Below are 52985 nucleotides of genomic sequence, written 5' to 3' on the forward strand. Positions count from 1 at the left end.
GTCCACGCCGTGCGCGGAGGCGTTGGCGATGATCCGGACGCACTGCACCGGATCGCGTTCGACCGCGATCACGGCCGCGCCCAGCCGGGCGCACTCGACGCCGACCGCGCCGGGACCGGCGGCCACGTCCCACACCAGCACGCCCGGTCGGGGCGCGAGCCGGGACAGCGCCAGGGCGCGCACCTCGGCCACCGCGACCAGGCCGTCCGAGCGGTGCGCGAAGTCGTCGTCGGGCAGCGCCCAGCCGTCGACCACCGGGCCGAACGTGGTCTCCGCCAGGCACAGCACCGGACCCGGCGCCTGCCAGCGGCGCACCACGGCGTCCGCCGGGTCCACAGTGGACAGTTCGCGGTCGTCCTGCACCACGAGGGTGCGCCGCCAGCCGGCCAGGCCGCGGGCCAGCTCGGCCGGGTCCGCGCCGGACACCAGCACGGCCGACCGCGCGCGGCACACGTTCAGGGCGTGGCGCGGGCCCGTCGCGGACGCGTCGACCACCGTCACCTCGCCCCAGGACCGACCGGTCCGGACGACGAACTCGTGCAGCGCGACGACGTCCATGTCAGTTGGCGCGCTTGGGCTTGCGGGACCGGGACGCGGCCGGTTTGCGCGGCGTCGTGCTCGCCTGCACGGTCGTCGGCTTGCGCTTGGCGGCCGCCACCGTCTTCGGCTTGGCCGGCGCCGGGTCGACCTCGGTGTCGTCGGGAGCGATGTCGGTGACCAGTTCCAGCACCGGCTGCACCGGCACCTCGGGCGCCTCGGCCTTCGGCGCGCGCCGGGCGCGGGCCGCCTCCTGCCAGTCGTGCACCGCCGACCACGCCGCGTCGGACGCGGAACGCTTGCCCCACTTGGAGGTCCGGGTCCGGCGGACCACCTCGTCGCGCGCCGGTCGACCCGGCTTGAGCACCTCGCCGACGAGGAACAGCGTGCTGCGGTAGAGCTTGTGCTCCTTCACGCACGCCTCCAGCTCGCCGAGCGTGGTCCGCGCGACCGTCTCGTCGGGGAAGGAGACCTTGTGCGCCACCACGACCGGTGTGTCGTCGGCGTACCCGCCCGCCCGCAGCTGCTCGACCAACTGGCCGGCGCGCGAACCCGAGGCGGACACCACCAGCGTGGTGCCGTGCACCGCGAACTCCCTGACCTGCTCGGCGTTCTCCGGGCTCGCGAGCACCAGGGACTGCGCGCCGTCGGCCGAGGTCAGCTCGCGCCCGATCGACGCGCCGACCGCCGACACCGGCGACACGCCGGGCACGACCTCGAGCTCCAGCCCCAGTTTCTGGCACGTCTCGTGCTGCTCGCGCAGGCCGCCCCACAGCGCCGGGTCGCCCGCGAGCAGCCGCACGACCTTGAGCTTGCCCGCCGACGCGCGGCGGTAGACCTCGACCACCTCGTCGGCGGTGACCCGGGAGAAGTCGACCAGCTCGGCGTCGGGGCGGGCGTGCTCGCGCACGCACTCCACCTCGACGGCGGTGGGCGCCCAGATCACCACGTCCGCCTCGGCTATCCGCTTGGCGCCCCGGAGGGTGATGAGATCGGCGGCGCCGGGACCGGCGCCCACGAAGGAGACCCGACCAGTCATCACAACTGCTCTCCCCACGAGGTTTACGGCTTGGTGGGGCACGACCGTACCGCGCCGGGGCGATCCACTAACGAGTGGCCTCGCAGGCGCGGACGAACCGGGCGACCGCCTCCGGCGTCGACGCCGGGTGGGTGTGCAGGTACGACGCGTGCACGCCGCCGAGCACGTGTCCCTCGGTCACCGGACGCGAGTCGACACCGCGCCACACCCACGCCGGCCGGGTGCCGTGCGGCACGTCGAGGTTCGTCCGGTGGAACTCGTGTCCCGTCACCCGGGACCCGGTCACCGCCAGCACCGAGTCGCCCGGCGCGACCGCGTCCCGGTAGCCGAGCGTCAGCCGCGGCGTCATCGAGCCCACCGCGTCGAGCACCCCGCACATCGGCGCCCCGTCCAGCTCCCTGGCCAGGTACAGCAGTCCGCCGCACTCGGCGTGCACCGGCGCGCCCGACCGGGCCAGCACCGCCACCGCGTCGCGCAGCTTGTCGTTGGCGGACAGCTCCGCGGTGTGCTGCTCGGGAAAACCACCCGGGAGGACCAGTCCGGCGGTGCCGGCGGGGAGTTCCTCGTCCCGCAACGGGTCCACGGTCACCACGTCCGCGCCGGCCGCCCGCAGCAACTCGACGTGCTCGGCGTAGCCGAAGGTGAACGCCGGTCCGCCCGCGACCGCGACCACCGGCGAGGCCGTGCGGCCGGACCGGGCGGAACCGGCCGGCGCCACCGGTCTTTCGGCGACCGGTCCGCGCGCGCCCTCGTGCCCGACCTCCCTCGCCGGGTCCCACGCGGGCACCGCGAGCGCGGGCACCTCGGCGGCCAGCCGGCGCACCGCGGCCAGGTCCACGTGCCGCGCCACGGCCTCGGCGATCGCCTCCACCGCGGCCACCGCCGCGCCACCGTGCTCCGCGGCGGTGACCAGACCCAGGTGCCGGGACGGCAGGTTGAACTTGTCGTCGCGCGGCAGCACGCCGAACACCTCCAGCCCGACCTCCGCGCACGCCGAGCGCAGCACCTGCTCGTGCCGCGCGGAGCCGACCTGGTTGAGCACCACGCCGCCGAGCCGCACCGTCGGGTCGTAACCCCGGAAACCGTGCAGCAGCGCGGCGAGGCTGCGGCTCTGACCCCGCGCGTCGACCACGAACAGCACCGGCGCGGACAGCAGTTTGGCGACGTGCGCGGTGGACCCGATGCCCTCGGTGTCCACCCGCCCGTCGAACAGGCCCATCACGCCCTCGACCACGGCCAGGTCGCACCCCCGCGCGCCGTGCGCGAACAGGGCGGGCACCCGGTGCTCGCCGACCATCACCGGGTCGAGGTTGCGACCGGGTCGGCCGGTGGCGAGGCCGTGGTAGCCGGGGTCGATGTAGTCCGGTCCGACCTTGAACGGCGCCACGCGGTCGCCCGCGCGCCGCAGCGCCGCCATCAGGCCGGTGGCCACGGTCGTCTTGCCCGCGCCGGAACCGGGCGCGGCGACGACCACCCGGTTCACCACTCGATCCCCTTCTGGCCCTTCTGCCCGGCGTCCATGGGGTGCTTGACCTTGGTCATCTCCACCACCAGGTCGGCGACCTGCACCAGCTTGTCCGGCGCGTTGCGGCCGGTGATCACCACGTGCTGGTGGCCCGGCCGGTCGACCAGCGTGGAGACGACCTCGTCCACGTCGATCCAGCCCCACTTGAGCGGGTAGGTGAACTCGTCCAGCACGTACAGGCCGTGCTGCTCGGCGGCCAGCCGGCGGGAGATCTCGCGCCAGCCCTCCAGCGCGGCGGCGGCGTGGTCCTCGTCGGAACCCGCCTTGCGGGACCACGACCAGCCCTCGCCCATCTTGTGCCACTCGACCGGGCCGCCCTCGCCGGTCTCCTCGTGCACCCGGCCGAGCGCGCGGAACGCCGTTTCCTCGCCGACCTTCCACTTGGCGGACTTGACGAACTGGAAGACCCCGATGGACCAGCCCTGGTTCCAGCCGCGCAGCGCGAGGCCGAACGCCGAGGTGGACTTGCCCTTCATCTCGCCGGTGTGCACCAGCAGCAGCGGCCGGTTGCGGCGCTGCCGGGTGGTGAGGCCGTCGACGGGGGTGACGGACGGCTGTCCCTGTGGCATCGGAACTCCTACGCGGCTCGGGCGGCGCGCACGACGCCGGCGACCTGGTCGGCGGACAGTTCTTCCAGACGCAGGCACACCGCGTCCAGGGCCGCGGCGACGCGACCGGCCATGCCGAGGCGGACGTGGCCGCTCTCGCAGTCCACGACCACGGACGCCGTGCCGCGCAACAACTCCGCGGCGCGCAGCGAGTCGCGCACCGGGTCGCCGCCGGCGCCGGTCGAGGTGGCGCGGCCGTCGGTGAGCAGGACGAGCAGCGGACGCCGGCGCGGGTCGCGGACGCGTTCGACGTCGAGCACCTTGGCGGCCTTGAGCAGTCCGTCGGCCAACGGCGTGCGACCGCCGGTGCGCAGTTGCCGCAGCCGCGCGGCGGCGGCGTCGACCGAGTTGGTGGGCGGCAGGGCGACCTCGGCCGCGCCGCCCCGGAACGTGATCACGCCGACCTTGTCCCGGCGCTGGTAGGCGTCGCGGAGCAGGGACACGACCGCGCCGCTGACCGCCGACATCCGCTGCCGGGCGGCCATCGAGCCGGACGCGTCGACCACGAACAGCACCAGGTTGCCCTCGGTGCCCTCGCGGACGGCCAACCGCAGGTCCGTGCCGCGCAGCACGAGCCCGGGACCGCTGCGACCGCGCGCGGCCTGGTGCGGCGCGGCGGTCTGGAGCGTGCCGACCAGGTGCAGCCCGCTGCCGTCCACAGTGGACGGACGAACCACCCGGCCGGTGCGCGACCGCGCGCGGGACCGCTTGCCCGGAGCGCCCTCGCCGACACCGGGCACCTGGAGCAGCCTCGCCCGGAACGCGGGGGCCGGCGCGTGCGTCCGCTCGCCGCCACCCGGACCGTCCGAAGTGGACTGCTCGGGCGCGTCCCCCGGGGTGTCCGGTCCGGTGTCCTCCGGCAGGCCACCGTCGCCGGGACCGTCCGGGTCGGTGTCCGGGTCGTCGTCGGGACCCTCGTCCGACGGCTCCTCGGCGTGCTCGGCACCTTGCCGCATGGCGTCCTGGAGCTGCTGCTCCTCCAAACCCGGCTCGTCGAACGGGTCCCGGCGCTTGCGGTGCGGCAGCGCCAGCCGCACGGCGGCCTCGACGTCGGCCTCGGTCACCTCGTCCGCGCCGCGCCACGCGGCGTGCGCCACGGCCGTGCGGGCCACCACGAGGTCCGCGCGCATGCCGTCGACCTCGAACGCGGCGCACACCCCGGCGATCCGGCGCAGCTCGGCGTCCGGCAGCACCACGGCCGCGAGCCGGTCGCGCGCCACCACGATCCGCGCCGCCAACTCGGCGTCCTCGACCTCCCAGCGGGCCGCGAAGACCTCGGGGTCGGCCTCGTAGGCGAGCCGGCGGCGGATCACCTCGGCGCGGGTGGCCACGTCGCGCGCCGCGCGCACCGACACGGTCAGCCCGAACCGGTCGAGCAGCTGCGGCCGGAGTTCGCCCTCCTCCGGGTTCATCGTGCCGACGAGCAGGAACGACGCCGCGTGCGACACCGAGACGCCCTCGCGCTCGACGTGCGCGCGACCCATCGCGGCGGCGTCCAGCAGCAGGTCGACCAGGTGGTCGTGCAGCAGGTTGACCTCGTCCACGTACAGCACGCCCCGGTGCGCGGCGGCCAGCAGGCCGGGCTGATAGGCCCGCACGCCCTCGGTCAACGCGCGCTCCAGGTCGAGCGAGCCGATCAGCCGGTCCTCGGTCGCGCCGACCGGCAGTTCGACCAGCCGGGCGGGCCTGCGTTCCGCGGCGGGGCCGTGGGGACCGTCGGGGCACTCGGTGTCGCGGGCCGGGTCGCAGCCGAAGCGGCAGCCGGGCACCACGTCGAGGTCGGGCAGCAGGGCGGCCAGCGCGCGCACCACGGTCGACTTGGCGGTGCCCTTCTCACCACGCACGAGCACACCGCCGATACCGGGGTGCACGGCGTTGAGCAGCAGCGCCAAGCGGAGGTCGTCGTGGCCGACGACGGCGGAAAAGGGGAAACGCGCGCCCATGCGGCGGTGTCCTTCCTCGGGTGTCCACGCCCGTGTCCGGTGACTCGGGGGTCGAGTTCCTGACTCCCGGTTCACCCGGTCACAGTGGCGGGACCGCGCCGGATTCGCACCGGCTTCCTCGCGCACCCCTACAGCCCCGGCATCGTCGCACTTCGCCGCACCGGGTCCAAGTCCCCCACCAGCAGTGCCCGGGCGAGCGAGATCACACCCGAACGCACCCGGTCGACCGGCAGACCGCACCGCGCGACCAGGTGGTGCAGCACGTCGCCGCGCAGGTTGGCCAGCAGCGCGTGGGCCGCGTAGTGGGCGTCCAGACCGGGGTTGACCTGCGCGATCAGGGTGGCCAGCCGGGTTTGGGTGAGGGTGGCGTTGCCGTCGCACGCCGAGTCGTCCGACGCCACCCGCTCCAGCGCCCTGATCAGCGGCAGCCGTGCCACCACGTGGTCGAACAGCCGGCCGACGAACGTGACGACCCTCTCCTCCGCGGGCACCTCGCCGGCGGTCAGCAGCGCCTCCGACTCGGCGAGCCATTCCTGCGCGCCGTGCGCGACGACGGCCTGGACCAGCCCCTCCCGGTCGCCGAACCGCCGGAACACGGTCCCCTTGCCGACACCGGCGGCGGCCGCGACGTCCTCCATGCACACCCGGTCGAGGCCGCGTTCGCCGATCAACCGCTCGGCGGCGGCCAGGATCGCGAGCCGGTTGCGCGCGGCGTCACTGCGTTCGGCCACCCGAACCTCCTGGACAGAACCGGACCGACGGTCCGTATCGTAGCGCCAGGCAAAGCGGACCGACGGTCCGTTTCGGTGCACGAGGAGGGGCCATGCGCGCGGTGCGGTTCACGGAGTTCGGTCCGCCGTCGGTGCTGCGGGAGGTGGAGGTGCCCGACCCGGTCGCCGGACCGGGCGAGGAGCTGGTCCGGGTCACCGCGATCGGCCTGAACTACGGAGAGACGGTGATCCGCTCGGGAAAGGGCGTGCGGCTGTTCCCCTGGTACGAGGGCACCGCGCGACCCGCGCCGCTCGGGTCGGAGGTCGTGGGCGTGACCGCGGACGGACGACGGCTGGCCGGCGCGCCGGTCGGCGACGCCTACGCCGAACTGGCCGTGCTGCGCGACCCCGTGGAGGTGCCCGACGACGTGTCCGACCACCGGGCGCTCGCCCTGCTGCTCCAGGGCGCGACCGCGCTGGCCGCGTTCGACGCCGCCCGGGCCGCGGCCGGTGAACGACTGCTCGTGGAGGCCGCGGCGGGTGGCGTGGGCAGCCTGCTCGTGCAACTCGGCGTGCGCGCCGGCACGACCGTCGTGGCCGCCGCGCGGGGCGGGCGCAAACTCGCGCTGGCCCGCGAGCTCGGCGCGCCCGAGGTGGTCGACTACGGCACGCCCGGCTGGTCCGCCGCCGTCGCCGAGGTGGACGTGGTGTTCTCCTCGTCCGGCGGCACGATCGGACGCGAGGGCTTCGAGCGGCTGCGCCCCGGCGGACGGCTCGTCGTGTTCGGGTTCGCCAGTGGCGAGCCGCTCGACGTCACGGCCGCCGACGCGTTCCGCAAGGGCGTCGCGGTGATCGGGCTGTGGAACCCGGTCACGCCGGACGCGGTGCGCCGGGCGTTCGCCTCCGGGCTCGAGCCCGTGCTGGGCGAGGCGCTACCGCTGGCGCGGGCCGCCCGTGCCCACCAACTGCTCGAGGACCGCGCCACCACCGGCAAGCTGATCCTGGTCCCCTAGCGCCACCGACACGCTCAGCGGCGCGCGGAACGACAGCAGGCCCAACATCGGCGGGTCGTGGTCCAACAGCCGCAGGTCCGGGAACCGGCGGGCGGTTTCGGCCAGCACGACCTCGCCCTCCAGCCGGGCCAACCCCGCGCCGAGGCAGAAGTGCCGGCCGAAGCCGAACGCCAGGTGCTTGCGCGCGTTCGGCCGCGCCGGGCAGTAGGCCTCGGGGTTGTCGAACACCTCCGGATCACTGCCGGTGCCCGCGAGCATGAGCAGCAGGTGCGCGCCCTCGGGCACCTCGACACCCGCGATCGTGCTCCGCCGCGCCGCGACCCGCCGCCACGTGTTCACCGGCGGGTCGCGGCGCAGCGTCTCCTCCACGCACGCCGCCGCGACCGCCGGATCGGCCGCGCGCCGCCACAGGTCGCCGTGCCGCAGCACGCCGTGGAACAGCGCGCACAGCAACTGGGTCGTCGTCTCCTGACCCGCGATCAGCAGGAAGTAGCAGAGCCCCGCCGCGTCCCGCACCGACACGCCCTCGTGGCGCAGCGCGCCGAACAGGTCGTCCCCGCGAGCCGCCTCGATCCGCGTCGTCAACCACCGGTGGAACTCCGCCGCGGGCACCGCCAGCCCGGCCTGCCGCGCGGGCGACGGGTCGCCCCAGAACAGCTCCAGCGACGCGGTGCTCCACGCCTTGAGCGCCGGCACGTCCACGTCCCGGATGCCCAGCACCTCCAGCAGCACCACCGCGGGCAGGTCGCGCGCGAGCGCCGGGTGCAGGTCCGCGGTCGGGCCGGTCACCCGGTCGAGGCGCTCCCGGGTCAGCTCGGCGATCCGCGGCCCCATCGCCGCCACCTTGCCGGGCGTGAGGAACCGGGCCACCAGCCGGCGCAGCGCGGGGTGCGTGTCGGTGCCGTTGTTGGCCAACGTGGGCGGCAGTGAGAACCCCGCCCGCGCCAGCACCCGCAGCACCGGGCCCGGGATCGGGGTGACCGCGGTCAGCGCGTTGTCCGGCCGGAACGCGTCCTGGTCGACGAGCACCGCGCGCACGTCCTCGTACCGGCTCACCAGCCACAGCCCGGTGGCCTCGTCCCGGTGCACGGGCGCGTCCGCGCGCAGCGAGCGCAGGTCGGCGTGACCGAGCCGGAAGAGGTCCACGCTCGGACCGTATCGGCCGGGTGCGAAACTGCCCGCGTGAGCGTGAGCACAGGCGAGTCGGTGTTCGACTGGATCGACACGCGGGCGCAGGCCCGCGCGAAGGCCGGGTTGGCGCGGCGGGTGCGCCCCCGACCGGCCGGCTCGACCGACCTCGACCTGGCGGGCAACGACTACCTCGGGCTGGCCCGGGACAAGAGGGTGACCGGCGCGGCGGCCGCCGCGGCGCTGCGCTGGGGCGCGGGTTCCACCGGGTCCCGGCTGGTCACCGGGTCGACCGAGCTGCACACCGAGCTGGAGTACGAGCTGGCGAACTTCTGCGGCGCGCAGTCCGCGCTGGTGTTCTCCTCCGGCTACGCGGCGAACCTCGGCGCGCTGACCGCGTTGTCCGGCCCGGGCACCGCGATCGTCGCCGACCAGCACATCCACGCCTCGCTGATCGACGGCACCCGGTTGTCCAAGGCGGACGTGGTGGTGGCCGGGCACTGCGACGTGCCCCAGGTCACGCACGCGCTCGCGACCCGGGGCAAGCGGCGGGCGCTCGTGGTGACCGACTCGGTGTTCTCCGTCGACGGCGACCTCGCGCCGCTGGCCGCGCTCGCCGCCGCGTGCCGGGAGCACGACTCGGCGCTGGTCGTGGACGACGCGCACGGGCTCGGCGTGATCGGCGAGGGCGGCCGGGGCGCGACGCACGCGGCCGGGTTGGCCAAGGCGCCGGACGTGGTCACGACCGTGACGCTGTCCAAGTCGCTGGGCGCGCAGGGCGGCGCGGTGCTCGGCCCCTCGCGGGTGATCAGGCACCTGGTCGACACCGCGCGCACGTTCATCTTCGACACCGGTCTCGCGCCGTCCTCGGTGGCCGCCGCGCTGGCCGCGCTGAAGGTCCTGCGCGAGGAGCCCGACCGCCCCGAACGCGCGCTCACCGCGGCCCAGGACCTGGCGTTCCGGCTGCGCGACGCGGGGTTGCGGGTCAGCACGCCGGCCGCGGCCGTCGTGTCGATCCAGGCGCCCTCGCCGGAGGCCGCCGTCGCGTGGGCCGAGGCGTGCCGCGCCGCGGGCGTCCAGGTGGGCTGCTTCCGCCCGCCGTCGGTACCGGACCAGGTGTCCCGGCTGCGGCTGACCGCGCGCGCCGACCTGACCGAGGCCGACGTGGAGCGCGCGGTCCGGGTGATCACGACCGCCGGCGCATCCGCAGGTGCGGTATCCCGTCTTCCCTGAACTCCGGCCCCTCCGGCACGAAGCCGAACGACGCGTAGAAGTCCGCCACGTAGGTCTGGGCGTCCAGCACGCACGACGCGGCGCCGATCTCGGCCAGCGCGGCCTCCATCAGCCGCCGGCTGAACCCCTGCCCCCGCGCGGTGCGGGCGGTGCACACCCGGCCGACGCGGAACGAGCCGTCGTCCTCCTCCAGCAGCCGGAGGTAGGCCAGCGGGTCCGGGCCGCCCTTCTCCAGCCACAGGTGGCGGGTCGACGGGTCGAGGTCACGACCGTCCAGCTCGGGGTAGGGGCAGGACTGCTCCACCACGAACACCTCCACGCGGAGCCGGAGGACGCGGTAGAGCTGGTCGGGCGTCAGATCGGCCGACCACTGGCGGCGGAGGGTGGCGGGAGCCTGGGAGCGCACGTCCACCGTGGTACCACAGCCGCTAGAAACCCCTCCGGTCGCCGAGCCGGTAGTGGCTGAGCCTGGTGTACACGCCGGGTTGCCCCGGCCGCGCGCACCCGACGCCGAACGACACCACGCCGACCAGCGCGCCGCCCGCGACGATCGGGCCGCCCGAGTCGCCCTCGCACGCGTCCCGGCCGCCCTCGGGGTAGCCGGCGCAGAACATCTTCGCCGAGTCGTACCCCGGCACCGCCCGCGCGCACGCCGGGTCCGACTCCACCGGCACGGCCACCTCCTGGAGCAGCGGGCTCGGCGGCCGGAACTCGCCCGTGCGACCCCACCCGTAAACCTCCGCGAGCACGCCCGGCACCGCCTCGGCGACCGCGATCGTCTGGTACGGCAGCGGTTCGGCGAGCGTGAGGACGGCGACGTCGTCACCGGTGGGCGCGTCCTGGAACGCGGGGTGCCGCCGCACCTGCGCCACCCGCACCTCCCGACCGCCCGCGCGCCGCAGGTCCGTCCGCCCGGCGATGACGATCACCCCGGTGCGGTCGACCAGCCCCAGCGCGGTGCGCTCCACGGCGCAGTGCGCGGCCGTGACCACCTTGTCCGGCTCGATCAGCGCGCCACCGCAGAAGAACCCCGCCGTCGGGTCGCTCAGCGCCACCACCCAGGGCACGGCCGGCGCGTCGTGACCGCCGACGATCGCGTTCGCCGGCACGGCGGTGGACAGGAGGAGGGCGGCGGCGAGGAGCGCGCTGATCCGCACGGGGTAACCCCTTTACGGCAGGTGGACGATCGGACACTCACCGTAGCGACGAAGGCCTACGGGTATCAAATCCGGAAAATCTGTTGTTAGGATCTCGTATCGACGGAGATTCTCCGGCATGTGCGACAGATCACGGTGGTCTGTCCGGATCACGAGGGGGGTTCACCCGTGTACTTCGACTTCTCCCAGCTCCCGGCGTTCTTGATCGCGTGCCTGGTCGTCGTGCTGACGCCGGGGGTGGACGCGTTCCTGCTCCTGCGCACGTCGATGCGCTCGGGCGTGCGGGCGGGCCTGCGGGCGCTGGCCGGCATCCACACGGCGGCGGCCGTGCAGGTGGCCGTGGTCGTCTCGGGCCTGGGCGTGGTGATCGCCCGCTACCCGGCGGTCCTGGTCGCGCTCCGCTGGCTGGGCGCCGCCTACCTGCTGTACCTGGTCGTCACGATCGTGCGGGGTCTGCTGCGCCCGGCGGCCCAGGAGACGACCGTCCCGACCCGCCCGTTCCGCGCGGGCTTCCTGACCAACATCACCAACCCGAAGATGCTGCTGTTCTCCCTGGCGTTCCTGCCCCAGTTCATCGGAACGGGCTCGCCGTCGTGGCAGCTGACCATGCTCGCCGCGGTCTTCCTCACCCTGGCCGCGCTGTGGGAGGGCCTGATCGTCCTCGCCGCCGGCCGACTGTCCAACGCGCCGGCCCGCTTCACCCGCGCGCTGGACGTCGTGTGCGCAGCCGTGTTCCTGACCATGTCGGTGGGACTGGTGGTCTGACGGACTACCCGAAGTACGACGTGACGCGCGTGTAGACACCGGGCTTGCCGGGCCGGGCGCACCCCGTGCCCCACGACACCAACCCGGCGAGCTTGCCGTCCACGACGAACGGCCCACCGGAATCACCCTGGCACGAGTCGATCCCACCCTGGGGAACCCCGGCGCAGAACTGCGCACCCGGCTTGTAATCGGAGTAGGCCGCCGAGCACTCGGCGTCGGAGGTGATCGGCACGGAAACCTTCCGCAACTGCAACGTGGAAGCACCGCTCTCGGCGGTGCGCCCCCACCCGTACACCGTCCCGACCTTCCCGGCCTGGTACAACCCGGACTCGTTGGTGGCGGGCAGCGGAATGGGCCGATAGGGGAACTCTGCCGCGGTGAACAGAATGGCCGCGTCCGCCCCGGCCTGGGCGTTCTTGTAATCGGGGTGCACGACAATCCCGTTCACCCGGGAAACCACCCCTTGCCGCTTGGTCAGGTCAAGCCGCCCCCCGACGACCAACACGTCCTCCGCCTTGATCGACGCGACGCAGTGCGCGGCGGTCGCGACAACGTTGCGCGACACCAAAGACCCCCCGCAGAACTGCCGCCCGGTGGGCGACACCAACGCCACCATCCACGGAACCTCGCCGATGTCCGCAACCTCGACCCCACCGACAATCCGGGGATCAGCGTGGGCAGGCCCGGCGAACACCCCCAACCCAACCCCGACAACGAGCAGAACCCGCACCAGTGATCGCATGGGCCAACCCTCAGCCGTCAAAGCACCCCCCACAACCCACGCCACTCGGACGTGTGACCGCGAGAACCACCCAACCACCCAAAGCGCCGCAGGGCGCGCAAGCCCAATGCGGGGGCCTCGTGTTCTCCCCGTATGGCCTGGGCGAAGCCCAACCGCATGTGTCAAGGGGGCACGTTAAGCGCTACCGCCGGCCGAACTCGACAACGGCCCCCTTGACGCATGTGGTTGCCTCAGGCAGGCCATACGGGGAGAACACGACGCCCTTCACCCCCGGAGGCGCTGCCCGTCCGGCGAGGACGCTCTTAATCCCTAAACACAGGCAAAATCCGACAAAACACACCCTCAACGCGAGCTATGCCCACCGGACGCACCGTCAACGCGAGCCACACCCACCGAACACACCGTCAACGCGAGCCACGCCCACCGAACACACCCACACGACAGCCACGCCCAATCAGATGCGCCCTAAGCGCCGAACACACCCTCAACGCGAGCTATGCCCAACCGGACACGCCCACCGACCACACAGGACTCAGTTCCCGGAGAACTTGTCCCGAACCCGCCCGGCAGCCCCGCTCAACACGTCCCCGAACTCGTTCAACACCTTCATCAACGGATCCTCGGACTCCGCGGCGGACTCCTTGTACGACTTCGCCGCGGACTTCAGGTCATCCGTGAAGTTGGACGTAGTCGAATCGTCCTCCCGCCGCAGGTAATCCCCGGTCAGAATCGCCCGGTACTCCTCCCCCGCGGCCCACTTCTGCAACTCCGCGGCCCGAACCACCGCCATCGGATGCGTCAACGGCCAGGTCCGGATCAACTTCAGCACGCTGTCCCGGACGTCCTCGACGGCCTCGTACTCCTTGGCCTGCTTCAGGAACTCCGCGGTGTCCACCTGGGACAGATCCATCCCGCCGGCCAACGCGACGTGCACCCGCAACGCCGCCGCCGGATCCTGCGCGCACAGCAACCCGGCCCGGTCACAGGTCAACTCGGTCTTCCGGTACCACTCGAACAACGCCGCGATGACCGCCCGGATCGCCCAGTACCCACCGGGCAACCACCCCAGCCCGTTCTGCAACTGCAACAACCGCTGCAAGATCGTCTGGTACAGCGCGTGCCCGGACAGCACGTGCCCCATCTCGTGCCCGATCGCGAACCTCAACCCGGCCTGGTCGAGCAACTCGATCAACCCGGTGGTCAGCACGATGAACGGCTTGTCGATGCCCAGCGCGAGCGCCTGCGGCACCGGGTCCCGCCGCACGAACAGCTCCGGCACCGGGTCGACGTCCAGCGTCGCCGCCGTCTCCAGCCGCAACCGGTCCAGCTCCGGGTACTGCTTGGGCCCGACCCGGATCGAGGAGGCCAGGTACCCGAGCCGCTCACCGCGCTCGGTGAAGGCGCCGGCCACCGCCTGCAACACCGGTCCGATGCCGGGCACCGCGCGCAGCACGGCCAGCGCTCCCCGGTCCACCGGGTGTTCGTACGCCCTCGGGCTGATTCCGGGGAAGCGCACCCGTGCGGTCGACCGCTCGATCTCCTCGCTCATGCCACCAGCGTGCCACGATCCGCGCGCGGCATCTCCCGGATTGGCCGATCGGACCTGCACACTGACGGCATGACGGACGCGCTCGGCTCGGACTACGAGGTCAGGACACTGCCGCTGGGCGGTGAGGTCCACGCGACGCTGGTGCGCAGGCAGGCACGGCCGGCGACCAGGGGGGCGATCCTCTACGTGCACGGGTTCGCCGACTACTTCTTCCAGAGCCACGTCGCCGAGCACTTCACCGCGCGCGGTTTCGACTTCTACGCGGTGGACCTGCGCGCGTACGGCCGGTCCCTCAAGCCCGGCCAGATCGCGAACTACGTGACCGACCTCGCCGAGCACTACGAGGAGATCGACGCCGCCGTGCGGGTGGTGCGCGAGGAGGACGGCCACCGCCACCTCGTGCTGATGGGCCACTCGACGGGCGGTCTCACCACGAGCCTGTGGGCGCACGAACGCCGCGACGACGACCTGATCGACGCCCTGGTCCTCAACAGCCCGTGGCTGGACCTGGCCGAACCGTGGGTGATGCGCACGATCGGCACCGCGTTCGTGCGCGGCGTCGGCCGGATCGCGCCACGCCTGGTGCTGCGGGCGGGCCTCGGCCCGGTCTACGGCGAGAGCATCCACCGCGACCACCACGGAGAGTGGGACTTCGACCTCACGTGGAAGCCGCTCGAGGCGTTCCCGGTGCGCGCGGGCTGGCTGCGCGCGGTCCGCCGGGCCCAGGCGACCCTGCACCGGGGGCTGGACGTGAAGGTGCCCGTGCTGCTGCTCCGGTCCTCGCGCAGCCACCTGCACGCGAAGGCGTGGTCACCCGAGGCGATGACCGCCGACACCGTGCTGGACGTCGAGCACATGCGCAAGTGGGGCCCGAAGATCGGCCGGGACGTGCGGATCGTGCAGGTCGACGGCGGCCTGCACGACCTGTTCCTGTCCGCCGAGCCGGTCCGCCGCCGGGCCCTGGCCGAGGTGGACGAGTTCTTGGACCTGATCTAGAAGCGCCCCCGGCTACTCCCCCGGCTTGGGCCGGTGGTGCACGTACTCGACCACGGTGCCGTCCGGGTGCCGCGCGGTGAACCCGACGCCGGTGGGCACGTCCACCGGCGGGTCGAGCACCTCGGCGCCCTCCCGCGCGAGCCGCTCCAGGTACGGCCCGACGTCGGCCACCAGCACCGTCCCGTGCGTGGCCCGGAACGGCTCGGTGATCGCGGGTTCGCCCTCCACGATCAGGAACGCGCCCACGGTCGCGAGGCTCAGCCGCTTCTCCGGGTAGTCGGCGCGCAGGTCGACCCGGACGTCCTGGAGCCGTTCGTAGAAGCCGATCGCCTCGTCCAACCCGCCGGGCGGGACGAAGGCGCGGATGTACACCCGGGGTTCGGTGCGGTCGGAGGAGTCGTTGTCGCGTCGCCACAGTGCCATGACCACCACCCTGCCGAGGACCCGTCCGCTCCACGAGAAGCCGGTTCGTGCTGTCACCGCCGGTAATAGGCTCGGACGGGTGGGCACCAGGCAGGAGTTGGGACGGTTCCTCCGCGCGCACCGGGCGCTGCTGGACCCGGCGGACGTCGGGCTGACCGGGTCGCGCCGCCGCCGCACGCCGGGTCTGCGGCGGGAGGAGGTCGCGGCGCTGTCCGGTGTCGGGCTGTCCTGGTACACGTGGCTGGAACAGGGCCGGGTCGGCACCTCGCGCGAGGTGCTGGACGCGGTCGCCCGCGCGTTGCGGCTGGACGACGACGCGCACCGGCACGTGCTGACGCTCGCGGGCCACCACGCGCCGCCCGCCGAGCCGGACCCGGAGCCGTTGCGCCACCTGGTGGCGGGCCTCGGCCGACCCGCCGCGCTCGTGGACGGGTGGTTCGACGTGCGCGCGGGCGGGTTGTTCGGGGAGTCCGACAACCTGGTGCTGGCGTTCACCTCGCCGCGCTGGCGCGCCCGGGTCCCGGACTGGGAACCGCTGGCACAGGCCGTCTTCCGCGAGTTCCGCCGGCACGCGGACCAGGCGCCGGACGCACCGCGCGCCCGCGCGCTACTGGCCGCCCTGCGCGCCGACCGCCCGGACCTGACCCCCTGGTGGGAGTGCCGCGCGGTCGTGGAGTTCCGCACCACCGCCGCCACCGTCGACGGCGTCGGGCACGACTTCTCGCTGCTGCGCCCCGCCGGCTCGACCCTGGGCGTCCTGATCGCCACCCCGCGCTGACCCGTTCAGGAAACCGCCGCGCGCGGCGTGCACCGCGATCCGGGCGCTGCGCTCGGCCAAGGCCCGGTCCACCGGCTCGCCCGTGACGAAAACCCGGTGGTACACCGGAGCGCAGGCGAGCTTGACCACCTCCTCGCCGTCCACCTCCGCCGGGAGTTCCCCGCGCGCCTTGGCCCGCTCCACCACCGCGGCCGCCTCGGCGTGCCGCCGGGCGTAGAACCGCCGCTTGGCCTCGCGGGCGGGCGTCGAGTGCAGCGCGGCCGCCACCACCGCCACCGGCACGGCCCGGGCGACCGGATCGCCGAACGTGTCGACGACCTCGCCGACCACCGCGATCAGGTCGCCCTCCAGCGACCCGGTGTCGGGCACCTCCCACGGCGTCTCGCGCGAGTGGTCCAGCGCGTCCGCGACGAGCGACTCCACCGTCGCCCAGCGCCGGTACACGGTCGTCCGGTGCACCCCCGCGCGGCGGGCCACGTTCTCGACGGTCATCCCGAGGTGACCGCGCTCGGCCAACTCCGCGTACGTCGCCGCGAGCACCGCCGCGCGCACCCGCGCCGACCGACCACCGGGCCTGCTGACCACCGCGCCTCCCTCGTCACCCACCGCTTAACGCGATCCGTGTTGCATTATGACACCCCTCATGCCAGCCTAAAGCGACACGAGTCGCGATAGGAGCCACCTTGACCCGCGAAACCCCCGCAGTCCCCGCGCCGCCCGCGATCCCCGACCCGACCGTCCTGCACCCGATGCCTGCGCACCCGCGCGTGGTCCTGCTCAAGCCGCTCGTCACGTCGCCGACGATCGAGGTGGGCGAGTACACCTACTACGACGACCCGGACCACGCGACCGAGTTCGAAACCCGCAACGTCCTCTACGGCTACGGCCGGGAGAAGCTGGTGATCGGCCGGTTCTGCGCCATCGCCGCGAACACCCGGTTCATCATGGCCGGCGCCAACCACCTGACCACCGGCGTCTCGACGTTCCCCTTCACGATCTTCGGCGGCGAGTGGGCCGAGCGGACCGCAGACCTGTTGCAGGACATGGCAACCCGGGGCGACACCGTGGTCGGCAACGACGTGTGGATCGGCTACGGCGCGCTCGTCATGCCCGGCGTCCGCATCGGTGACGGCGCGATCGTCGCCACCGGCGCCGTGGTCACCGCGGACGTGCCGCCCTACACCGTCGTCGGCGGCAACCCGGCCAAGCCGATCAAGCAGCGGTACTCCGACGAGGACGTCGACCTGCTGCTGGCCGCCCGCTGGTGGGACTGGCCGATCGACGTCGTCACCGAGCACGTGCGCACGATCATGTCCGGCACCCCGGCCGAGATCGCCGCCCTCGCGGCCCGCCTCCGCCCGGAGGCGTGACACCGCCGTCCCACGACGACGTTTCACAACAAGGCGGTGAACAACCGGTTGGCCTAGCGCCCCGGCGGACACCCGGCGGGATCATGGGTGCGCGCCGAGGAGGTTGCCGTGGGTGACGAGCGGGACGAGTCGAACCGGTACTGCGACCTCACCATGCGAGGCGGCACGGCCAGCGGGGTCGTCTACCCGTGGGCCGTGGTCGAACTCGCCCGGCACTACCGGTTCCGGTCGCTGGGCGGCGCGTCCGCCGGCGCGATCGGGGCCGCGTTCACCGCCGCCGCCGAGAAGGGCCGCGACCGGGGCGGGTTCGACAAGCTCCGGGACGTGATCCACTGGTTCGCCGCGCCGGACTGGCGGCTCGCGCAGCTGTTCCAACCCGGCCACGACACCCGCAAGCTGTTCCGGATCGTCGCGGCGGCCATGCAACGACGCGGCACCACGGGTCGCAGCCCGGCGTTCTGCCTGTTGCTCGCGCTGTTCGGCGCGATCGGGTGGCGGGCGAAGTCGGCGCTGACCCTGGCTCTCGCGCTGTGGCTGCTCGGCCCGACCGCGTGGGTGCTGGTGGTCGACTGGGGAAGCACGCCGACGTGGCTGCTCGTCGCGCTCACCGTGCTGGTGGTGCTGACCGTGCCGCCCGCCCTGCTGGCCGCCGCGCCGCGCCGACCGGGCTGGTGGTGGCAGCGGATCGGGATCGCGCTGCTCCTGCTGATCCCATTGGTCCCGGCGTTCGCGGCGACCCGGTGGACCGCGCCGAGCCTCGCCACCACGGCCGCCGCGGTCGTGGTCTGGCTGGTGTCCGGCTTCGCGTTCCTCAGCGCGGTGGCGACCACGTACCTGTTGGGCGCCAAGCGTTTCCTCGACCGGATGGCGCGGCACCTGCACTTCGGGCTGGTGCCGGGAACCGGGACGTTCAAGGCGAACTTCTGGGACCGCCGCTGCGGCGTGCCGCGGTCGACCGGCGTGCCGCCGTTGAGCGACTGGCTCGCCGACCGGCTGGACGACCTCTCCGGCACGACCGACCTGACGTTCGCCGACCTCGACACCACGCTGGTGCTGATGACCACCGACCTGTCCGAGGGCCGGCCCTACCGGCTGCCGTTCGGCGACCCGGCCGCGAACTGGCTCTACTGCCCGCACTGCCTGGGCAAGGTGGTGCCGGCGCGCACCGTCGCCGTGCTCGGCGAGGACACGACCGACCTCACCTGCCCGCTGGACGACACCGTGCTTCGGGTGCTGCCCGCGAACCTCCCGGTGGCGCTGGCGGTGCGGATGAGCATGCCGCTGCCCGGGCTGATCGCCGCCGTGCCCCTGGTCCGCGCCGAGCCGGAACCGCGCGTGCACTGGTTCTCCGACGGCGGCATCACCAGCAACTTCCCGATCCACTTCTTCGACTCGATGCTGCCGCGCTGGCCCACGTTCGGGCTCACCCTCCAGCCCTACCCGACCCCGGACGCGGCCGACGTGTGGCTGCCCGAGCAGGACGCGTCGACCAGCGGTCGCCCGTTCGCGGACCTGGGCAAGGTGCAGCACTTCGCCGCCGCGATCCTGAACACGATGATGGACTGGCGGGACACGATGCAGTCCGCGATGCCCGGGTTCCGCGGCCGGATCGCGCACGTCCGGGTCGCCGAGGACGAGGGCGGCACGAACCTGTTCATGCGCCCGGAGACGATCCTCGAGCTGGCCGGGCGCGGCGAGCAGGCGGGCAGGCTGCTGCGCGAGCGGTTCACCGCGGACGACTCGACCGACACCGACCGGTACCGGTGGATCCGGATGCGGATGGCCGTGCGGGAGCTCCAGGAGCTCGCGGTCCAGGCCGACCAGCGCGAGGCGCTGTACCGGGAACTGGCCGCGACCTACCGGATCCCGGAGGACCTCCACGAGTGGTTCCGCACCCCGCCGGAGGGCCTCGACCCCGAGCGCGGGCGGATCGAGCTGACCCTGGACGGTCTGGGCAACCTGGTGAAGGGGCCGTTCGACGGCGAGCCGCCGGTCGACCCCGACCTCAGGATGACCCCGCCCGAGTGACCTACGGCTTGCGGCCGACGCCGACGAACGCGCTGATGAACGCGTCGTCGGAGTCCGGCCGCCACTCGGGCAGCGGCACGACGCCGGGTTCGGCGAGCTCCAGCCCGGTGAAGAACGACGCGATCTCCTCGCCCGACCGCAGCACCAGCGGGCTGTCGGTGCGCTGGTAGATCGCCTTGACCTTCTCGCTGTCGTCCAGCCCGTCGCGCGGCACGTTGTCCGCGCTGCCGTGCGAGATCGCGATGTACCCGCCGGAGGGCAGCGCCTCGCGGTACCGGGCGATCGCCTTGTGCGGCTCGTCGGCGTCGGACACGAAGTGCAGCACCGCGACCATCAGGACACCGATCGGCCGGTCGAAGTCCAGCGTGCGCCGGACCTCCTCGTGGTCCAGCACGGAGTCGGGGTCGCGCATGTCCGCCTGGATCGCCACCGCCAGCGGGTTGTCGGCCAGCAGCGCGGTGCTGTGCGCGACCGCGACCGGCTCGACGTCGGCGTAGACCACCCGTGCCGCCGGGTTGGCGGCCTGGGCGATCTCGTGCACGTTGCCGACGGTCGGGATGCCCGACCCCAGGTCCAGGAACTGGTCGACGCCCTGGGAGAGCAGGTATCGCACGGCGCGGCGGAGGAACGAGCGGTTCGCCCGCGCCGCGCCGGCCATGCCCGGGTAGATGCGCTCGACGTTCTTCGCGGCCTCGCGGTCGACCGCGAAGTTGTGCGACCCGCCGAGGTAGTAGTCGTACATCCGGGCCACACTCGGTCGGTCCAGGTCCACCGACGACGGGACCCAGCTCGCCTGCTCCATGCACATCTCCTCGTCTAGACGCCGCGATAGTGCCGCCCGCACCTCGGCGAAGCAACCTCCGAACGGGCCCGGGTCACCCGTTCGGTCGATCGTCTTCGTCACGTTCCGCCGCGTTCAGCTCCCGGTCAGGGCATCGGCCAACGCCTCGGCGAGCATCGGCTTGAGGGTTTTGCCGAACTCCACGTTGAGGTGGTCCGGGTCGTAGTAGACCGCGACGTTCCCGACGACCGCGTGGCACCGCTTCTCGTCGCAGAAGTAGTCGGTCAGGTCGACCAGCGACACGCGGTCGTTGCCGGTGGCGCGGGCCGCGTCGGACAGCGGGTCCGGCGGCTGGGCGGTGTGCCGGTCGACGGCGCACGCGGCCGGGTCGGACGGGTTCAGCGCGGGGCAGTCCGGCGCGCGGACCTCGCCGTTGAGCGGCGGGTCGCCGAGCACGACGACGCGCGCGCCCGCGTCGGTCCACTTGCGCCAGCGCGGCTCCAACCCGGCCCGGTACTGCGCGGCCTGGTCGCGTCCGCTGTGGTCGTCGGCGTTCTCCCGGCGGGCGAAGAAGGACAGCAGCACCGTCGAGGGCCGGTCGGCGGCGATCACGTCGGTCATCCGCGCGGTCCACTCCTCGCAGCGGCGGACGTCCTCGGGCGGCGCCTTCTCCCGGTAGCCGGTGAACCGGATGTCGGCGAACGGGCAGCCGCCCAGGTAGCTGATCGTGAACAGCCACTTCTGCTCGCGCGCCAGGTCGAACAGCGGACCCTGCCACTGCTGGGCGTGCGAGTCGCCGACCAGCCACACCTTCCGCGCGCCGGGCGCTCCGCCGCTGAAGTCGCACACCGACGTGGTGGTCTTGTCGCCCGCCTTGTGGTCGGAGAGCTCCCGGCACTCCGGCGCGGGGTGCCAGTACTCGTTGGCCGGTCCCATGGCGGTGGTCCGCGCCGGGCCGAACGGCGCCGGGCAGCCGTTGGCGACGATCATCGCCGACGCGCCGTGGCACGGTCCCGCGACGCCGGCCGCGACGTCGCGCTCGGCCTGGGCGACGTGCCGGCCGTAGGTCCACTGGAGACCGCCGGCGAGCAGCGACACCACGACCAGCCCGGCCACCATGCCCGCGAACGTGAGGCGCGAGCTGCGGGTCAGCGGCGCCCAGGCCATGCCGCGGTCCTCGACGAACTTCTTCGACAACTGGGCGAGCACCAGCGACACGGCGAACACCGCGAGCAGCGCGGGCGTGGTGAGCCGACCCGCCCGCAGCACGTCGCCCAGCAGGAACGGCGCGAGCAGCAGCACCGGCCAGTGCCACAGGTACAGCGAGTAGCTGATGCCGCCGACGAACTGCACGGGCCAGGACGCGGTCACCCTGGTGTGCCACTGCGGCCCGGGCCGCAGCCCGGAGACGATCACCAGCCCGGTGCCCAGCGCGGGCACGAGGGCCGCGTAGCCGGGGAACGGCGTGGTGTGGTCGAAGCCGAACGCGGCGGCCACGATCATCGCGAACCCGGCGAACGCGGCCAGCCCGGCAGGCACCCTCGGCAGCACGAGCCTGCTCGCGGCCAGGGCCACCCCCGCGCCGACCGCGAACTCCCACACCCGCACCGGCGTGACGAAATACGCCTCACTGGGCGAGGTGGCGGTCAGGTACACGCTGTAGGCCAGCGACAGCGCCCCCATGGCCGCGACGCCCGCGACCACCCACCGCCGTCGGCCGATCTTGAAGAACAGCAGCAGGAGCAGCGGCCAGAACAGGTAGAACTGCTCCTCGACCGACAGCGACCAGTAGTGCCGGACCAGGCTCGCCGCGCTGTTGGCCGCCGAGTAGTCGACGGACTTGGCCGCGAGCAGCCAGTTCTCCCAGTACGTCGCGGCGGCGAACGACTCCTGCGCGGTGGCCTCCCAGCGCGGGTAGGGCAGCAGCAGGTAGGCCGCGACGAGGCCGAACCCGAGGACCACGAACGCGGCGGGCAGCAGTCGCCGCACCCGGCGGGCGTAGAACCGGCGCAGCCGGACCCGGCCGTCGCGGACGATCTCGCGGTCCAGGTGCGAGGTGATCAGGTAGCCGGAGATGACGAAGAAGACGTCGACACCGACGTAGCCGCCGGTGAGCGCCTCGGGCCAGAAGTGGTCGACCACGACCGCCAGGACGGCGATCGCCCGCAGCGCCTGGATGTCGGACCGGAACACCGCGTCGGCGCGCCGGCGCGGGGTGGATGTCGGAGCGGCGTCGTCGGGACGCCGCTCAGTGGACGTGCTCATGTGGTGGTGCCCCCCTGAGTTACTTCGGGCAGGCACCGTACGCCCTTTCGAGGGTCACTCGAACGGGTCGATGGTATGAATCAAATCACGGCCGGAAGGTCCACCGCCGCGACCGGATCCCGACTGCGCCCAGTGGCCGAACCCCCTGCACCCCAACGGACGCGATCTCCACGTGACCCGCGCGCACGTCGCGGGGTCGGCGCCGACCGACCCGGCGGAATGGGCGGCGGAATGCGATCGCGGAATTCCGGCGCGGAATCCGGTCCGCACCGCCCGGAATTGCGCAGGTCGGATTTGCCCGGCACGAATTGAGACGCGGTCCGACGCGGGGCGCGTCGGGCGGTTGGGGCCGGCCGACGAACCGGCGGGCGGAGGTTCGTCCTGGCGCACCAACCGGGGTCGGGCCGGCGCGGCGAACGATGGGGTGGTCCGCACCGGGACGAGACGAGGGATCGACAGAATGACGAAAAATCTTCAGGAATTGCGGGCGCTACTCGACGAGTGGGCCCGGGAGGCCGAAGTCCCCGGGATCGCCGTCGGCGTCCTCCAGGACGGCGAGGAGTCGGTGCTGGCCACGGGCGTGTCCAGCGTGGACGCCCCGACGCCGGTCGACGGCGACACCCTGTTCATGGTCGGCTCGACCTCCAAGACGTTCACCGCCGCCGCCGTGCTGGTGCTGGTCGAGGACGGCCTGCTGAACCTGGACGAGCCGGTGGTGACGTATCTCCCAGACCTGCCGCTGGCGGACCCGACCGCCCGAGCGACCGTGACACTGCGTCACCTTCTCACCCACACGGGTGGATTCCTGGGTGACGTGGACCTCGACAACGGTTGGGACTCCGACGGGTTGGCCGAGGCCGTCGCCGGGTTCGGCGACCTGCCGCAGGTGTTTCCGACCGGCGAGGTGTTCTCCTACAGCAACAGCGGGTTCGTGCTGGCCGGCCGGGTGCTCGAGGTGGTGTCGGGCACGTCGTACGAGGACCTGGTGCGCACCCGGCTGCTCGAGCCGCTGGGCATGACCGACTCGCACTTCCTGCCCTGGGACGTGCTCACCCGCCACCACACCGTCGGCCACACCCTGGTGCCCGGCGGCACGCCCGTCGTCGCGCACACCCTGGGTCTGCCCCGGTCGGTGGCCGCGGCCGGCGGCCTGTGGTCCTCGGCGCGCGACCAGCTGCGCTGGGCCCGGTTCTTCCTCCTCGGCGAGTCGACCGGCGCCGCGCCGCTGGGCGAACGGGCGCGGACCGCGCTGTGGGAGCCGCAGCGACGGGCGGCCCTGCCCTACGAGCAGGTCGCGCTCAGCTGGCTGCGCACCCGGTACGGCGACGCCGAGCTGGTGCGCCACGGCGGCAACGTCAGCAACCTCCAGGTCTCGGAGTTCGTCACGCTGCCCGACCAGCGGTTCGCGGTCACCGTGCTGACCAACAGCAGGGGCGGCGGGGTCGTCGGACCGCGGGTGGTCGACTGGTGCCTGGAGAACCTCGCGGGCGTGCCGCCGATCCCGGCCGCGCCCGTCCTGCCGCGCACGCCCGAGCAGCTGGCCGACTACACCGGGCGGTACGAGACGGGCGGGCTGGCCTTCGACTTCACCGCGCGCGAGGACGCCCTGTGGGCGCGGATGCTGGTGATCTCGGACCCCGACAACTCGCCGCCCGCCTTCGAGGTCGCGTTCGTCGCCGAGGACGTGGTGGCCAGGGCGGCCGACACCCGCCGTGCCACCGGCGGCTTCGTCCGCGACGCGCGGGGCCGGGTGACCGCGGTCGAGTTCGGCGGCCGGACCGCGCGCCGGCAGGAGGTCGCCCCGGCGTAGCCGAGGCTCGCTCAGAGCGAACAGCCGGCGGAAACAATCCCGCGCTCACCTTGGTTGAGTGGGTCAGACTCAACTTTGGAGGAGAACATGGGCGAGACGTTGGCGCTGCCGGTGCTGCCCCTGGACGACGTCGTCGTGCTGCCCGGCATGGTCGTGCCGATCCGGCTCACCGGGTCCGACGCCACCGCCGAGGCCCGCGCAGCCGTGGAGGCCGCGACGGCGCCCGGCGGCGGCTCGAAGGTGCTGCTGGTGCCCCGGCTGGACGGCAAGTACGCCAAGGTGGGCACGCTCGCGCTGATCGAGCAGGTCGGCAGGCTCGCGGGCGGCGAGCGCGCCGCCGTGGTCCGCGGCACGGAGCGGGTGCGGATCGGCACCGGGACGACCGGACCGGGCGCGGCGCTGTGGGTCGAGGCGACGATCGCCGACACCCCGCCGGTGGACGACCGGACCCGCGAGCTGGCGCGCGAGTACAAGGCGCTGGTGACGTCGATCCTCCAGCAGCGCGGCGCGTGGCAGGTGGTCGACTCGGTGCAGTCCGTCGACGAGCCGGCCGCGCTCGCCGACCTGGCCGGGTACGCCTCCTACCTCACCGACGAGCAGAAGGTGTGGCTGCTGGAGACCGACGACGTCGGCGAGCGGCTGGAGAAGCTGCTGGCCTGGGGTCGCGAGCACCTGACCGAGATGGACGTCGCCGAGACCATCCGCAAGGACGTCAAGGAGGGCGTGGAGAAGCAGCAGCGCGAGTTCCTGCTGCGCCAACAGCTCGCCGCGATCCGCAAGGAACTGGCCGAACTGGACGGCAGGCCCGCCACCGAGGAGCAGGACTACCGGGCGCGCGTCGAGGGCGCGGACCTGCCCGAGCACGTCCGCAAGGCCGCGCTGGCCGAGGTGGACAAGTTGGAGCGGACCTCCGAGCAGTCGCCCGAGGTCGGCTGGATCCGGACGTGGCTCGACACGGTGCTGGAGCTGCCCTGGCAGAACCGCACCGAGGACTCCTACGACATCGCGGGCGCGCGGGCGGTGCTGGACGCCGACCACGCGGGCCTCGACGACGTGAAGGAGCGCATCACCGAGTACCTGGCGGTGCGCAGGCGGCGGGCGGACCGCGGCATGGGTGTCGTCGGCGGTCGGCGCAGCGGCGCGGTGCTGGCCCTGGTCGGCCCTCCCGGCGTGGGCAAGACGTCGCTGGGCGAGTCCGTCGCACGGGCCATGGGCCGCGAGTTCGTCCGGGTCGCGCTGGGCGGCGTGCGGGACGAGGCCGAGATCCGCGGCCACCGGCGCACCTACGTCGGCGCGCTGCCCGGTCGCATCGTGCGGGCCATCTCCGAGGCGGGCTCGATGAACCCCGTGGTGCTGCTGGACGAGATCGACAAGGTCGGCGCGGACTACCGGGACGACCCGACGGCGGCGCTGCTGGAGGTGCTGGACCCGGCGCAGAACCACACGTTCCGGGACCACTACCTCGAGGTCGAGCTCGACCTGTCCGACGTGGTGTTCCTGGCCACGGCGAACGTGCTCGAGTCCATCCCCGGCCCGCTGCTGGACCGGATGGAGCTGGTGCGGCTCGACGGGTACACCGAGGACGAGAAGGTCACCATCGCCCGCGACCACCTGCTGCCGCGCCAGGTCGAGCGGGCCGGGTTGACCGCCGAGGACGTGTCGGTGACGGACGGCGCGCTGCGCCGGCTCGCGGGCGAGTACACCCGGGAGGCGGGCGTGCGGCAGTTGGAGCGCTCGCTCGCGCGGGTGCTGCGGAAGGTGACCGCGAAGGTCGCGCTGGAGCAGGAGACGCTGCCGGTCGCGGTGGACGTGCCGGACCTGCGCGCCTACCTGGGCTCGCCGAAGTTCACCCCGGAGTCGGCCGAGCGCACCGCGGTGCCGGGCGTGGCGACCGGGTTGGCGGTGACCGGCGCCGGCGGTGACCGGCGCCGGCGGTGACGTGCTGTTCGTGGAGGCGTCGCTGGCGGAGAAGGGCACCGGCGCGTCCGGTGTGACGCTGACCGGGCAGCTGGGCGAGGTGATGAAGGAGTCGGCCCAGATCGCGCTGTCCTACCTGCGGTCGCACGACGCGCGGGCCGAGGCGCTGGCCGACCGGGGCGTGCACATCCACGTGCCGGCGGGCGCGGTGCCGAAGGACGGTCCCTCGGCGGGCGTGACGATGACGACCGCGCTGGCGTCGCTGCTCTCGGGTCGCCCGGTGCGCTCCGACGTGGCGATGACCGGCGAGGTGTCGCTGACCGGCCGCGTGCTGCCGATCGGCGGGGTGAAGCAGAAGCTGCTCGCCGCCCACCGGGCGGGGCTGACCACCGTGCTGCTGCCCGCGCGCAACGAGCCGGACCTGGACGACGTGCCGGCCGAGGTCCGCGACGCGCTGACCGTCCACCTGGTCTCGGACGTCACCGAGGTGCTGGACCTGGCGCTGACGCCCGAGGCCGCGACGGTCGCCGCCTAGCCCGCGCACCCTCCGCTCGGGCACCGGGGACCGAGGTGGTCCCGGGTGTCCGGGTGGGGGGTCCGCGGGTGTCAGGCCCGGGGCGCGGTCGGCGAAAGGAAGTCGTCCAGCACCACCGGGGTCAGGCCGTCCTGCCGGGCGCGGTTGAGGAACGCGAGCCAGTCCTGGACGAAGGTCTGCCGGAAGTGCATCAGCACGATGTCGCCCGGGTTGAGCTTGCCGCCCGCCTGGAACTGGACCACGCCGTCGTTGACCGCGGCGGTCCACAGCACCAGCGCGTGGAAACCGCACTCGGCGGCGACGCGGCGGGTGTTCTGGTCGTAGTTGCCGAACGGCGGGCGGAACAGCGAGGGCCTGGTGCCGAACTGGGTGGCGAGGTAGTCGGCGTTGCCGCAGATCTCGTCGCGCTGGCCGGCCGCGCCGAGGGTGGTCAGGTCCGGGTGGGAGTGCGTGTGCGAGTGGACCCGCGCGTGGGCCTTGTCCTTGAGCGACTTGAAGAAGTCGACGTTGCCGTCCACGTACTTGGTGTTGAGGAACAGCGTGGGCTCCACGCCCGAGGACTTGATCAGCTCCAGCGCCTCCGGCAGCCGCACGGCGCCGTCGTCGATCGTGATGAACACGTAGGGCTTGTCGGTCTCGACGCGGCGCACGACCGGCAGCAGCCCGTCGGACGACGGCGGCACGACCGCCTGCGGTGTGCCGTACTCGTACGGGTGCTGGAACACCGGGATCGTGGTGCCGCCCGGACCGGGCACGGCGGTGGGCGGTGTGGTCGTCGTGGTGGTGGTGACCGCGGTCGTGGTGGCGGTCGCGGCCACGGGCTTCGCGGCCTCCGGCTGGGTCGTGCAGGCCACGGCCACCAGGACCAGGGCAGCCGCCGCCGCTGCCCGAAATCTCCGCATTAGGTTCTCCCCCAATGGAAAAGGCCTCACCCGTCCGGCGAGGTTCACCCATTAGAGACGTCTTCAGCCTCCCTTAAGTTGCTCATGGTTGAACCTGCGGCACACGTCACACGTCGATAGGGTCGACCGGGTCCCCCCGCAAGATCACGTGTGGAGATCCGATGAGCCTCAAGCGCCCCGTCGCACCCGACCCCTACGCCCTGCTGCCCGAAGTCGACCGGTTCGACGTGACGTCATCCGACGTTCAGGACGGCGAAACCCTGGCGCAGGCCCACGTTCACGAAGCGGGCGACACCTCGCCGCAGCTGAGCTGGTCCGGTTTCCCCGAGGCCACCAGGAGTTTCGTGGTCACGTGCTTCGACCCGGACGCGCCCACGCCGTCCGGCTTCTGGCACTGGGTCGCGGTGGACCTGCCGGTGTCGACCACGTCGCTGCCCACCGGCGCGGGCGGGTCGGACGCCACCCTGCCGGGCGAGGCCTTCCACGTGCGCAACGACTACGGCACCCGCGCGTTCGGCGGCGCCGCGCCGCCGCCCGGCGACCACCCGCACCGCTACTACTTCGTCGTGCACGCGGTCGACGTCGAGAAGCTGGGCGTGGACGGCGACGCCTCACCCGCCGTGGTGGCCTTCACCCTCGCGTTCCACACCCTCGCGCGGGCGATCATCACCCCGAAGTACGCGAGCCGACCCGGGGAATGACCGCCTCACGTCGTGGGTTGCAGCACGACGTGAGGCACTTCGACCTGGTCATCATCGGTACCGGCTCCGGCAACTCGATCGCGGACGAGCGGTTCGCCGACCTCGACATCGCCCTCGTCGAGAAGGGCGTCTTCGGCGGCACGTGCCTGAACGTCGGCTGCATCCCGACGAAGATGTTCGTGCACACGGCGGACGTCGCGGCGACACCTGCGGCCGGCCGCAGGCTCGGCGTGGACGCCACCCTCGAGGGCGTCCGGTGGACCGACGTCCGGGACCGGATCTTCGACCGCATCGACCCGATCGCCGAGGGCGGTCGCCGGTGGCGCGCCGAGGGCAACGCGAACGTCACCGTCTACGAGGGCACCGCGCGCTTCGTCGGCCCGAAGACGCTCGACACGGGCACCGGCGAGGTGATCACCGCCGACCGGTTCGTGATCGCCGCCGGCGGCCGGCCGGTCGTGCCGGACGTGGCGGACCTGGACCGCGTCGGCTACCACACGTCCGACACGGTCATGCGCCTCGACGCGCTCCCGCCCCGGTTGACCATCCTGGGCAGCGGGTTCGTGGCGGCCGAGTTCGCGCACGTGTTCTCGTCGTTCGGCGTCGCGGTCACCGTCGTCGCGCGCTCGGAGGTGCTGCTGCGCCACGAGGACCGCGAGATCGCCGAGCGGTTCACCGGGATCGCGAGGGGCAAGTGGGACGTCCGGACCAACCGCAAGGCGGTGCGCGCCGAGCGGGTCGACGGCGTGGTGCGGCTGCACCTCGAGGGTCCGGACGGCTCGGAGGTGGTCGAGTCCGAGGAGTTGCTGGTCGCGGTCGGCCGCACGCCGAACACCGACCTGCTCGACCTGGCGACCGCGGGCGTGGAACTGCACCCCGACGGCCGGATCCGGGTGGACGACTTCCAGGAGACGACCGCGCCCGGCGTCTACGCCCTGGGCGACATCTCCTCGGAGTACCAGCTCAAGCACGTGGCCAACCACGAGGCGCGCGTCGTGCAGCACAACCTGCTGCACCCCGACGACCGGATCCGCTCCGACCACCGGTACGTCCCGTCGGCGGTCTTCTCCTCGCCGCAGATCGCGTCGGTGGGGTTGACCGAGGAGCAGGCCCGCGAGCGCGGCGTCCGGTACGTCACCGGCACCCAGCCCTACGGCGCGATCGCGTACGGCTGGGCGATGGAGGACGAGACCGGTTTCGCGAAGGTGCTGGCCGACCCGGCGACCGGGGAGATCCTGGGCGCCCACGTGATCGGGCCGCAGGCGCCGACGGTGGTCCAGCCCCTGATCCAGGCGATGAGCTTCGGCCTCGACGCGCGCTCGATGGCGCGCGGGCAGTACTGGATCCACCCGGGCATGCCCGAGGTGGTGGAGAACGCCCTGCTCAACCTGCCGCTGGACTAGGGCGCCCGCACGCCAGGAGAACCGGCCGGACCCCTCGTGCCTGCCGGGCTTCCTGGCGTGTCCGGGGGCTCGGGTGTCCCCGCGTTCCGAGGATCGCGCCCGATCACCGGGGCGTTACGCGGACTCAAACCGTGCGGGGACGACCCGCGATCACGCCCAGCGCGGTGAGCGCGAGCAGCAGCGCCACCAGCACCAGCATCGACAGCGTCCAGGTGCCGGTCGCGCCGCGCAGCACGCCGAACGCGAACGGCCCGGCCGCCGAGATCAGGTAGCCGATGCTCTGCGCCATGGCGGAGAGCCGGGCGGTGTCGGCGGTGGTCGAGGTGCGCAGCGAGATCATCACCAGCGCGAGCGGGAACATGCCCATGCCGACACCGATCAGCACCACCCACAGGGCGGGCGCGGCGGCGGGCGCCAGCGCCAGGCCCAGCACGCCGGCGGCGGACAGCGCGCCCAGCACGAGCACGAGCCAGGACTGGCTCGACCGGCGGGCCGCGAGCGGCGGCACGATCAGCGACACCGGCACGCCGAGCACCATCGTGACGGCGAGCAGCAGCCCGGCCGTGGTCCGGCCGACGCCGGAGTCGACCAGGATCTGCGGCAGCCAGCCCATGACGGTGTAGGCGAGCAGCGACTGGAGCCCGAAGAACACCGTGATCACCCACGCGAGCGGACTGCGGACCAGCGAGCGGCGCGGCGCGGCGGCACGGGCGGGGGCGACGCGGGCGACGACGCCGTGGCGCGCGCCGGACAGCCACACCAGCAGGGCCGCCAGCGACAGGAATGCCCAGGCGCCGGCGGCGAGCCGCCACCCGCCCAGGGCCGACTCCAGCGCGGGGGTGAAGGCCGCGCCCACGGCGGCGCCGGCGGCGAGCGCGGCGGTGTAGACGCCGGTCACCAGCCCGACCCGGTCGGGGAACGAGTCCTTGACGACGACCGGGATCAGCACGTTGCACACCGCGATGCCGGCGCACGCGACGAACGTGCCGCCCAGCACCACGGCGGGCCCGTCGAGGACCCGGAGCACGAGGCCCGCGGTCAGCACGGTCAGGGACAGCGCGACGGCGCGCGCCATGCCGAACCGGCGGCCCAGCCACGGCGCGAGGAACGCGGCGAAGCCGAAGCACAGCGTCGGCACGGCGGTGAGGACGGACGTCCAGGCGACCGACACGCCGAGCGAGGAGCGCACGTCGCCGATCACCGAGGCCAAAGAGGTGACCGCGGGCCGCAAGTTTGCCGCCGCGAGCGCTACTCCGATCGCCAACAGGGTGCTGCCGACCAGGGCAACTTGTCGCCGGGCGGGCGCCGAACCGGCCGCCGTACCAGAAGGATGTGCCGCGATCGTCGCATCGCCACGCGGATCAGTGGCAGGGTGGACGGTCGACGGTGTCCGGTCTGGCCCGGTGTGCTGGATCGTCACCGGACTACTATCGCAGACATGGGATGTTCGGATGAAAGGATGGCGCTGTGCCGTTGGCCACTACCCGGCGGGCTGGACTCGTCGACCAGGTGATCGACCAGATGAGGGCGGCGATCGCCGGCGGTGAATGGCCGGTCGGGCAGCGCATCCCGCCGGAACCCGAGTTGGTGACCGCGCTCGGCGTCGGCCGCAACACCGTCCGCGAGGCGGTGCGGGCGCTGTCCCACGCCGGCCTGCTGGAGGTGCGCCAGGGTGACGGCACCTTCGTGCGCGCCACCAGCGAGCTCTCCGGCGCGGTGCGCAGGCTGTGCGGCAGCGAGCTGCGGGACGTGCTCCAGGTGCGCCGCGTGCTGGAGGTCGAGGGCGCGCGACTGGCCGCGGTCAACCGGACCGACGACGAGCTGCGCCGGCTCACCGAACTGCTCGCCGAGCGCGACGAGGCGATGTCCGCCAAGGACTGGGAACTGCTGGTCGAGCGGGACGCCGCGTTCCACGTGCTGCTGGTGCAGCTCTCGCACAACACCCTGCTCGCCGAGCTCTACCAGGGGTTGACCGAGGCGGTCCGGGCGAGCATCAACGCGACCGTCGAGCGCGACCACGAGGACGACCAGATCTCGCACGCCGGCCTGCTGGAGGCGGTCCGCGACGGCGACCCGCAGCGCGCGGCCGCGGAAGCGGGCGGGTTCCTCGAGCAGCTGCTGGAGCGGCACGGCGACTGACCGGGTCCCGATACTTTCGACGCCGATGGATCGGGCCGATCCAGGCGGAGAAAGGCGGGAACCTCCCAGGACGGCGGATTCCTGGGAGGTCCCCTGGTGGTTGGTCTTTCGGCGCGGGCGGCGAAACCCATCGCACACCTGGTTCTCGTCCTGCGCCACGCATCGCTACACGCCGTTGCCAGACCGTTATCTCACGCCGTGCGACGCTGCTCCCAACAGCCGCGCAGTGCCCCGATCGTGGCGGTGATCGCGGGCCGGCGGGTCGCCTGCGTGCGCCACACGGCGAAGATCCGCCGGGTGGGCGTCGGCGTGAACGGCACCGCGCGCACCGCGTCCGGCAGCGCGCCGCGACCCAACCTCGGCAGCAGCGCGACCCCGATGCCCCGGGACAGCAGCGCCAGCTGGGTCTCGTACTCGGCGATCCGGTAGGCCAGGTCGGGTTCCATGCCCGCGCCCCGGAAGGTGTTCACCAGCCAGCTGTGGCAGATCGTGCCCTCGGGCTGGCAGATCCAGCGCTCGCCCGCGAGGTCGCCGGGCGTGACGGCGGACCGGTCGGCCAGCGGGTGCCCGGCCGGCAGCAGCACGTCCGCGACGTCCTCGCCCAACTGCACCCGGGACGCCGAGTCCGGCACGGCCAGGGGCGTGTTCACCCAGTCGTGGGTCACCGCCAGGTCCAGCTCACCGCGCGCGACGGCCTCCAGCGCGTCCGGCGGGTCGATCTCGACGAGTCGCACGTCCAACCCCGGGTGGTCGGCGGCCAGCCGCACCAGCGCCTCGGGCAGCAGCCCGCGCGCGGCCGTGGCGAACGCGCCGATCCGCAGTTCCCCCACCGCCGCGCCGCGCTGCTCCTCCAGCGTCACCTCGGCCTGCTCGACCAGCGACAGCACCCGACCCGCGGTGTCCGCGAGCTGGTGGGCCGCGTCGGTCAGCGCGACGCCGCGACCGCGCCGTTCCAGCAGCGTGGTGCGGGTTTCGCGCTCCAGCTTGGCGATCTGCTGGGACACCGCCGAGGGCGTGTAGCCGAGCGCGTCGGCCGCCGCGCCGACCGAGCCGTGCACCGCGACGGCGTGCAGCGCGCGCAGTCTGCCGAGATCGAGCATGTAGCGATGCTAAACCAAAAAGTTCAGAACTACTCGCTGGTGCTTAACCATGAGCCCGCTCAGACTCGATTCCGTGAAACCACGGGACGTCGCCATCGCGGTGCTGGTCGCCACCATCTGGGGGATCAACTTCGTCGTCATCAAGGTCGGCCTCCGCGACTTCCCGCCGCTGCTGTTCACCGGACTGCGCTTCCTGGTCGCGGCGCTGCCCGCGATCTGGCTGGTGCGCCGGCCGGGCGTGGCGTGGCGGTGGGTGGTCGCGGTCGGGCTGCTGCTGGGCGTGGTGAAGTTCGGGCTGGTGTTCGTCGGCATGGCCGCCGGGATGCCCGCCGGGCTGTCCTCGCTGGTGCTGCAAAGCCAGGTGGTGTTCACCGTGCTGTTCGCGGCGGCGTTCCTCGGCGAACGACCGCGGCCCGCGCAACTGGCGGGCATGGGCGTGGCGGCGCTGGGCATCGTGCTGATCGCCCTGGACTACGGTCTGTCCGGCCCGCTGTCCGCACTGCTGCTGGTGGTGCTGGGCGCGGTGGCGTGGGGCCTGTCGAACGTGGCCACCCGCTTCGCCAAGCCGCCCCACCCGATGAGCTTCAACGTGTGGACGAGCGCCGTGGCCGTGCTGCCGCTGCTCGGGTTGTCCCTGGTGTTCGAGGGTCCGGCCGCCGACTGGCACGCGCTGGCGAACCTGACGTGGACGGGCGCGGGCGCGATCGCGTTCATCGCCTACGTGTCGACGCTGCTCGGCTTCGGGCTGTGGAACTTCCTGCTGAGCAGGCACGACGCGAGCACCGTGGTGCCGTTCGCGCTGCTGGTGCCGGTCGCCGGGATGTTCTCCGGCTGGCTGTTCCTGGACGAGACGGTCACCGCGACCCGGCTGGCCGCGGCCGCCCTGGTCGTCCTGGGCATGGCCGCGACCACCGTGCGACTGCCGACGAAGCCGACCGAAACCCTCCTGGCACCGCGCCGGGTACCGACCCGCGTCGGCGAGTGACCACCCGACCGGGTGATCACACCTCCGGGGCGCCCGCCGGCGGCACCACGGGCAACCCCGCGGGCGCGCCGCCCTCGATCAGCCGCCACACCGCGTCGGTGTCCAGGTGGTCCGCGACCAGGTCGCCCAGCAGGTCCAGCTGCGCGACCCGGCGCGCGGCGAAGTCGGTGTCCGGCGCGGGCGTGAAGCCGTCGCGACCCGCGTGGCCCGCCGCCCAGCGCAGGAACGCCCGGCGGAACGCGTCGTTCTCCAGCAGGCCGTGCCAGTGGGTACCCGCGACGCGGCCCCTCAGCGCCCCCTCAGAGGTCCCGTCGGCCAGCCCGACCAGTCCCGCCTCACCACACCGCGTCACCCGCCCGTGGTGGATCTCGTAGCCCGTGACGGCCTCCCCAAACGCGGTGCCGCGCGGTCGGCTCAGGGTCTTGTCCGGCGCGAACGCCACGTCGACGTCCAGCAGCCCCAGGCCGGGCACCTCGCCCGCGCCCGACTCCACGTCGTCCTCGATCCGCGCGCCGAGCATCTGGAACCCGCCGCACACGCCCAGCACCGGCCCGTCGAACGCGGCCACCGCGTCGGCCAACCCGGTCGACCGCAGCCACGCCAGGTCCGCCACGGTCGCCTTGGACCCCGGCACCACCACGAGGTCCGCGTCCGCCAGCCGGGACGGCTCGGTCACGAACCGCACCGACACACCCGGCTCGCACGCCAGCGCCTCGACGTCGGTCGCGTTGGAGATCCGCGGCAGCCGCACCACGGCGACCCGCAACCACTGCGTCCCCACCGGCGGGCGCGGGCGGCCGATCACCCCGTCGGCGGCGTAGGACAGCGAGTCCTCGGCGTCGAGCCACAGGTCCTCGCGCCACGGCAGCACGCCGTGCACCGGCCGCCCGGTCAACGCCTCGATCTGCCGCAGCCCGGGCGCGAGCAACGCCGGGTCGCCGCGGAACTTGTTCACCACGAAGCCCGCCACCAGCGCCTGGTCGGCCGGGTCGAGCAACGCCAGGGTGCCGAACAGGTGCGCGAAGATCCCGCCCCGGTCGATGTCGCCGACCACCAGCACCGGCAGGTCCGCGGCCCGCGCCAGACCCATGTTCGCGATGTCGGTGGCCCGCAGGTTGATCTCGGCCGGCGAGCCCGCGCCCTCGCACACCACCACCTCGTGGTCCGCCCGCAGCGAGTCCAAAGTGGACAGCACGGTGCCGAACAGCTCGGCCTTGCGCTCCCGGTAGGTCAGCGCGGACACCGTGCCCTGCGCCCTGCCCAGCACGACGACCTGCGAACTCCGGTCTCCGCCCGGCTTGAGCAGCACGGGGTTGAACCGCACGCTCGGCTCCAGCCCGCACGCCGCCGCCTGGAGCGCCTGCGCCCGGCCGATCTCGCCGCCGTCGGCCGTCACCACCGAGTTGTTCGACATGTTCTGGGCCTTGAACGGCGCGACCCGGACCCCGCGCCGGGCCAGCCACCGGCACAGTCCGGCGACCAGGACGCTCTTGCCCGCGTCCGAGGTCGTGCCGGCCACCAGCAGTCCACCGCTCACAAGTCCCCCTGGTTGTCGGTCCGGACTGACATCATCCACACCATGGTCGACGCCACCGCGGTCCTGGTGCACAGCCCCTACCTGGGACCGGCAAGCCTCCGCCCGCTCGCCGGCGCGCTGGGCGCGCTCGGGCACCCCGTGCTGCTGCTCGACCTGAGGGTCACGGTGAACGCCGCGCCGGTGCACCAGCGGCTCATCGGGTCGTTCGCCGACGCGGTGGAGGACTCGCTGGTCGAGGGCTCGCTGGTGCTCGTGGGCCACAGCGCGGCCGGTCCGCTGCTGCCCGCGTTCGCCGACGCGCTGGAGACGCCCGTCACCGGTCTGGTCTACCTCGACGCCGAGCTGCCCACGCCCGGCCGCGCGTGGCGCGACGACGCCGACCCGGAGCGGATGACCAGGCTCAAGGCCATCTCCCGCGCCGGGCTGATGCCGCGCTGGGACCGGTGGTTCGCGCCCGAGGAGCTGTCCGCGATGATGCCCGACCCGCGCCAACTGGAGGAGATCGTCGCCGAGGCGCCCGAGGTGCCGCTGGCGTTCCTCAAGGAGACCAGGCCGTCGGTCGGGTTCACCGGGCCGCAGGGCTACCTCCGGCTCAGCGACGCCTACGCCGGTCCCGCCGCGAAGGCCGCCGAGCTGGGCTGGCCCGTCGAACGGCTGCCCGCCCACCACCTCGCCGCCGCGACCTCGCCGGACGAGGTGGCGGCGGCGGTGCTGCGGGTCGTCAGCAGGTGGTGAGGATCTCCGCGCCGGTCTCGGTCACCAGGATCGTGTGCTCGAACTGGGCGGTCCAGCTCTTGTCGCGGGTCGTCACGGTCCACGTGTCGGCCCACACGTCGTGCTCGATGCCGCCGAGGGTGATCATCGGCTCGATGGTGAACGTCATGCCGGGCTCGATCAGCGTCGGCACGTGCGGCGCGTCGTAGTGCAGCACCACCAGGCCGCTGTGGAACGTGCGGCCGATGCCGTGTCCGGTGAAGTCGCGCACCACGCCGTAGCCGAACCGGTTGGCGTAGGCCTCGATGACCCGGCCGACCACGTTGAGCTGCCGACCCGGGACGACCGCCTTGATCGCGCGCAGGGTCGCCTCGTGCGTGCGCTCGACGAGCAGTCGGTTCTCCTCGCTCACGTCGCCCGCGAGGAAGGTCGCGTTGGTGTCGCCGTGCACGCCGCCGATGTAGGCGGTCACGTCGATGTTGACGATGTCGCCGTCCTGCACCACCGTCGAGTCGGGGATGCCGTGGCAGATGACCTCGTTCAGCGAGGTGCAGCAGGACTTCGGGAAACCCCGGTACCCCAGCGTCGACGGGTACGCGCCGTGGTCGCACAGGAACTCGTGTGCCACCGCGTCGATCTCGTCGGTGGTGACGCCGGGCACGACGACCCTGCCCGCCTCCTGGAGCGCCTGCGCGGCGAGCCGTCCCGCGACCCGCATCGCCTCGATCACCTCGGGCGGCTGCACCCAGGGATCGGTGTTGCGACGGGGTTCCTTGCGGTCGACGTACTCGGGCCGCTCGATCGAGTCGGGCACCGGACGTCGCGGTGACAGCACACCTGGTTTGAGGACGGCACGCACGGACATACCGACACAGTACGGCGCACCGTCACCGCGCCGTCGCGGTGTGCCCGCAATGTGGTCAGGCTCCCGTCCACCGCCTGCCGGCCCGCACCAGCCGGTCGCCCACCACCACGCGGCGTCGGCCGAGCACGCTCACCAGGGCCACCTCGACGCCCACCCGGCGGTCGATCTCACCGTCCGCGGCGCCCTGTCCCGCGACCCACTCCCGCAGCGGCCCGGCGTGCTCGGCGGGCACCGCGTCGAGGTCGGGCAACGGCGCGTAGTCGGTGTCCCGCAACACCAGGCCGGCGGGGGCGGGCGATCGCGCGGTGGTGATCCCGCGCTGCACCCGGAGTCCGTCGAACGCGCTCACCACGCCCGTGCCGGCGCACCGGGAGCACGGTCTCGTGCCGTCGCCGCACGCGCAGGGCGCCCGACCCGAGCCGCCGCACCGGTGGCAGATCCGCTCGCGCGCGCCGTCGCAGTAGTAGCACCGGTCCAGGCTGTGCCGGCACTCCGGGCACGGCTCCGTACGCGGGCACTCGACCTCGCCCGTGCCGCGGCACAGCGGGCACCGCTCGGTGTGGCCTTCACCGCAGTCCGGGCACCCGGTCGCGACCACGTCGCCGCGGCCGAACCAGACGCCGGCGGTCCACGGCTCGGGCACGACGGGCTGCGCCCCGACCGGACCCGGTCGTTCCTCCGGCGCCCGCGACACCCACTCCAGCAACCGGGTCACGGTCACCCTCGGGTACCAGAGCGTGACCACGTCACCCGACCCGCGGGCCCACGGTCGGCGTAATCGGAGCACCGCGCGCACCTCGTGGTCCGGGCGCGGCGGCGGCCAGCCGGTCACCCGATCGACCGGAGGAACTTCGCGGACACCTCGATGGCCGGCACCGAGGAGTTGGCGCCCAGCAACAACGTCGCGAACGCCACGTCGCCCCGGTAGCCGACGAACCAGCCGTGCGAGTTGACGCCGTCGCCGAACTGCGCGGTGCCCGTCTTGCCCCGCACGTCGCCCAACCCGGTCAGCAGCTGCGCGGTGCCGGACTCCACGACCTCGCGCATCATGCCGCGCAACGGTTCCAGCACGGTCGGCGCGGGCGCGACGGGCTTGTGGTCGGCCTTCACCTCGCGACCGCGCAGCAGGCTCGGCGTCGGCATCGAGCCCTTCGCGACCGTCGCGGCCACCAGTGCCATGCCGAACGGGCTGGCCAGCACCTTGCCCTGACCGAAGCCGTCCTCGGCCCGTTCGACCACGTCGGAGGCGGCGGGCACGGAACCGGTGACGGTGGTGACGGCCGGGATGTCGAAGTCGACGCCGAGGCCGAACGAGTCCGCGGCCTTGGTCAGCGCGTCGGCGGGCAGGTCGGCGGCCAGCGAGGCGAAGGTCGTGTTGCAGGAGAACGCGAACGCCGAGTGCAGCGGGATCTGGCCCTTGTCGAACTCGTGGTCGTTCGGCACCACGCGCCGGCCGTCGATCGTGGTCCTGCCCGGGCACGGCAGCACGGTGTCCGCGGTGACCTTGCCGGAGGACAGCCCGGCCGCCGCCGAGACGATCTTGAACGTGGAGCCGGGCGGGAACCGGCCGGTCAGCGCCAGCGCGCCCTCGGCGTCGGCCGCCGCGTTCTGCGCCACCGCCAGCACCTCGCCGGTCGACGGCTGCACGGCCACCAGCATCGCCGCGCCGGTCACCGGCTCCACCGCGTCCTCGGCCGCGGCCTGGATCGACCGGGACAACCCGGTGGTGATCGCCTGCGCGGGTTCGGGCGCGGCGTCGAACAGCTGGTCCACCTCGCCGCCGGCCGCGTCCACGGTGAACACCCGCACCCCGGACCGGCCGGCGATGTCGTCCTCGACGAACTTCCGCACCGCGGGCAGCACCTGCGACCCGAAGTCCCGGGACTGCGCCAGCAGGCTCGTCCGGCTGGTGAACCGCACCCCGGGCAGCTCGTAGATGGCGGGTTTGGCCGTCTGGTAGTCCGGGTCGCGCAACGCGGCCACCTGGTAGACCTGACCGGCGGGCGTCTTCGCGACACCGTCCACGACGGCCTGTTGCGTGATGGCCTTGTCGATCGGCGACAGCGCGGCGGCCAGCGCGCCCGCCACCGCCTGCACGTCACCGGCCTCCTTGGGGTCGAGCAGCACCGACACCACCTGCTCGGGCGCGAGCAGCGTCGACCCGTCGCGGTCGAGCACCGGCGCGAGCGCGGGCGTCACGTCCGCCTTGCCCACGGTCTGCTGCGCGGTCAGCTTCGGGTGCACGACCCCCGGCGCCCAGTGCACCTTCCAGTCGTCGGTTTCCCGGCGCAGGTCGAATTTGGTCTGGTACTTCCACACGTGGTCGTGCCCGAGGTCCCACTCCAGCGACGCGGTGGCGTCCGCCGAGGACGACTCGCCCGCGGACCGCACCTGGTCCACCGAGGCCTTGACGCCGGCCGGTTTCACCGCGCCGCGGACCTGGTCGAGCAGCGCGCGCGCCTTGGCCGGGTCGTCGGTCAGGGCGGACGCGCCCTCCGTGTCACCGGAGGCGAAGCGGTTCAGGAAGTCGGCCGCGACGTCGTTCGGACCGGGGTGCGAGGAGAACAGGCCGCACCCGCTCAGCACCAGGACGGGCACGACGGCCAAGGCGAGCCTGCGCACGATCACGGAGCCGAGTATGCCCCGACCCGATCGGGACGTTCAGAACAACACGGTCGCGTACTGCCCGACCTGGGTGAAGCCGATCTTCTCGTACGCCGCGCGCGCCACCGCGTTGTAGCAGTTCACGTACAGCGAGGCGGTCCGGCCGAGGCCGCGCACCAACCGTTCGGCGACGGCCGCCGTTCCCGCCGTGCCGACACCGTGGCCGCGGCGGTCCGGGCGCACCCACACGCCCTGGATCTGGCCGACCTTGGCCGACATCGCCCCGATCTCGGCCTTGAAGACCACCTCGCCGCCCTCGAACCGGGCGAACGCCCGCCCGCTCGCGATCAGCTCGGCCACCCGCGCCCGGTAGGACGCGCCGCCGTCCTCGGCGCACGGGTCGACGCCGACCTCCTCCACGAACATGGCGATCGCGGCCGGCAGGTACCGGTCCAGCTCCTCCGGCCGCACGGGGCGCACCAGCGGGTCCGGCGTGATCGACGCGGTGCGGCCCAGCGCCATCAGCGGCTGGTCGCCGCGCACCTCGCGGGCCGGACCCCAGTCCGGCGCCAGTTCCTCCCACAGCCCCAGCACCTGCTCGGCCGGGCCGACCAGGGAGGAGCACATCCGGCCACGCCTGCGCGCCCGGTCGGCGAACCCCCGCAGCGCGGACGCGTTGCCGCGCAGCGGGATCAGGTTCGGACCGGCGAAGCACAGCGCGTCCAGCCTGCCGCCGCGCAGCGAGCGGTGGTCGTAGGACCACACCTCGCCGCCCAGCCGCCAGGGGTCCAACCCCGCGACCTCCACCCGGGAGGCGACCATGCAGGACGCCACCGGGTCGGCCGCCAGCACGGCGAGGACCTCGGGCAGATCCCGCTCGTCGAGCAACCGCGCTCCGGCCAACCTCAGCACGGCTCAAGCCTGCCAGATCCGACCGGCATTCGGACCATCGACCACCCGCTCAGCCGACCGTCACCACCGGTTCGCCGGTCGCGGACTCGCCCATCTCCTCGGCGATCCGCATGGCCTCCTCGATGAGGGTTTCCACGATCTGGTGCTCGGGCACGGTTTTGACGACCTGGCCCTTGACGAAGATCTGCCCCTTGCCGTTGCCGGAGGCCACCCCGAGGTCGGCTTCGCGCGCCTCGCCCGGACCGTTGACGACGCAGCCCATGACGGCCACCCTCAGCGGCACCTCCATGCCCTCCAGACCGGCCGTGACCTGCTCGGCGAGCGTGTACACGTCGACCTGGGCGCGCCCGCAGGACGGGCAGGAGACGATCTCCAGCTTGCGCGGGCGCAGGTTGAGCGACTGGAGGATCTGGTGGCCGACCTTGACCTCCTCGACCGGCGGCGCGGACAGCGAGACCCGGATCGTGTCGCCGATGCCCTGGCGCAGCAGCGCGCCGAACGCGACGGCCGACTTGATCGTGCCCTGGAACGCCGGACCGGCCTCGGTCACGCCCAGGTGCAGCGGGTAGTCGCACTGCTCGGCCAGCAGCTCGTAGGCGCGGACCATGATCACCGGGTCGTTGTGCTTGACCGAGATCTTGAGGTCGTGGAAGTCGTGCTCGGCGAACAGCGACGCCTCCCACAGCGCCGACTCGGCCAGCGCCTCGGGCGTGGCCTTGCCGTACTTGGCCATCAGCCGCGGGTCGAGCGAGCCCGCGTTGACGCCGATGCGGATCGGTGTGCCGTGGTCGCGCGCGGCGGCCGCGATCTCCTTGACCTTGTCGTCGAACTTCTTGATGTTGCCCGGGTTCACCCGGACCGCGGCGCACCCGGCCTCGATCGCGGCGAACACGTACTTGGGCTGGAAGTGGATGTCCGCGATCACCGGGATCTGGGACTTCCTCGCGATCGCCGCGAGCGCGTCCGCGTCGTCCTGCGACGGGCACGCGACGCGCACGATGTCGCAGCCGGCCGCGGTCAGCTCCGCGATCTGCTGGAGGGTCGCGTTGACATCGGCCGTGAGCGTCGTCGTCATCGACTGGACGGACACCGGGAACTCGCTCCCGACGCCGACCGAACCCACCATGAGCTGGCGGGTCTTCCGTCGTTCCGACAACACGGGAGGCGGCAATGCCGGGATACCGAGCATCACGCCGTCACTCATGGACTAACACCTCTCACTGGCCGAGCCTGATGGGGTTGACGATGTCGGCGGTGACCGTCAGCAGCGTCACGGCACCACCGACGAAGATCACGAAGTAGGTCAGCGGCAGCAGCCGCAGGTAGTTCACCGGGGCGCCGTCGGGCAGTCCGCGCAGCCCCCGGATCCAGTTTCGCACCCGCTCGTAGAGGTTGACGGCGATGTGACCACCGTCAAGCGGGAGCAGCGGCAGGAGGTTGAACACACCGACGAAGAAGTTCAAGCCGGCGAGCATCAGCCAGAAGAACGGCCACAGGCCCTGCTCGACCGCCTCGCCGCCGAGCCGGCTCGCGCCGACCACGCTGACCGGGCTGTCCAGGTCCCGCTTCTCGCCGCCGATGGCCTTGATCACCGCCGGGATCTTCTGCGGGAACTTGAGCAGGCCCTCCCAGGTGTTGGCGAACATCGTGCCGGTGAACCTGGTCGCGCCGCCGACCGCGGTCAGCGCGTTGTAGGAGAACCGCACCTGGTGGACGACGCCGATCGCGCCGACCTCCTGCTTGTAGGTCGAGCCGTCCTTGCGCTGGAGTTCGCGCTCGACCCGGGCGACGTCCGCGGTCAGCGTCAACTCCTGGTCGCCGCGCTTGACCAGGTAGGTGGTCTGCCCGGACCGGAGCCGGGTTTCGTCCACCACCTCGGTCCAGGTCGGCGTGGTCTTGCCGTTGACGGCCAGGATCTCGTCGCCCGGCTGGAACCCGGCGTCCTTGGCCGGCGCCGGGTCGCCCGCCTTGCACTCCTGGTTCGGGTCGGCCGTCACGCACGCGGGAACCTCGGCGACGACCGCGGTGTCCTTGACGTTGGGCAGACCGAACGTGGCGGCCATGACGTAGAGGATGATGAAACCGATGATGAAGTGCGCGATCGAGCCGGCGGACAGCACGACCACGCGCTTCCAGGTCTTCTGCCGGTAGAACGCCCGGGGCGCGTCCTCGGGACGCACCTCCTCCAGCGCGGTCATGCCGGTGATCTCGCAGAACCCGCCGGCCGGGATGACCTTGAGCCCGTACTCGGTCTCGCCGCGGCGGAACGACCAGATCTTCGGGCCGAACCCGATGAAGTACCGGGTCACCTTCATCCCGAACATCTTGGCCGTCGCCAGGTGGCCGAGCTCGTGCAGCGCGATCGAGATGCCGATCAGCAGCGCGAACAGCAGGATGCCCAACAGGAAGACCACGTCTCTAGTCCCTTCCAGACCCCACCGGAGTGGTCACCAGTTCCCGCGCCCGCGCGCGTGCCCAACCCTCGGCCGCCAGCACCTCGGCGACGTCGGAGGGCTCGTGCGCCCACCCGTCCGCCTCGGCCAGCACCCGCTCGACCGTGTCGACGACGGACAGGAAGGACGTGCCGCCGGCGAGGAAGGACGCGACCGCTTCCTCGTTGGCGGCGTTGTACACCGCCGGGAGGCACCCGCCCGCGGAGCCGGCCTGCCTGGCCAGCCGCACCGCCGGGAACACCTCGTCGTCCAGCGGCTCGAACGTCCAGGCCGTCGCCAGGTCGAAGGTACACGCGGCGGCGGCGCCCGGTACCCGGTCCGGCCAGCCGAGACCCAGCGCGATGGGCAGCCTCATGTCCGGCGGGCTGGCCTGCGCGAGCGTGGAGCCGTCGGTGAAGGTGACCATCGAGTGGATCACCGACTGCGGGTGCACGACCACGTCGATCCGGTCGTAGGGCACGCCGAACAGCAGGTGCGCCTCGATCAGCTCGAGGCCCTTGTTGACCAGGGTCGCCGAGTTGACGGTGATGACCGGGCCCATGGTCCAGGTGGGGTGGGTGCCCGCCTGCTCGGCCGTCACGTCGCCGAGCTGCGCCCTGGTCCGGCCGCGGAACGGGCCGCCGGACGCGGTGAGCACGAGCCGCGCGACCTCGTTCGCCGTGCCGCCGCGCAGGCACTGGGCCAGCGCGGAGTGCTCCGAGTCGACCGGCACCAGCTGACCGGGCCTCGCCGCGCGCAGCACCAGCGGGCCGCCCGCGATCAGCGACTCCTTGTTGGCCAGCGCGAGCGTGGCGCCGGTCTCGAGCGCCTTGAGGGTCGGCTCGAGGCCGATGGAGCCGGTGATGCCGTTGAGCACCACGTCGGCGGGCGCGGCCTCGACCACGTCGACCATGGCGGTCGGGCCGGCCAGGATCCTGGGCACCTTGTACTCGCCGCGCGAGAACCCCCGCCGCTGCGCCTCCGCGTAGAGGGCGAGCGTGAGGTCCTCGACGGCGGTGGCGCGGGCGACCGCGACCACGGGCGCACCGGACTCGACGGCCTGGCGGGCGAGCAGCGCCGGGTCGGACCCGCCGGCGGCCAGCCCGGCCACGGTGAACCGGTCCGGGTTGGCGGCGACGACGTCGAGGGCCTGCGTGCCGATGGACCCCGTGGAGCCGAGGACCAGGACGCTGCGTGGAGTGCTCATCGCCGCCCATTGTTCCGGACCGGCGCCGAAAGCCCCGCACCGCGGTCGCCGTCTCAGGAGATTCTTATAACGGAACGATAACACAGGAGTGGGTTCACCCGAACGTGGGCATTCCTCAATCAAGCGCCGCACGGATCCGAACCGTCGCGGCACGCAGGAAGGAGAGCCCCCGTGGGCATCTTGGGTTGGATTGTCCTGGGCTTGATCGCCGGCGCCATCGCGAAGGCCCTCATGCCTGGTCGCGACCCGGGCGGCATCATCATCACGATGCTGCTGGGCATCGTCGGCGCCATCGTGGGCGGTTTCGTCGGCCGGGCCCTGTTCGGCACCGACATCAACACGTTCTTCGACCTCAGCACGTGGCTGCTCGCGATCCTCGGATCGCTGATCGTGCTCGGCATCTACCGGTTGGTCACCGGCAACCGCGCGAGGGCGTAACCCCTGCGGCACCCGGCCCCGTCACCCCGCAGGGTGACGGGGCCGTTCCGCGTCCGCTCACCCCGCGAGGCCCGCGTCCCTGGCCAGCAGCGCGGCCTGCACCCGGTTGGTCAGCCCCAGCTTGGCCAGCAGCCTGCTGACGTAGGTCTTCACCGTCGCCTCGCTCATGTGCAGCCGCTGGCCGACGTCCGCGTTCGACATGCCGAGGCCGAGCAGCGACAGCACCTCCACCTCGCGCTCGGTCAGGCCGCCGACCTGCTTGATCGCCTCCTGCCGGCGCGGCTGGCCGACCTGGGCGACCATGCCGACCACCCGGCTCGTGACCATCGGCGACAGGTACGCCTCGCCCGCGTGCACCGCCCGCACCGCGCGCAGCAGCTCCTCCGGCGCGGAGTCCTTGAGCAGGAAGCCCGCCGCGCCGTCGGACAGCGCGCGCACGATGTTGTCGTCCTCGCCGAACGTGGTGAGCACCACGACCCGCACCGACGGCGCCACCGACTTCAGCTCCCGCGCCGCCGCGAGCCCGTCCAGCCGGGGCATCCGGATGTCGAGCACCGCCACGTCCACCCGGCGTTCGAGGGCGCACTGGACGGCTTCCCGCCCGTCGCCCGCCTCGGCGACCAGCTCGATGTCGTCGGCGGTGCCGAGGATGGCCTTGATGCCCGCGCGCATCAGCGGCTCGTCGTCGGCGATGAGGACCCGGATCAACGCTCACGTCCCTTGCAGGTGGGTGTTCTTCTCCACGACCCTGCCGTCCCGGAAGCAGAACCGCACGATCTTCGTGCCGCCGGAGCTGTAGGACTGCTCGTCGGCGACCCGGTACACGCAGGACGAACCCGGCGGTTCGGCCGGCGCGTCGGTCCGGATGTCGCCCAGCGGCGGCTCCGCGCCCTCCGGGAGCCTGGACATCACCTCGGGTTCCGGCTCGCCGACGGTGATCGAGGCGTACAGGTCCTCGGTGACGACCTTGGTCGGCCGCTGCGTGCCGATGAAGGTGTACCCGCCCACCACCACCAGCACCACCAGCCCGGCCAGCAGGATCGACCCGACACCGGCCCACTTGCGGATGCCGCCGGGTCGTCTCGGCACGCCGGGCGGCTCGTCGTCGGGCTCGTCGTCGGCCGCCGCGGTGTCCTCGTACGGCAGCACGGCCGCGATCCGGAACCCGCCCGCGGGCAGTTCGCCGACGTGCAGCATGCCGCCCGCCAACCGGACCCGCTCGCCCAGCCCGACCAGGCCGAACCCGGTGCCCTTCGGCCGCTTGACCAGCGGCGGGTTGTTGCGGACCTCCACGACCAGCGCGTCCGGCTCGTACTTCACGGTGACCTGGACGCTCGCGCCGGGCGCGTGCTTGCTGGCGTTGGTCAGGCCCTCCTGGGCGATCCGGTAGGCGGCGTGGCTGACCTTCACCGGCAGCGGCCGCGCCTGCCCGCCGCGCACCAGCCCGACCCGGACCCCCGCCCGCCGGGCGCCCTCGACCAGTTCGTCGATGGCGTCCACGGTGCGCCGGACCTGGTCCTCCTCGGGTTCGTCGCGCCGCAGCACGCCGATCACCGCGCGCAGCTCCTCCATCGCGGTCAGCGCCGCGCCGCGCAGCACCAGGACGGCTTCGCGCTGGCTCTCGCCGAGACCGGGGTCCAGGGTGAGCGCGCCCGCGTGCACCGAGATCAGGCTGAGCCGGTGGCCGAGGCTGTCGTGCATGTCCTGCGCGATGCGGTTGCGCTCGCGGAGCCGGACCTGGCGGGACACCATCCGGCGCTCGGCCGTGGTCCGCTCCTCGCGCTCGTGCAGCGCGGCCACCAGGGCGTTGCGCTGCGCGGCGTACCGGCCGACCAGGAACGGCAGCACGATCACCATCCCGTACACGGTCAGCATGACCCACGAGTTGAACGGGCCGGACATGCCGGGCGAGGACGAGTCCCAGGCCAGGATGTGCAGCGCCAGCGCGAAGGTCGCGGTCTGCAACGCCCGCTGCCACGAGCCGATCCGGTAGCCGGCGGCGTAGCTGAGCATGATGATCGCCGCGACGCCGCCGTGCTCGACGCTGAACACCAACCAGGTGCCGGCGAGCAGGGCGATGGCCGGGAAGACCAGGCGCAGCAGGTAGAGGCCGACGAACGCGGCGCCGAGCGCGGCCACGCCCCAGCCGTGCGGGCGGTGGTCGCCCGCGAGGACGCCGGGCCAGACGTCCAGCACCACCAGCAGCGCGATCCCGCACAGTTCGCGGACCGCGCGCAGCGGCGTGACCTCGCGCAGGCGCTGGGCGTGCGCGTGGACGAACTGGGCCGGCGCGGTGCGCAGGTCCGGCAGTTCGGCGCGGAAGCGCTGCACGACAGACGTCACGGTCGTCACGGTAGGTCAAGCCCCCGTGCGGGTGCGGCGGCCTTCGGTCGCGCGCGCCTCCGACGAAAGTTGACGGGCCCTCCACGCCGCGGCCAGCACGCCCGCGACCAGCAGCGCGGCGGAGGTCGCGACGAGGAGCGTGGACAGCGCGACGATCTCCGGCGAGACGCCCCGCTTGCTCGCCTGGGCATAGACGAACACCGGCAACGTGGTCGACCCGACGCCGGTCAGGTAACTGGAGGTGACGACGTCGTCGAACGAAAGGAGGAATGCGAACGCCGCGCCCGCCGCGACCGCCGGGGCGACGAGGGGAAAGGTGACGGTGCGGAAGGCGGTGACCGGTCCGGCACCCAGATCAGCGGCGGCTTCCTCCAATCGGGTGTCCATTCCGGCTATTCGGGCGCGGACCACGACGACCACGAAACTCAGCGAGAAGGCGACGTGCGCGGCGAGCAGCGCCCCGAATCCGAGCGGGATGCCGGCCAGCTTGACGCAGAACCCGAGGACCGCGACGCCCAGGACGACCTCGGGCACGACCAGCGGCAGCCCGAGCAGCACGGTCCAGAGGCCGCGACCGGGGAAGGCCGTGCGCAGGCCGAACGCGGCGAGCGTGCCGACGACGGTCGAGACGACCGCACTGGTCCCGGCCAGGCGGAGGGTGAGGGCGAGCGAGTCGAGCACCCGCGAATCCCCGAACAATTCCCCGTACCACCGGGCGGAAAACCCGGTGATCCGACTGAGCGACCGCGACTCGTTGAACGACACGACCGCCAACCACGCGATAGGCGCGTAGAGGAAAACGAACACCCCACCGACAATCCCGCCCAGAACCCAAGGCCTCCGCCCCACCACTCCCCCTCGAATACCCACGCCCTTCCGGAACCACCCGGAAACCTACCGACCCCACTCGTTCCCAGCGACCTTTACCCGCACCGCGCCCAGGTCACAGGATTGTAGAATCGTAGAACAATCCCCCCACCCCACAAGAGAACAACCGCCCGCTCGCTACACACTTCGCCGACCCGACGCGCCCGCCCGCCTGCAACAGTCCACCGCGAAACCGCCGCAGGCGCCCACCTCACCACCTGACACGACAGCCACGTCTCAAGCGCCCGTCAGCCTCCGCGCCCTGCCACACCCACCGCCCGGCCAACGCGCTCGCAGTCCCACCCGGCACACCCGAGCCAAGCCAAGCGACATCACTCCACCGACTCCGCCGCGAAGCGCACCAGCTCCACCCAAGCGACCGTCAGCCCACCGCACCCTGCCGAACCCTGCCGCACGCAGTTCCACCCGGCGCGGCCCGCACGACATCGACCCACCCCACGCCTCCCGAGCCAAGCCAAGCGAAACCACTCCACCCGACTCCGCCGCCAAGCGCACCACCCACCACCCACCACTCACCGGGCAACCCGCGACCCCGCCGTGCCGCCGTGCCGCCGTGCCGCCGTGCCGCCGTGCCGCCGTGCCGCCGTGCCGCCGTGCCGCCGTGCCGCCGTGCCGCCGTGCCGCCGTGCCGCCCTGCCGCCCTGCCGCCCTGCCGCCCTGCCGCCCTGCCGGGAGGATTGTTGAACGATTCTATGTGTGAAAGGTAGGGCGAAACGGCCCGATCACAGCACGTCCTCCGCCCGCCGACTGCGCAACAGCAACGCCACCACCACCAACAGCAACAACAACACCGCCATCGCCGACCCCAACGGCCAGTTGTTGCCACCCCGGAACTGGTCGTCGATCACGCTGCCGAACGTCGACTGCTCCACCCCTCCCAACAACCGCGGCGTCACGAAGTCCCCCGTCGCCGGCACCGCCACCAGCAGCACCCCCGCCGACACCCCGGGCAGCACCCCCGGCACCACCACCCGCAGGAACGTCGACACCGGCCCCCGCCCCAGGTCGTACGACGCCTCCACCAACCGGAAGTCGAAGCGCTCGCACGCCACGTAAAGCGGCAGCACCATGAACGGCAGGAACCCGTAGGTCAGCCCCAGCACCACCGCCCCGTGCGTCAGCAGGAACCCGCCGTCCCGCCCCAGCCCGACCTCGGACAACAGCCGGTTCACCACCCCGTCCCCGTCCAGCAACGCCTTCCACGCGTAGATCCGCGCCAGGTAGCTCGACCAGAACGGCACCAGCACGGCCACCAGCAGCACGTTGCGCCACCGCCCCGCGTGCCGCGTCAGGAACCACGCCACGGGAAACCCCAGCACCAGGCACAACACCGTGGTCACCGACGCGTAGGCCAGGGTCCGCCCGAAGATCGGCAGGAACGCCGGGTTCAACGCCGTCACGTACGCGTCCACGGTCCACGGCAGCACCGCCCGGGCCACCCCGGTGTCCCGCGTCGCGAAGCTGAACTGCACCACCAACGCCAGCGGCGCCAACAGGAACACGCCCAGCCACAACCCGGTCGGCGCCAGCAGCCCGGACGCGACCAGCCACCGCCGCGGCCCGCTCACCCGGTCTTGACCCTGGTCCACGCGTCGGCGTACCGGGCCTCGACCTCGGCGCCCAGGTCCTTGGTGAACGGCAGCTTCGCCAACCGCTCCGCCGACGGGTACACGAGCGGGTCGTCCAGCAGCGCCTTGTCGATCAACGGCTTGGCCGCCGCGTTGGGACTCCCGTACCGCACCGCGTTCGACAGCGCCGCCCCGACCTCGGGCCGCAGCACGTAGTCGATGAACCGGTGCGCGTTCTCCGCGTGCGGCGCGTCCTTGGGCACCACCAGCAGGTCCACATAGGACAGACCGCCCTCGGTCGGTATCGCGTACCCGACGTCGGGGTTGGCCGACCGCGCCTGGAACGCGTCGCCCGAGTAGCACTGGGCCAGCGGCACCTGCCCGCCGGTCAGCGGCTCGATCACGTCCGAGGTGATCTGCCCGATCCGCTTCTTCAACTCCAGCAACACCTTCACCGCGTCGTCCAGCTCGCCGGCCACCGCGGTGTTCGGGTCGTGCCCGGCCTTGAGCAGCCCCAGCGCCAACCCGTCCCGCGCCTCGTCCAGGATCGTGCTGCGCCCGGCCGCCGCCGCGAGGTCGAACGCGGAGAACCCGGTCACCTCGCCCAGCGCGGACTTCGAGTAGGCCAACCCCGTGGTGCCCCAGGCCCACGGCACCGAGTACCGGTTGCCGGGGTCGTAGTCGGCCTCCGCGAACCGCTTCTCCAGGTTGACCAGGTTCGGCAGCAGGTCGTGGTCCAGCGGCGAGAGCAGCCCGGACCGCAGGAACCGGCGCAGGAAGTTGTCGCTGGGCACCACGAGGTCGTACCCCGCGGCGCCGGAGGAGATCTTGGCCTCCATCTCGTCGTTGGTGCTGAAGTTGTCGTAGGTGACCTGGACGCCGGTCGCGGCGGTGAAGCCGGTCAGCGTGTCGGGCGCGATGTAGTCGGTCCAGTTGTAGAAGTTCAGCCGCGCCTCGGCCTTGGCGTTGGTCGCCTTGGTCGCGCTCGCCGAACCGGGCGCGCTCGTCGTCGGCGCCGCGCCCACCCCGCACGCGCCGGTCGCCGCCAGCGCGAAGAACGACGCCGAGCGCAGCATCGTCCGCCTGCTCACCCCGCCGTCCCACAGCCGGGCGACGCGGACTTCCTGCTCACTCATCGGCGCTCCCCAACAGCACGGTGAACTCGGGATCCCAGGCCACCCGGACGGACTGCCCCGGCGAGCCGGCGTCGTCGACGCGGCGGGTGTTCTGCACGAACGCCACCAGCGCGTCCCCGCCCGGCACGTCGACCACGTACTGGGTCGAGGAGCCGGTGTACACGACGTCGCGCACCGACCCGGCGAACTCGCACCACCCGGCGGGCGCCCGCGTCGCGGCGTCGTACAGGTGGACCTTCTCCGGCCGCACGGTCGCCGCGACCCGCTGCCCGTGCGCCACCGCCGCGCCGGGCCGGGCGCGCAACCGGGTCACGCCGGGGGCGGCGAGCTCGACCCACGGACCGTCCACTCCGGACACCGTGGCGTCGAGGATGTTGGAGGTGCCGATGAACCCGGCGACGAACCGGGTCGCGGGCCGCTCGTAGACGTCCTCCGGGTAGCCGACCTGCTCCAGCCGGCCCGCGTTCATCACCGCGACCCGGTGGGACAGCACCAGGGCCTCCTCCTGGTCGTGCGTCACGTAGAGGAACGTGGTGCCGACCTCGCGCTGGATGCGCATCAGCTCCATCTGGAGTTCCTTGCGCAGCACGGCGTCCAACGCGCCCAACGGCTCGTCCAGCAGGAGCAGCCGCGGCCCGGCGGCGAGCGCGCGGGCGATCGCCACCCGCTGCTGCTGGCCGCCGGAGAGCTGCGCCGGACGGCGGCGCGCGTACGGCGTCAACCGGACCAGGTCGAGGTGCTCGCCCACCCGCGCGCGCACCGCGGCCCGGTCCAACCCCTTGCGCTTCAGGCCGTACGCCACGTTGTCCCACACGCTCAGGTGCGGGAACAGCGCGTAGGACTGGAAAACGGTGTTCACGTCGCGCCGGTACGGCGGCACGCCGACCATGTCCACGCCGTCGAGTTCGATGCGCCCGGCGCCGGGGTGCTCGAAGCCCGCGACCATGCGCAGCAACGTGGTCTTGCCGCAGCCGGACGGGCCGAGCACGGAGAAGAACTCCCCTTCGTGCACCCGCAACGTGAGGTCGTCCACCGCGGTCTGGTCCGCGAACCGCTTGGTGACGCCGTGCAGCCCGACCGCGACCGGCGCGTAGGTGTCGGGGGCGCGACCTTCGGCCGGTAGGAAACCCCGATCGGTCAACTCGTCAGCCTCTCAGGCGACCCGGAACCCCCGCCCGCGGCAGGGGGTGCGGCGCGGAAGCACGCGATGGCCGAGGGTAGACGGAGCCGGGGTGCCGCGCACCTCACGTGCCGTCGCGCGCGCGTGTGTGCGACGATTGCGCCGTAGGTGAACCGGATCGGGCAGGAAGGTCGTGCGGCTGTGTCTTCGTCCTCTGAACTGGACAAGCGTCCGGCGGTCGACCCGCACGACGAGCCCTCGGCCGCGTGGGGCTGGCACGGCACGTTCCCCAAGGGCATCCGGATCGCGGGCTGGCTGTCGACGCTGGCGGTGTTCTCGCTGCTGATCGGCAACCACCACGGCCACACCGAGAACCTCTACATCATCGGCACCGGCGCGACGCTGGCCCTGCTGCTGATCTGGGAGCAGGTCCGCAGCCGCACGTCCTGGCGCCGGTAAGCCTCGGTCGCCGAGATACGGGCGACTCACCGGTATCCCCCGTACGGGGCAACAAGCTCCCATCTGTTGAGCCTCGGTTGCGCGCATGCGCATAGGTCGATTGGCTCAGTGGTGCGCGCGCATCCGTCGTCACCACTTGAGAACAGGACCCACGCCATGTCCGTCACGGACGAACTCCTGGCGAACAACGCCGCCTACGCCGAGCAGTTCACCGGTCCGCTCCCCCTGCCGCCGGCGAAGCACATCGCCGTGGTGGCGTGCATGGACGCCAGGATCGACGTCTACCGCGTGCTCGGCCTGAACGAGGGCGAGGCGCACGTCATCCGCAACGCGGGCGGCGTGGTCACCGAGGACGAGATCCGCTCGCTCGCGATCAGCCAGCGCCTGCTGGGCACCCGCGAGGTGATCCTCGTCCACCACACCGACTGCGGCATGCTGACCTTCACCGACGACGACTTCAAGCGCTCGATCCAGGAGGACGTCGGCGTCAAGCCCGCCTGGGCCGCCGAGGCGTTCTCCGACCTGGACGAGGACGTGCGCCAGTCGATCGGGCGCATCCGCAACAGCCCGTACATCCCGGTCAAGGACTCGATCCGCGGGTTCGTGTTCGACGTCGCGACCGGCAAGCTCAACGAGGTCGTCTGACCCACCGCGGCGGGCCCGTGTCGCCACACGGGCCC

At 72.7% G+C, this 52985-nt stretch carries 47 protein-coding genes, 2 pseudogenes and 1 riboswitch (1 of these 50 cut by a window edge); of the genes and pseudogenes, 17 read left to right on the forward strand and 32 right to left on the reverse strand.

The annotated features are described in order from the left end of the window. The 6 genes from AB0G50_RS19475 to AB0G50_RS19500 form a co-directional block, all read right to left on the reverse strand. A protein-coding gene (locus tag AB0G50_RS19475) for a hypothetical protein (RefSeq protein ID WP_360110182.1) crosses the window boundary here: on the reverse strand, nt 1-558 show its 5' portion. The gene continues 288 nt to the left of window position 1, outside the view; 558 of the gene's 846 nt are visible here — the first part of the coding sequence; it begins with the start codon at nt 556-558; the stop codon falls past the left edge of the window. A 1-nt stretch (nt 559) separates the two neighbouring features. Then, nucleotides 560-1576 carry a cobalt-precorrin-4/precorrin-4 C(11)-methyltransferase gene (locus AB0G50_RS19480; RefSeq protein WP_360110185.1) on the reverse strand — a complete coding sequence of 339 codons (1017 nt, stop codon included), beginning with the start codon at nt 1574-1576 and terminating at the stop codon, nt 560-562. A 67-nt stretch (nt 1577-1643) separates the two neighbouring features. Further along, on the reverse strand, nt 1644-3059 hold the full coding sequence (locus AB0G50_RS19485; RefSeq protein ID WP_360110188.1) for a cobyrinate a,c-diamide synthase: 1416 nt from the start codon (nt 3057-3059) through the stop codon (nt 1644-1646). Further along, nucleotides 3056-3670: a cob(I)yrinic acid a,c-diamide adenosyltransferase gene (gene cobO, locus AB0G50_RS19490; protein ID WP_360110191.1), complete on the reverse strand. Its 615-nt coding sequence runs from the start codon at nt 3668-3670 to the stop codon at nt 3056-3058. Before cobO ends, AB0G50_RS19485 begins: the two co-directional genes overlap by 4 nt. 8 nt (nt 3671-3678) lie before the next feature. Continuing rightward, entirely contained in the window at nt 3679-5652 is a 1974-nt protein-coding gene (locus AB0G50_RS19495) for a putative cobaltochelatase (RefSeq protein ID WP_360110194.1), read from the reverse strand. A gap of 53 nt (nt 5653-5705) precedes the next feature. Next, nucleotides 5706-5772: riboswitch (cobalamin riboswitch) on the reverse strand. A gap of 8 nt (nt 5773-5780) precedes the next feature. Next, nucleotides 5781-6383, reverse strand: coding sequence for a helix-turn-helix domain-containing protein (locus AB0G50_RS19500; RefSeq protein ID WP_360110197.1), 603 nt, complete (start codon nt 6381-6383; stop codon nt 5781-5783). Between the two features lie 92 nt (nt 6384-6475). Here AB0G50_RS19500 and AB0G50_RS19505 point away from each other — a divergent pair, with 92 nt between their 5' ends. Beyond that, on the forward strand, nt 6476-7375 hold the full coding sequence (locus AB0G50_RS19505) for a zinc-binding dehydrogenase (protein WP_360110200.1): 900 nt from the start codon (nt 6476-6478) through the stop codon (nt 7373-7375). Here AB0G50_RS19505 and AB0G50_RS19510 read toward each other — a convergent pair. Continuing rightward, on the reverse strand, nt 7295-8521 hold the full coding sequence (locus tag AB0G50_RS19510) for a cytochrome P450 (protein WP_360110203.1): 1227 nt from the start codon (nt 8519-8521) through the stop codon (nt 7295-7297). The genes AB0G50_RS19505 and AB0G50_RS19510 overlap by 81 nt on opposite strands. 36 nt (nt 8522-8557) lie before the next feature. Between AB0G50_RS19510 and AB0G50_RS19515 the strand changes: the two genes are divergently transcribed. Then, nucleotides 8558-9736, forward strand: coding sequence for an 8-amino-7-oxononanoate synthase (locus AB0G50_RS19515; protein ID WP_360110206.1), 1179 nt, complete (start codon nt 8558-8560; stop codon nt 9734-9736). Here AB0G50_RS19515 and AB0G50_RS19520 read toward each other — a convergent pair. Together AB0G50_RS19520 and AB0G50_RS19525 are read right to left on the reverse strand one after the other, a co-directional pair. Further along, nucleotides 9690-10142, reverse strand: a complete 453-nt coding sequence (locus AB0G50_RS19520; protein ID WP_360110316.1) for a GNAT family N-acetyltransferase — start codon at nt 10140-10142, stop codon at nt 9690-9692. The two genes, AB0G50_RS19515 and AB0G50_RS19520, sit on opposite strands and share 47 nt — an antisense overlap. Before the next feature lie 22 nt (nt 10143-10164). Further along, nucleotides 10165-10893: a serine protease gene (locus tag AB0G50_RS19525; RefSeq protein ID WP_360110209.1), complete on the reverse strand. Its 729-nt coding sequence runs from the start codon at nt 10891-10893 to the stop codon at nt 10165-10167. Nucleotides 10894-11061: 168 nt separating this feature from the next. Between AB0G50_RS19525 and AB0G50_RS19530 the strand changes: the two genes are divergently transcribed. Continuing rightward, entirely contained in the window at nt 11062-11658 is a 597-nt protein-coding gene (locus tag AB0G50_RS19530; RefSeq protein WP_360110212.1) for a LysE family translocator, read from the forward strand. Between the two features lie 4 nt (nt 11659-11662). Here the strand turns inward: AB0G50_RS19530 and AB0G50_RS19535 are convergent, their stop codons facing one another. Then, on the reverse strand, nt 11663-12400 hold the full coding sequence (locus AB0G50_RS19535; RefSeq protein WP_360110215.1) for a serine protease: 738 nt from the start codon (nt 12398-12400) through the stop codon (nt 11663-11665). 532 nt (nt 12401-12932) lie between these two features. Beyond that, a complete protein-coding gene (locus AB0G50_RS19540) occupies nt 12933-13949 on the reverse strand; it encodes a M48 family metallopeptidase (protein WP_360110218.1) in 1017 nt (338 codons plus the stop codon). Nucleotides 13950-14018: 69 nt separating this feature from the next. On the opposite strand from AB0G50_RS19540, the gene AB0G50_RS19545 reads away from it, so the two are divergent. After that, on the forward strand, nt 14019-14945 hold the full coding sequence (locus AB0G50_RS19545; protein ID WP_360110221.1) for an alpha/beta hydrolase: 927 nt from the start codon (nt 14019-14021) through the stop codon (nt 14943-14945). A 12-nt stretch (nt 14946-14957) separates the two neighbouring features. Here the strand turns inward: AB0G50_RS19545 and AB0G50_RS19550 are convergent, their stop codons facing one another. Further along, nucleotides 14958-15368 carry a VOC family protein gene (locus tag AB0G50_RS19550; RefSeq protein ID WP_360110224.1) on the reverse strand — a complete coding sequence of 137 codons (411 nt, stop codon included), beginning with the start codon at nt 15366-15368 and terminating at the stop codon, nt 14958-14960. Between the two features lie 79 nt (nt 15369-15447). Here AB0G50_RS19550 and AB0G50_RS19555 point away from each other — a divergent pair, with 79 nt between their 5' ends. Beyond that, a complete protein-coding gene (locus AB0G50_RS19555) occupies nt 15448-16146 on the forward strand; it encodes a helix-turn-helix domain-containing protein (RefSeq protein WP_360110227.1) in 699 nt (232 codons plus the stop codon). Nucleotides 16147-16200: 54 nt separating this feature from the next. Here the strand turns inward: AB0G50_RS19555 and AB0G50_RS19560 are convergent. Beyond that, nucleotides 16201-16752: pseudogene (locus AB0G50_RS19560) on the reverse strand (TetR/AcrR family transcriptional regulator); the annotation flags it as partial. A gap of 143 nt (nt 16753-16895) precedes the next feature. Here AB0G50_RS19560 and AB0G50_RS19565 point away from each other — a divergent pair. Beyond that, complete coding sequence (locus AB0G50_RS19565; RefSeq protein WP_360110319.1) at nt 16896-17516, forward strand: CatB-related O-acetyltransferase; 621 nt, start codon at nt 16896-16898, stop codon at nt 17514-17516. 108 nt (nt 17517-17624) lie between these two features. After that, the gene (locus AB0G50_RS19570) at nt 17625-19544 is read left to right on the forward strand and encodes a patatin (protein ID WP_360110230.1); all 1920 of its coding nucleotides are present in this window, start codon (nt 17625-17627) and stop codon (nt 19542-19544) included. 1 nt (nt 19545) lies between these two features. Here AB0G50_RS19570 and AB0G50_RS19575 read toward each other — a convergent pair whose 3' ends face one another. Together AB0G50_RS19575 and AB0G50_RS19580 are read right to left on the reverse strand one after the other, a co-directional pair. Next, nucleotides 19546-20346, reverse strand: a complete 801-nt coding sequence (locus tag AB0G50_RS19575) for an SAM-dependent methyltransferase (protein WP_360110233.1) — start codon at nt 20344-20346, stop codon at nt 19546-19548. A gap of 114 nt (nt 20347-20460) precedes the next feature. Further along, nucleotides 20461-22590 carry an acyltransferase family protein gene (locus tag AB0G50_RS19580; RefSeq protein ID WP_360110236.1) on the reverse strand — a complete coding sequence of 710 codons (2130 nt, stop codon included), beginning with the start codon at nt 22588-22590 and terminating at the stop codon, nt 20461-20463. A 460-nt stretch (nt 22591-23050) separates the two neighbouring features. On the opposite strand from AB0G50_RS19580, the gene AB0G50_RS19585 reads away from it, so the two are divergent. Together AB0G50_RS19585 and lon are read left to right on the forward strand one after the other, a co-directional pair. Next, entirely contained in the window at nt 23051-24400 is a 1350-nt protein-coding gene (locus AB0G50_RS19585; RefSeq protein WP_360110239.1) for a serine hydrolase domain-containing protein, read from the forward strand. An 87-nt stretch (nt 24401-24487) separates the two neighbouring features. Beyond that, nucleotides 24488-26852: pseudogene (gene lon, locus AB0G50_RS19590) on the forward strand (endopeptidase La). Nucleotides 26853-26923: 71 nt separating this feature from the next. On the opposite strand, the gene AB0G50_RS19595 reads toward lon, so the two are convergent. After that, nucleotides 26924-27754 carry a polysaccharide deacetylase family protein gene (locus tag AB0G50_RS19595; protein WP_360110242.1) on the reverse strand — a complete coding sequence of 277 codons (831 nt, stop codon included), beginning with the start codon at nt 27752-27754 and terminating at the stop codon, nt 26924-26926. 161 nt (nt 27755-27915) lie between these two features. Here AB0G50_RS19595 and AB0G50_RS19600 point away from each other — a divergent pair, with 161 nt between their 5' ends. Together AB0G50_RS19600 and AB0G50_RS19605 are read left to right on the forward strand one after the other, a co-directional pair. After that, nucleotides 27916-28455 (forward strand): YbhB/YbcL family Raf kinase inhibitor-like protein, encoded by a 540-nt coding sequence (locus AB0G50_RS19600; protein ID WP_360110245.1) that lies wholly within the window; start codon nt 27916-27918, stop codon nt 28453-28455. Between the two features lie 29 nt (nt 28456-28484). Next, a complete protein-coding gene (locus tag AB0G50_RS19605) occupies nt 28485-29858 on the forward strand; it encodes a mycothione reductase (protein WP_360110322.1) in 1374 nt (457 codons plus the stop codon). A 124-nt stretch (nt 29859-29982) separates the two neighbouring features. On the opposite strand, the gene AB0G50_RS19610 is transcribed toward AB0G50_RS19605, so the two are convergent. Then, nucleotides 29983-31068 (reverse strand): MFS transporter, encoded by a 1086-nt coding sequence (locus AB0G50_RS19610; protein ID WP_360110248.1) that lies wholly within the window; start codon nt 31066-31068, stop codon nt 29983-29985. A gap of 257 nt (nt 31069-31325) precedes the next feature. Between AB0G50_RS19610 and AB0G50_RS19615 the strand changes: the two genes are divergently transcribed. Next, nucleotides 31326-31997 (forward strand): FadR/GntR family transcriptional regulator, encoded by a 672-nt coding sequence (locus AB0G50_RS19615; RefSeq protein WP_360110250.1) that lies wholly within the window; start codon nt 31326-31328, stop codon nt 31995-31997. Nucleotides 31998-32188: 191 nt separating this feature from the next. Here the strand turns inward: AB0G50_RS19615 and AB0G50_RS19620 are convergent, their stop codons facing one another. Beyond that, a complete protein-coding gene (locus AB0G50_RS19620; protein WP_360110251.1) occupies nt 32189-33097 on the reverse strand; it encodes a LysR substrate-binding domain-containing protein in 909 nt (302 codons plus the stop codon). Between the two features lie 73 nt (nt 33098-33170). Here AB0G50_RS19620 and AB0G50_RS19625 point away from each other — a divergent pair, with 73 nt between their 5' ends. Next, the gene (locus AB0G50_RS19625; protein ID WP_360110254.1) at nt 33171-34082 is read left to right on the forward strand and encodes an EamA family transporter; all 912 of its coding nucleotides are present in this window, start codon (nt 33171-33173) and stop codon (nt 34080-34082) included. A 16-nt stretch (nt 34083-34098) separates the two neighbouring features. On the opposite strand, the gene AB0G50_RS19630 is transcribed toward AB0G50_RS19625, so the two are convergent. Further along, nucleotides 34099-35619: a cobyric acid synthase gene (locus AB0G50_RS19630; protein ID WP_360110257.1), complete on the reverse strand. Its 1521-nt coding sequence runs from the start codon at nt 35617-35619 to the stop codon at nt 34099-34101. Nucleotides 35620-35661: 42 nt separating this feature from the next. Between AB0G50_RS19630 and AB0G50_RS19635 the strand changes: the two genes are divergently transcribed. Beyond that, the gene (locus AB0G50_RS19635) at nt 35662-36354 is read left to right on the forward strand and encodes a hypothetical protein (protein ID WP_360110260.1); all 693 of its coding nucleotides are present in this window, start codon (nt 35662-35664) and stop codon (nt 36352-36354) included. On the opposite strand, the gene map is transcribed toward AB0G50_RS19635, so the two are convergent. The 7 genes from map to dxr are packed head-to-tail and all read right to left on the reverse strand — an operon-like array spanning nt 36341 to nt 44353. Then, on the reverse strand, nt 36341-37198 hold the full coding sequence (map, locus tag AB0G50_RS19640) for a type I methionyl aminopeptidase (protein ID WP_360110263.1): 858 nt from the start codon (nt 37196-37198) through the stop codon (nt 36341-36343). The two genes, AB0G50_RS19635 and map, sit on opposite strands and share 14 nt — an antisense overlap. Before the next feature lie 55 nt (nt 37199-37253). Then, nucleotides 37254-38030, reverse strand: a complete 777-nt coding sequence (locus tag AB0G50_RS19645) for a hypothetical protein (RefSeq protein WP_360110266.1) — start codon at nt 38028-38030, stop codon at nt 37254-37256. Beyond that, nucleotides 38027-39826, reverse strand: coding sequence for a penicillin-binding transpeptidase domain-containing protein (locus AB0G50_RS19650; RefSeq protein WP_360110269.1), 1800 nt, complete (start codon nt 39824-39826; stop codon nt 38027-38029). Before AB0G50_RS19650 ends, AB0G50_RS19645 begins: the two co-directional genes overlap by 4 nt. Before the next feature lie 33 nt (nt 39827-39859). Then, entirely contained in the window at nt 39860-40714 is an 855-nt protein-coding gene (locus AB0G50_RS19655) for a GNAT family N-acetyltransferase (protein ID WP_360110272.1), read from the reverse strand. 49 nt (nt 40715-40763) lie between these two features. Then, nucleotides 40764-41918, reverse strand: a complete 1155-nt coding sequence (gene ispG / locus AB0G50_RS19660; protein WP_360110275.1) for a flavodoxin-dependent (E)-4-hydroxy-3-methylbut-2-enyl-diphosphate synthase — start codon at nt 41916-41918, stop codon at nt 40764-40766. A 13-nt stretch (nt 41919-41931) separates the two neighbouring features. Further along, nucleotides 41932-43128 (reverse strand): site-2 protease family protein, encoded by a 1197-nt coding sequence (locus AB0G50_RS19665; RefSeq protein ID WP_360110277.1) that lies wholly within the window; start codon nt 43126-43128, stop codon nt 41932-41934. A 4-nt stretch (nt 43129-43132) separates the two neighbouring features. Then, nucleotides 43133-44353 carry a 1-deoxy-D-xylulose-5-phosphate reductoisomerase gene (gene dxr / locus AB0G50_RS19670; RefSeq protein WP_360110280.1) on the reverse strand — a complete coding sequence of 407 codons (1221 nt, stop codon included), beginning with the start codon at nt 44351-44353 and terminating at the stop codon, nt 43133-43135. A gap of 171 nt (nt 44354-44524) precedes the next feature. Between dxr and AB0G50_RS19675 the strand changes: the two genes are divergently transcribed. Further along, nucleotides 44525-44791: a GlsB/YeaQ/YmgE family stress response membrane protein gene (locus tag AB0G50_RS19675; protein WP_360110283.1), complete on the forward strand. Its 267-nt coding sequence runs from the start codon at nt 44525-44527 to the stop codon at nt 44789-44791. 57 nt (nt 44792-44848) lie between these two features. Here AB0G50_RS19675 and AB0G50_RS19680 read toward each other — a convergent pair whose 3' ends face one another. The 6 genes from AB0G50_RS19680 to AB0G50_RS19705 all read right to left on the reverse strand — a co-directional run bounded on the left by AB0G50_RS19680 (nt 44849) and on the right by AB0G50_RS19705 (nt 51867). Beyond that, the gene (locus tag AB0G50_RS19680) at nt 44849-45499 is read right to left on the reverse strand and encodes a response regulator transcription factor (protein WP_360110286.1); all 651 of its coding nucleotides are present in this window, start codon (nt 45497-45499) and stop codon (nt 44849-44851) included. Nucleotides 45500-45502: 3 nt separating this feature from the next. Continuing rightward, nucleotides 45503-47134 carry a histidine kinase gene (locus tag AB0G50_RS19685; RefSeq protein ID WP_360110289.1) on the reverse strand — a complete coding sequence of 544 codons (1632 nt, stop codon included), beginning with the start codon at nt 47132-47134 and terminating at the stop codon, nt 45503-45505. 15 nt (nt 47135-47149) lie between these two features. Further along, nucleotides 47150-47941: an ABC transporter permease gene (locus AB0G50_RS19690; RefSeq protein ID WP_360110292.1), complete on the reverse strand. Its 792-nt coding sequence runs from the start codon at nt 47939-47941 to the stop codon at nt 47150-47152. 803 nt (nt 47942-48744) lie between these two features. Then, nucleotides 48745-49590 carry an ABC transporter permease gene (locus AB0G50_RS19695; RefSeq protein WP_360110295.1) on the reverse strand — a complete coding sequence of 282 codons (846 nt, stop codon included), beginning with the start codon at nt 49588-49590 and terminating at the stop codon, nt 48745-48747. Further along, the gene (locus AB0G50_RS19700; protein WP_360110298.1) at nt 49587-50726 is read right to left on the reverse strand and encodes a spermidine/putrescine ABC transporter substrate-binding protein; all 1140 of its coding nucleotides are present in this window, start codon (nt 50724-50726) and stop codon (nt 49587-49589) included. Before AB0G50_RS19700 ends, AB0G50_RS19695 begins: the two co-directional genes overlap by 4 nt. Next, a complete protein-coding gene (locus AB0G50_RS19705) occupies nt 50719-51867 on the reverse strand; it encodes an ABC transporter ATP-binding protein (RefSeq protein WP_360110301.1) in 1149 nt (382 codons plus the stop codon). The genes AB0G50_RS19700 and AB0G50_RS19705 overlap by 8 nt, the downstream gene beginning before the upstream one ends. 180 nt (nt 51868-52047) lie before the next feature. On the opposite strand from AB0G50_RS19705, the gene AB0G50_RS19710 reads away from it, so the two are divergent. Together AB0G50_RS19710 and AB0G50_RS19715 are read left to right on the forward strand one after the other, a co-directional pair. Continuing rightward, nucleotides 52048-52305, forward strand: a complete 258-nt coding sequence (locus AB0G50_RS19710; RefSeq protein WP_360110304.1) for a DUF2631 domain-containing protein — start codon at nt 52048-52050, stop codon at nt 52303-52305. A 156-nt stretch (nt 52306-52461) separates the two neighbouring features. Beyond that, nucleotides 52462-52950, forward strand: coding sequence for a carbonic anhydrase (locus AB0G50_RS19715; RefSeq protein ID WP_360110307.1), 489 nt, complete (start codon nt 52462-52464; stop codon nt 52948-52950). Nucleotides 52951-52985: the final 35 nt, after the last annotated feature.

This window comes from Actinosynnema sp. NPDC020468 (genome assembly GCF_040642015.1).
Classification (GTDB): Bacteria; Actinomycetota; Actinomycetes; order Mycobacteriales; family Pseudonocardiaceae; genus Actinosynnema.

Bases quoted from the DNA above. Each gene is read 5' to 3' on its own strand.
- AB0G50_RS19480 (WP_360110185.1), bottom strand. From the start codon at position 1,576: ATGACTGGTCGGGTCTCCTTCGTGGGCGCCGGTCCCGGCGCCGCCGAT.
- cobO (WP_360110191.1), bottom strand. From the start codon at position 3,670: ATGCCACAGGGACAGCCGTCCGTCACCCCCGTCGACGGCCTCACCACC.
- AB0G50_RS19495 (WP_360110194.1), bottom strand. From the start codon at position 5,652: ATGGGCGCGCGTTTCCCCTTTTCCGCCGTCGTCGGCCACGACGACCTC.
- AB0G50_RS19505 (WP_360110200.1), top strand. From the start codon at position 6,476: ATGCGCGCGGTGCGGTTCACGGAGTTCGGTCCGCCGTCGGTGCTGCGG.
- AB0G50_RS19535 (WP_360110215.1), bottom strand. From the start codon at position 12,400: ATGCGATCACTGGTGCGGGTTCTGCTCGTTGTCGGGGTTGGGTTGGGG.
- AB0G50_RS19540 (WP_360110218.1), bottom strand. From the start codon at position 13,949: ATGAGCGAGGAGATCGAGCGGTCGACCGCACGGGTGCGCTTCCCCGGA.
- AB0G50_RS19545 (WP_360110221.1), top strand. From the start codon at position 14,019: ATGACGGACGCGCTCGGCTCGGACTACGAGGTCAGGACACTGCCGCTG.
- AB0G50_RS19550 (WP_360110224.1), bottom strand. From the start codon at position 15,368: ATGGCACTGTGGCGACGCGACAACGACTCCTCCGACCGCACCGAACCC.
- AB0G50_RS19565 (WP_360110319.1), top strand. From the start codon at position 16,896: ATGCCTGCGCACCCGCGCGTGGTCCTGCTCAAGCCGCTCGTCACGTCG.
- AB0G50_RS19575 (WP_360110233.1), bottom strand. From the start codon at position 20,346: ATGGAGCAGGCGAGCTGGGTCCCGTCGTCGGTGGACCTGGACCGACCG.
- AB0G50_RS19580 (WP_360110236.1), bottom strand. From the start codon at position 22,590: ATGAGCACGTCCACTGAGCGGCGTCCCGACGACGCCGCTCCGACATCC.
- AB0G50_RS19585 (WP_360110239.1), top strand. From the start codon at position 23,051: ATGACGAAAAATCTTCAGGAATTGCGGGCGCTACTCGACGAGTGGGCC.
- AB0G50_RS19595 (WP_360110242.1), bottom strand. From the start codon at position 27,754: ATGCGGAGATTTCGGGCAGCGGCGGCGGCTGCCCTGGTCCTGGTGGCC.
- AB0G50_RS19600 (WP_360110245.1), top strand. From the start codon at position 27,916: ATGAGCCTCAAGCGCCCCGTCGCACCCGACCCCTACGCCCTGCTGCCC.
- AB0G50_RS19620 (WP_360110251.1), bottom strand. From the start codon at position 33,097: ATGCTCGATCTCGGCAGACTGCGCGCGCTGCACGCCGTCGCGGTGCAC.
- AB0G50_RS19635 (WP_360110260.1), top strand. From the start codon at position 35,662: ATGGTCGACGCCACCGCGGTCCTGGTGCACAGCCCCTACCTGGGACCG.
- map (WP_360110263.1), bottom strand. From the start codon at position 37,198: ATGTCCGTGCGTGCCGTCCTCAAACCAGGTGTGCTGTCACCGCGACGT.
- ispG (WP_360110275.1), bottom strand. From the start codon at position 41,918: ATGAGTGACGGCGTGATGCTCGGTATCCCGGCATTGCCGCCTCCCGTG.
- dxr (WP_360110280.1), bottom strand. From the start codon at position 44,353: ATGAGCACTCCACGCAGCGTCCTGGTCCTCGGCTCCACGGGGTCCATC.
- AB0G50_RS19700 (WP_360110298.1), bottom strand. From the start codon at position 50,726: ATGAGTGAGCAGGAAGTCCGCGTCGCCCGGCTGTGGGACGGCGGGGTG.
- AB0G50_RS19715 (WP_360110307.1), top strand. From the start codon at position 52,462: ATGTCCGTCACGGACGAACTCCTGGCGAACAACGCCGCCTACGCCGAG.